The organism is Streptococcus mitis ATCC 6249, assembly GCF_000146585.1.
Classification (GTDB): Bacteria; Bacillota; Bacilli; order Lactobacillales; family Streptococcaceae; genus Streptococcus; species Streptococcus mitis_AZ.
In genome coordinates this window covers 1,113,636-1,171,306 of record NZ_GL397179.1, presented here as the reverse complement: position 1 = coordinate 1,171,306, position 57,671 = coordinate 1,113,636, and the positions used below count along the sequence as shown (strand labels likewise).

The 57,671-nt window shown below is 40.3% G+C and carries 46 protein-coding genes (2 of these 46 cut by a window edge); 34 read left to right on the top strand and 12 right to left on the bottom strand.

All coding sequences use genetic code 11. The features are described from left to right. The 3 genes from vicK to HMPREF8571_RS07430 all read left to right on the top strand — a co-directional run. Nucleotides 1-1,327, top strand: partial view of a cell wall metabolism sensor histidine kinase VicK gene (vicK, locus tag HMPREF8571_RS07440; RefSeq protein WP_000568713.1) — the 3' portion only. It extends 23 nt beyond the left edge of the window; 1,327 of the gene's 1,350 nt are visible here — the last part of the coding sequence; its start codon lies beyond the left edge, outside the window; its stop codon occupies nt 1,325-1,327. Nucleotide 1,328: 1 nt separating this feature from the next. Continuing rightward, a complete protein-coding gene (locus tag HMPREF8571_RS07435; protein WP_001289486.1) occupies nt 1,329-2,138 on the top strand; it encodes an MBL fold metallo-hydrolase in 810 nt (269 codons plus the stop codon). Between the two features lie 85 nt (nt 2,139-2,223). After that, nucleotides 2,224-2,997 carry a potassium channel family protein gene (locus HMPREF8571_RS07430; RefSeq protein ID WP_000824598.1) on the top strand — a complete coding sequence of 258 codons (774 nt, stop codon included), beginning with the start codon at nt 2,224-2,226 and terminating at the stop codon, nt 2,995-2,997. Between the two features lie 37 nt (nt 2,998-3,034). On the opposite strand, the gene HMPREF8571_RS07425 is transcribed toward HMPREF8571_RS07430, so the two are convergent. Together HMPREF8571_RS07425 and HMPREF8571_RS07420 are read right to left on the bottom strand one after the other, a co-directional pair. Beyond that, entirely contained in the window at nt 3,035-3,382 is a 348-nt protein-coding gene (locus HMPREF8571_RS07425; RefSeq protein WP_001071324.1) for a thiol reductase thioredoxin, read from the bottom strand. 110 nt (nt 3,383-3,492) lie between these two features. Next, nucleotides 3,493-5,211, bottom strand: coding sequence for a phospho-sugar mutase (locus HMPREF8571_RS07420; protein WP_000222128.1), 1,719 nt, complete (start codon nt 5,209-5,211; stop codon nt 3,493-3,495). Between the two features lie 386 nt (nt 5,212-5,597). Between HMPREF8571_RS07420 and HMPREF8571_RS07415 the strand changes: the two genes are divergently transcribed. From HMPREF8571_RS07415 to HMPREF8571_RS07355, 13 genes are all read left to right on the top strand, one after another. Further along, nucleotides 5,598-6,752 (top strand): DUF4352 domain-containing protein, encoded by a 1,155-nt coding sequence (locus HMPREF8571_RS07415; RefSeq protein ID WP_000722101.1) that lies wholly within the window; start codon nt 5,598-5,600, stop codon nt 6,750-6,752. A 77-nt stretch (nt 6,753-6,829) separates the two neighbouring features. Next, entirely contained in the window at nt 6,830-8,731 is a 1,902-nt protein-coding gene (locus tag HMPREF8571_RS07410) for an ABC-F family ATP-binding cassette domain-containing protein (protein ID WP_000584897.1), read from the top strand. A gap of 2 nt (nt 8,732-8,733) precedes the next feature. Then, the gene (locus tag HMPREF8571_RS07405; RefSeq protein WP_025168454.1) at nt 8,734-9,597 is read left to right on the top strand and encodes an XRE/MutR family transcriptional regulator; all 864 of its coding nucleotides are present in this window, start codon (nt 8,734-8,736) and stop codon (nt 9,595-9,597) included. 80 nt (nt 9,598-9,677) lie between these two features. Then, nucleotides 9,678-10,856 carry an MFS transporter gene (locus tag HMPREF8571_RS07400; protein ID WP_001079352.1) on the top strand — a complete coding sequence of 393 codons (1,179 nt, stop codon included), beginning with the start codon at nt 9,678-9,680 and terminating at the stop codon, nt 10,854-10,856. Between the two features lie 91 nt (nt 10,857-10,947). Further along, on the top strand, nt 10,948-12,906 hold the full coding sequence (ligA, locus tag HMPREF8571_RS07395) for an NAD-dependent DNA ligase LigA (RefSeq protein ID WP_001042563.1): 1,959 nt from the start codon (nt 10,948-10,950) through the stop codon (nt 12,904-12,906). Nucleotides 12,907-13,060: 154 nt separating this feature from the next. Beyond that, nucleotides 13,061-15,346, top strand: coding sequence for a type I pullulanase (pulA, locus tag HMPREF8571_RS07390; RefSeq protein ID WP_000286530.1), 2,286 nt, complete (start codon nt 13,061-13,063; stop codon nt 15,344-15,346). 195 nt (nt 15,347-15,541) lie between these two features. Next, nucleotides 15,542-16,966 carry an NADP-dependent glyceraldehyde-3-phosphate dehydrogenase gene (locus tag HMPREF8571_RS07385; protein WP_000186351.1) on the top strand — a complete coding sequence of 475 codons (1,425 nt, stop codon included), beginning with the start codon at nt 15,542-15,544 and terminating at the stop codon, nt 16,964-16,966. 269 nt (nt 16,967-17,235) lie between these two features. Beyond that, complete coding sequence (gene glgB / locus HMPREF8571_RS07380) at nt 17,236-19,131, top strand: 1,4-alpha-glucan branching protein GlgB (RefSeq protein WP_001031700.1); 1,896 nt, start codon at nt 17,236-17,238, stop codon at nt 19,129-19,131. A 161-nt stretch (nt 19,132-19,292) separates the two neighbouring features. Next, nucleotides 19,293-20,435, top strand: coding sequence for a glucose-1-phosphate adenylyltransferase (locus HMPREF8571_RS07375; protein ID WP_000787262.1), 1,143 nt, complete (start codon nt 19,293-19,295; stop codon nt 20,433-20,435). Beyond that, entirely contained in the window at nt 20,425-21,564 is a 1,140-nt protein-coding gene (gene glgD / locus HMPREF8571_RS07370) for a glucose-1-phosphate adenylyltransferase subunit GlgD (RefSeq protein ID WP_000687057.1), read from the top strand. Before HMPREF8571_RS07375 ends, glgD begins: the two co-directional genes overlap by 11 nt. Then, nucleotides 21,561-22,994, top strand: a complete 1,434-nt coding sequence (gene glgA, locus HMPREF8571_RS07365; protein WP_000697282.1) for a glycogen synthase GlgA — start codon at nt 21,561-21,563, stop codon at nt 22,992-22,994. Before glgD ends, glgA begins: the two co-directional genes overlap by 4 nt. Before the next feature lie 61 nt (nt 22,995-23,055). Continuing rightward, nucleotides 23,056-23,700 carry a phosphoserine phosphatase SerB gene (gene serB / locus HMPREF8571_RS07360; RefSeq protein WP_000195504.1) on the top strand — a complete coding sequence of 215 codons (645 nt, stop codon included), beginning with the start codon at nt 23,056-23,058 and terminating at the stop codon, nt 23,698-23,700. A 9-nt stretch (nt 23,701-23,709) separates the two neighbouring features. Further along, complete coding sequence (locus HMPREF8571_RS07355) at nt 23,710-24,825, top strand: glycerate kinase (RefSeq protein ID WP_000706395.1); 1,116 nt, start codon at nt 23,710-23,712, stop codon at nt 24,823-24,825. Here HMPREF8571_RS07355 and HMPREF8571_RS07350 read toward each other — a convergent pair. Continuing rightward, a complete protein-coding gene (locus HMPREF8571_RS07350; RefSeq protein ID WP_000131093.1) occupies nt 24,822-25,268 on the bottom strand; it encodes a DUF1694 domain-containing protein in 447 nt (148 codons plus the stop codon). The genes HMPREF8571_RS07355 and HMPREF8571_RS07350 overlap by 4 nt on opposite strands. A 163-nt stretch (nt 25,269-25,431) precedes the next feature. Here HMPREF8571_RS07350 and eno point away from each other — a divergent pair, with 163 nt between their 5' ends. From eno to HMPREF8571_RS07260, 18 genes are all read left to right on the top strand, one after another. After that, nucleotides 25,432-26,736, top strand: coding sequence for a surface-displayed alpha-enolase (eno, locus tag HMPREF8571_RS07345; protein ID WP_000022813.1), 1,305 nt, complete (start codon nt 25,432-25,434; stop codon nt 26,734-26,736). Nucleotides 26,737-26,860: 124 nt separating this feature from the next. Further along, the gene (locus HMPREF8571_RS07340; protein WP_000031471.1) at nt 26,861-27,355 is read left to right on the top strand and encodes a YkgJ family cysteine cluster protein; all 495 of its coding nucleotides are present in this window, start codon (nt 26,861-26,863) and stop codon (nt 27,353-27,355) included. A 202-nt stretch (nt 27,356-27,557) separates the two neighbouring features. Next, nucleotides 27,558-28,394 (top strand): AraC family transcriptional regulator, encoded by an 837-nt coding sequence (locus tag HMPREF8571_RS07335; protein ID WP_000972220.1) that lies wholly within the window; start codon nt 27,558-27,560, stop codon nt 28,392-28,394. A gap of 182 nt (nt 28,395-28,576) precedes the next feature. Beyond that, entirely contained in the window at nt 28,577-29,500 is a 924-nt protein-coding gene (locus tag HMPREF8571_RS07330; RefSeq protein ID WP_001178527.1) for a hypothetical protein, read from the top strand. A 148-nt stretch (nt 29,501-29,648) separates the two neighbouring features. Then, complete coding sequence (locus HMPREF8571_RS07325) at nt 29,649-30,191, top strand: ClbS/DfsB family four-helix bundle protein (RefSeq protein WP_001137899.1); 543 nt, start codon at nt 29,649-29,651, stop codon at nt 30,189-30,191. A 284-nt stretch (nt 30,192-30,475) separates the two neighbouring features. After that, nucleotides 30,476-30,979: a hypothetical protein gene (locus HMPREF8571_RS07320; protein WP_004240154.1), complete on the top strand. Its 504-nt coding sequence runs from the start codon at nt 30,476-30,478 to the stop codon at nt 30,977-30,979. A 327-nt stretch (nt 30,980-31,306) separates the two neighbouring features. Continuing rightward, on the top strand, nt 31,307-32,194 hold the full coding sequence (locus tag HMPREF8571_RS07315) for a hypothetical protein (RefSeq protein WP_001016296.1): 888 nt from the start codon (nt 31,307-31,309) through the stop codon (nt 32,192-32,194). Between the two features lie 60 nt (nt 32,195-32,254). Next, a complete protein-coding gene (locus tag HMPREF8571_RS07310) occupies nt 32,255-32,947 on the top strand; it encodes a YjjG family noncanonical pyrimidine nucleotidase (RefSeq protein ID WP_001146406.1) in 693 nt (230 codons plus the stop codon). A 23-nt stretch (nt 32,948-32,970) separates the two neighbouring features. Continuing rightward, entirely contained in the window at nt 32,971-33,264 is a 294-nt protein-coding gene (locus HMPREF8571_RS07305) for a hypothetical protein (RefSeq protein WP_000448756.1), read from the top strand. 121 nt (nt 33,265-33,385) lie between these two features. Next, nucleotides 33,386-34,039, top strand: coding sequence for a uracil-DNA glycosylase (locus HMPREF8571_RS07300; RefSeq protein WP_001164854.1), 654 nt, complete (start codon nt 33,386-33,388; stop codon nt 34,037-34,039). 9 nt (nt 34,040-34,048) lie between these two features. Then, nucleotides 34,049-34,513, top strand: coding sequence for an NUDIX hydrolase (locus HMPREF8571_RS07295; protein WP_001135756.1), 465 nt, complete (start codon nt 34,049-34,051; stop codon nt 34,511-34,513). A 12-nt stretch (nt 34,514-34,525) separates the two neighbouring features. After that, nucleotides 34,526-35,794 (top strand): dihydroorotase, encoded by a 1,269-nt coding sequence (locus HMPREF8571_RS07290; RefSeq protein WP_000924523.1) that lies wholly within the window; start codon nt 34,526-34,528, stop codon nt 35,792-35,794. Nucleotides 35,795-35,835: 41 nt separating this feature from the next. Then, entirely contained in the window at nt 35,836-37,194 is a 1,359-nt protein-coding gene (locus HMPREF8571_RS07285; protein WP_000286289.1) for an MATE family efflux transporter, read from the top strand. A gap of 158 nt (nt 37,195-37,352) precedes the next feature. Then, on the top strand, nt 37,353-38,321 hold the full coding sequence (locus HMPREF8571_RS07280; RefSeq protein WP_000105352.1) for a thiamine pyrophosphate-dependent dehydrogenase E1 component subunit alpha: 969 nt from the start codon (nt 37,353-37,355) through the stop codon (nt 38,319-38,321). A gap of 16 nt (nt 38,322-38,337) precedes the next feature. Beyond that, nucleotides 38,338-39,330 carry an alpha-ketoacid dehydrogenase subunit beta gene (locus HMPREF8571_RS07275; RefSeq protein WP_000448706.1) on the top strand — a complete coding sequence of 331 codons (993 nt, stop codon included), beginning with the start codon at nt 38,338-38,340 and terminating at the stop codon, nt 39,328-39,330. 449 nt (nt 39,331-39,779) lie between these two features. Beyond that, complete coding sequence (locus HMPREF8571_RS07270) at nt 39,780-40,823, top strand: dihydrolipoamide acetyltransferase (RefSeq protein ID WP_000752694.1); 1,044 nt, start codon at nt 39,780-39,782, stop codon at nt 40,821-40,823. Between the two features lie 41 nt (nt 40,824-40,864). Continuing rightward, entirely contained in the window at nt 40,865-42,568 is a 1,704-nt protein-coding gene (gene lpdA, locus HMPREF8571_RS07265) for a dihydrolipoyl dehydrogenase (protein WP_001162883.1), read from the top strand. Between the two features lie 195 nt (nt 42,569-42,763). Next, the gene (locus HMPREF8571_RS07260; RefSeq protein WP_000873996.1) at nt 42,764-43,753 is read left to right on the top strand and encodes a lipoate--protein ligase; all 990 of its coding nucleotides are present in this window, start codon (nt 42,764-42,766) and stop codon (nt 43,751-43,753) included. Nucleotides 43,754-43,825: 72 nt separating this feature from the next. Here the strand turns inward: HMPREF8571_RS07260 and xerS are convergent, their stop codons facing one another. The 9 genes from xerS to rexB form a co-directional block, all read right to left on the bottom strand. Beyond that, the gene (gene xerS, locus HMPREF8571_RS07255) at nt 43,826-44,896 is read right to left on the bottom strand and encodes a tyrosine recombinase XerS (RefSeq protein WP_000817892.1); all 1,071 of its coding nucleotides are present in this window, start codon (nt 44,894-44,896) and stop codon (nt 43,826-43,828) included. A 177-nt stretch (nt 44,897-45,073) separates the two neighbouring features. Then, nucleotides 45,074-45,511, bottom strand: coding sequence for a MepB family protein (locus HMPREF8571_RS07250; RefSeq protein WP_000697142.1), 438 nt, complete (start codon nt 45,509-45,511; stop codon nt 45,074-45,076). Between the two features lie 65 nt (nt 45,512-45,576). Beyond that, a complete protein-coding gene (locus HMPREF8571_RS07245) occupies nt 45,577-46,317 on the bottom strand; it encodes a CPBP family intramembrane glutamic endopeptidase (RefSeq protein WP_000827858.1) in 741 nt (246 codons plus the stop codon). Between the two features lie 49 nt (nt 46,318-46,366). Then, nucleotides 46,367-47,917, bottom strand: a complete 1,551-nt coding sequence (locus HMPREF8571_RS07240) for a ClC family H(+)/Cl(-) exchange transporter (protein WP_000392578.1) — start codon at nt 47,915-47,917, stop codon at nt 46,367-46,369. 12 nt (nt 47,918-47,929) lie between these two features. Next, nucleotides 47,930-48,709, bottom strand: coding sequence for a ribonuclease HII (locus tag HMPREF8571_RS07235; protein ID WP_000207516.1), 780 nt, complete (start codon nt 48,707-48,709; stop codon nt 47,930-47,932). Beyond that, nucleotides 48,696-49,547 (bottom strand): ribosome biogenesis GTPase YlqF, encoded by an 852-nt coding sequence (ylqF, locus tag HMPREF8571_RS07230; protein ID WP_000201293.1) that lies wholly within the window; start codon nt 49,545-49,547, stop codon nt 48,696-48,698. The genes HMPREF8571_RS07235 and ylqF overlap by 14 nt, the downstream gene beginning before the upstream one ends. Before the next feature lie 204 nt (nt 49,548-49,751). Further along, on the bottom strand, nt 49,752-50,930 hold the full coding sequence (locus tag HMPREF8571_RS07225) for a hypothetical protein (protein WP_001130895.1): 1,179 nt from the start codon (nt 50,928-50,930) through the stop codon (nt 49,752-49,754). A 122-nt stretch (nt 50,931-51,052) separates the two neighbouring features. Then, nucleotides 51,053-54,706: a helicase-exonuclease AddAB subunit AddA gene (gene addA, locus HMPREF8571_RS07220; RefSeq protein WP_000802725.1), complete on the bottom strand. Its 3,654-nt coding sequence runs from the start codon at nt 54,704-54,706 to the stop codon at nt 51,053-51,055. Beyond that, a protein-coding gene (gene rexB, locus HMPREF8571_RS07215; RefSeq protein ID WP_000772317.1) for an ATP-dependent nuclease subunit B crosses the window boundary here: on the bottom strand, nt 54,703-57,671 show its 3' portion. It continues 307 nt past the right edge of the window; 2,969 of the gene's 3,276 nt are visible here — the last part of the coding sequence; its start codon lies off the right edge, out of view; the stop codon is at nt 54,703-54,705. The genes addA and rexB overlap by 4 nt, the downstream gene beginning before the upstream one ends.

Sequence of the window (57,671 nt, the reverse complement as noted above, 5' to 3'; positions counted from 1 at the left end):
TATTCTGACCAGTGATTTTATCTTTATCTTGATTTTACTTGGTTTTATCTTGGTGGTGACCTTGCTCTTACTGGAAAACCGCCGAGATAATATTCGTCTCAAAGAGATAAATCAAAAGGTTAAGGACTTGATTGCGGGTGATTATTCTCAAGTTTTGGACTTACAAGGCAGTACAGAAATCACCAATATTAGCAATAATCTGAACGATTTGTCAGAAGTTATTCGTTTGACCCAAGAAAATCTGGAGCAAGAGAGTAAAAGATTGCATAGTATTCTTTCTTACATGACAGATGGAGTGCTTGCAACCAATCGCCGTGGCCAGATTACCATGATTAACGACATGGCCAAGAAACAGCTCGGTGTGCAGAAAGAAGATGTTCTGAATAAAAGCATCCTTGAATTGCTTAAGATAGAAGATGAGTATGAGTTGCGCGACCTGATTACACAGATTCCTGAGTTGACGATTGACTCCCAAGATGTGAATGGTGAATACCTGAGTCTTCGTGTACGTTTCGCTTTGGTTCGTCGTGAGTCAGGATTCATCTCTGGTTTGGTTGCTGTTTTACATGATACGACCGAGCAGGAGAAGGAAGAACGCGAGCGGAGACTCTTCGTTTCAAACGTGAGTCATGAGCTGAGAACTCCTTTGACCAGTGTTAAATCTTATCTTGAAGCCTTGGACGAGGGAGCCTTGTATGATCCTGTAGCCCCTGATTTTATCAAGGTTTCGCTTGATGAAACCAACCGTATGATGCGGATGGTGACAGATCTCTTGCATCTTTCTCGTATTGATAATGCGACTACTCAGTTGGATGTGGAGTTGATTAACTTTACAGCCTTTATCACCTTTATCCTTAACCGCTTTGATAAGATGAGAAGTCAGGATGACGAGAAAAAATATGAGCTGGTTCGAGATTACCCAATCAATTCAGTTTGGATTGAGATTGATACCGATAAAATGACCCAGGTGATTGATAATATTCTCAACAATGCTATCAAGTACTCACCAGATGGTGGGAAAATCACTGTCAGCATGAAAACGACTGATGATCAGATGATTTTATCCATCAAAGACCAAGGTCTTGGTATTCCAAAACAAGATTTGCCGAAGATTTTTGACCGCTTCTACCGTGTGGATCGTGCAAGAAGCCGGGCTCAAGGTGGAACTGGTCTAGGTCTAGCCATCGCCAAAGAAATCATCAAACAACACAACGGCTTTATTTGGGCCAAAAGTGAATACGGTAAGGGCTCAACCTTTACCATCGTGCTCCCTTATGATAAGGATGCCGTAAAAGAAGAAATATGGGAGGACGAAATAGAAGACTAGAATGAGTGAAATAGGTTTTAAATACAGTATTTTAGCATCAGGTTCTAGTGGAAATTCCTTTTATCTGGAAACCCCAAAAAAGAAAATTCTAATAGATGCAGGCTTGTCTGGTAAAAAAATTACTAGCCTGCTAGCTGAAATCAATCGCAAACCTGAAGATCTAGATGCGATTCTGATTACGCATGAGCATTCAGACCATATCCATGGAGTCGGTGTGTTGGCTCGCAAATATGGTATGGACCTTTACGCCAATGAAAAAACCTGGCAGGCTATGGAAAATAGCAAGTATCTCGGTAAGGTGGATTCATCGCAGAAGCACATTTTTGAAATGGGAAAAACCAAAACTTTTGGCGATATCGATATTGAGAGTTTTGGGGTTAGTCATGATGCCGCAGCACCCCAGTTTTATCGCTTTATGAAGGATGATAAGAGTTTTGTCATGTTGACTGACACAGGTTATGTTAGTGATCGTATGGCAGGAATTGTTGAGAATGCTGACGGTTATCTCATCGAATCTAACCACGACGTGGAAATCTTACGAGCAGGATCTTATGCTTGGCGACTCAAACAGCGTATCCTATCTGATCTCGGGCACCTCTCTAATGAGGACGGAGCTGAAGCCATGATTCGAGCAATGGGAAATCGAACCAAGAAAATCTACCTTGGCCACTTGTCCAAAGAGAACAATATCAAGGAGCTGGCTCATATGACCATGGTCAATCAGCTAGCCCAAGCCGATCTGGGAGTCGGAGTAGACTTTAAGGTTTATGATACCTCACCAGATACCGCAACTCCATTAACAGATATATAAAAAGAAGGCGAGTGCCTTCTTTTGTTTTGGATTTTATCAGGGATTTAGTATGGTATAATGATTAAAAAACTAAAGGAGTAGCAGTGTGAAGAGAAAATGGTTATTAAAGGATTACTATGACACGACGATTATCATACTTGCATTGATATCCGTTGTCCTTGTCTTGCTTGGATTTGCTGAGATGATTGATTTGGATAGTCCACCCTACAGTATTATTGATTTACTGATTTGGTTTGTTTTTGTGGTAGATTATGGTTGGCGCTTCTTTTCAAGTCAAGGAAAATGGCGATTTATCCTTGAAAATATATTCGACTTGTTAGCTATCCTTCCTTTAAATGCTATTTTTACAGTATTTCGATTAGGGCGTATCTTCCGCTTAGCTAGGCTGACAAAATTACTGAAACTCACTCGTCTTTTAAGAGTCGTTGGATTGACTGGCAAGTTGGAAAAGAAGGTTGGAAAACTCTTACGAACAAATGGCTTACTTTATATTTTCTATCTCAATTCCTTTATTGTACTGGTAGGTAGTTCAATTTTATCTGTTGTTGAAGAAAAATCTTTCTCAGATAGTCTTTGGTGGGCGCTTGTAACCGTAACGACTGTTGGTTATGGAGATATTGTTCCTGCGTCGATTTTTGGGAAGTGGTTAGCTGTTTTACTAATGCTTGTTGGTATTGGTACAATAGGGATGTTAACAAGTGCTTTGACAAACTTTTTTGTAAAAGATAATCCAGATGAGCAGATAAAATTTGATAAACTCCAAGACGAATTAATAACTCAAAGAATATTACTAGAGAGGCAATCCGAGAAGATAGAAGAACTACATAGAATGATACAAGATTTGCTTGAAAAAACGTAATTTTAACCATTAAAAACCACTCTATGAGTGGCTTTTTTTACAATCCTGCAAATTCTTTGATTTCTTGTGCTGACATGGAGGAGTCGCAACGGACATTGATTTGGCCATCAGCAACATGAACGAATCCCGGAACAGTTGGGATACCATAGTGTGAACGGAAATCTTGCAAAGCATTGAGTTGGCTAGGTTCTTCGCTATTGATGAAGTAGATGTGTGCTTTGGTTTCAGCTACGACGCCTGCTAATGTACCAGCAAATTTACGGCAGTAAGGGCAAGTTTTGCGACCGATGAAGAAGGTTGCAGTTTCTTTCTTATCGAGTGCTTCTTGGGCGCGTGAAACTGTAGTCACTTCAAGATCTTTAATATCTTCTAAAAACTGATTCATAAGAATACCTCTCTTTTTTTGATAAAACTAGTATGCCACAAAGTTTCTAAAATTGCTCGGATTTGATACAAAAAAAAGATGAGATTGGTTTATCTCATCTTTTAGCTTGCTTATTTTACAAAGGCATTGATTTCTGCTTCGATGTTGGCAATCTTAGCTTGTGAATCTTCATTACTTTCACCCACAACGGCAATGTAGAACTTGATTTTTGGTTCAGTACCGGAAGGACGAACTGCAATCCATGAACCATCAGCAAGAGTGTATTTCAATACATCACTTGGAGGAGTCGTCAAGGCTGTTACGGTACCGTCAGCAGCAGTAGAAGTTTGTGCTTTGAAGTCTTCTACGACTGTGATTTCTGTTGCGTTCCATTCTTTTGGACCATTTTCACGGAATTTCGCCATAATTGCTTTGATTTGCTCAGCACCGTCAACACCAGAAAGAGTAACAGAGATTGTCTTCTCAGCATAGTAGCCATACTCTTTGTAGATTTCTTCGATACCGTCAGCAAGTGTTAAACCACGAGAACGGTAGTAGGCAGCAAGTTCAGCAACAACAAGGACTGCCTGGATGGCATCTTTATCACGTACGAATGGTTTGATCAAGTAACCGAAGCTTTCTTCAAATCCCATCATGTAGGTGTGGTTGTGTTTTTCTTCGAATTCTTGAATCTTTTCAGCGATAAATTTGAAACCAGTCAAGACGTTGAACATGGTTGCGCCGTAGCTTTCAGCAATCTTCGTTACCAAGTCAGTTGATACGATAGACTTACATAGGGCTGCATTTTCAGGAAGAGTTCCAGCGTTTTTGTGGGCTTCCAAGATGTATTTAGCCATGATGGCACCGATTTGGTTACCTGAAAGGTTAAGGTAGCTACCGTCTTTTTGAAGGACTTCAACACCGACACGGTCAGCATCAGGGTCCGTCGCAACAAGAACATCAGCACCAACTTTGCGTCCGAGTTCTTCAGCAAGGGCAAAGGCTGCTTGACTCTCTGGGTTTGGAGATTTAACCGTTGAGAAGTCTGGGTCTGGAGTTGCTTGCGCTTCAACAACTTGAACAGAATCAAATCCTGCTTGGGCAAGAGCGCGACGTGCCAACATTTCACCAGTACCGTGAAGTGGTGTGTAGACAATCTTCATGTCTTTACCAAATTCTTCAATCAAGGCAGGGTTGATGTTGACATCTTTTACTTCTTTAAGGTATTCAGCATCAATAGCTTCACCGATGACTTCAATCAAGCCAGAAGCTTTTTCAGCTTCAACATCAGCAACTTCAACAGCAAATGGATTTTCAATCGAACGGATGTAAGTTGTCAAAGCGTCTGCATCGTGTGGAGGCATTTGACCGCCGTCTTCACCGTAAACCTTGTATCCATTGAACGGAGCTGGGTTGTGGCTAGCAGTAATCATGATACCCGCAAAACAGCTGAGGTGACGAACTGCAAATGACAGTTCTGGAGTTGGACGAAGGCTTTCAAATACGTAAGATTTGATACCATGTTTTGCAAGAACTGCCGCAGATTCAAAGGCAAACTCAGGTGAGAAGTGACGGCTATCGTAGGCAATTGCCACACCGCGTTCTTTTTCATTTCCACCTTTTGACTCAATCAAACGAGCCAAACCTTCAGTCGCTTGACGGACAACATAGATATTGATACGGTTAGTACCAGCTCCAATCAATCCACGCATACCAGCAGTACCAAATTCAAGATTGGTATAGAAGGCGTCTTCCTTTGTCTTTTCGTCCATGTTTTCCAAATCTTGACGAAGGTAGTCTGGAAGTTCAGCAAAATCAAGCCATTTTTGATAGTTTTCTTGGTAAGTCATTGAGCGTCTCCTTTTATTGTAAATTGTTTTAATCGGTTTCATTATACCATGATTTAGGATTTTAGTAAAACGTTAGCATAGTCGCTATTACTCGTATCGAGCTTTTTTCATTTCCTTAAAAAAGGATAAACAAGAGTTTATAACTAAACGGTTTCAAATTGAATTCCTAATAAATTTAGAAAAATATATAGAAAAAATTTTCAAAGAAAAAACGTGACTTCCTATTGATTCTCTAAGAAGAAGCTTCTATACTTAAAATAATTTTTTGGAAAAATTTAAGCTATTATTCTATAATTTTAAGTTTTTTTTAAAAGGTTCGGTTTCTATTTTGAATTTTATTATCGCTATGGTAGAATATAGTAAATAATAAAAGGAGATATTCTATTATGAAAAAAATTCTTAAGCATTCTGCTTTGCTGGTATCAGCTTTAGCACTTGTTGCTTGTGGATCAACAAAGAAGGCAAGCGACAACGGTACTGCCTCAAACTCCAACTTTGAAGTATCTGTTAAAGATGGTATGTTTGTATTGCCTAAAGATGAAGATTCATCTTCAAGCTACCTTGCTCTTCAGGTTGAAATCAAAAACAACCGTGATAAAAAGTTCAGTTTCACTAGCCGCGATATCACCCTTTACAATGAAAAAGATGAAAAAGTAGAACCAATTCAAATCTATGAGAGTGACAGTAAGACTAAATTCATGTCTTATGGAGATAGCATCTCTAAAGGTAAGAGTGTAGCTGGTTATGTTGTTTATGAAGTAGACAAAGATGCTAAATATGAGCTTCATTTTGCACCTAGCTTCTACGAAGATATCAAAGAGGACTCTAAAAAGAATAACGACGTAGCTATCAAAGTTGATCCAAGCAAATACGAGGATCACATTGATGAAGCTAAAGAAGTAATGAAAAAATATGTCGATGCCGTTTACCTTAATGGAGAAAGCTCTGGTGGCGGAACGAACTTAAGTACATCTGATAACAAGGCTCAAGTCGTATCCCTTGCAGATGATAAAAAATCTTCTGATGGTGATGCTGAATTTACAAATGATGTGAAGGCTGATAGAGAAGAGTTCATCAAGAAATTTGTAGAATCATTCGGAAAAGGTTTCTACAACTACAAACCATCAGACGCAGAGCTTCGTACATTTGCTGAGGCGTATATCAAAGCAAACTCTAAACGAGCAAAAATTGATTACAAAGTTAAAACATACTTGCCAGACTACGCAGTTATCTATGTAAGACCTGAAACGATTGACTTAGATAACTTGAATGTTTATGAATTAAGCCGTAAATTCTACGACGAAAACAAAGGTAAGTACAGCAACTATTCAGAAGCTATGAAAGCTGGTGAGAAGTATATTTTAGAAAATGCTCCAAGCCAATTTGAATCAACTCCTCTAGATACTAGTAATAGTATGAGAAAAGAGGGTTATGAAATCAAAATGACGAAGAAGGATGGTAAATGGACAATCGATACCTCTTCTAAGAACTATGATTTAAAAGATATGGCTCGCACATTCCGTGGAGGCATTGGATACTAAAATAAAAAGTTCGAGTTTATACTCGAACTTTTTTCATTGCAATTGTCTAAAATTGAAAAAGATAGTAAAATAGAATCATGATTATTTTACAAGCCAATAAAATTGAACGTTCTTTTGCAGGAGAGGTTCTTTTTGATAATATCAATCTGCAGGTAGATGAACGCGATCGGATTGCCCTTGTTGGAAGAAATGGGGCAGGAAAGTCGACTCTTTTGAAGATTTTAGTTGGAGAAGAGGAGCCAACTAGAGGGGAAATCAATAAGAAAAAAGACAACTCTCTTTCCTACCTAGCCCAAGACAGCCGATTTGAGTCTGAGAATACCATTTATGACGAAATGCTCCATGTTTTTGATGATTTACGGCGTACGGAAACACAACTGCGTCAGATGGAGTTGGAGATGGGTGAGAAAACTGGAGCTGAACTAGATAAACTCATGGCAGACTACGACCGTTTGTCAGAGAATTTTCGTCAAGCTGGCGGTTTTACCTACGAAGCAGACATTCGAGCGATTTTAAATGGTTTTAAGTTTGATGAGACTATGTGGCAGATGAAAATTGCTGAGCTTTCAGGTGGTCAAAATACTCGGCTTGCTCTTGCAAAAATGCTCCTCGAAAAACCAAATCTCTTGGTCTTGGATGAGCCAACCAACCACTTGGATATTGAAACCATTGCCTGGTTGGAAAATTACCTAGTCAACTACAGTGGCGCTCTCATCATTGTTAGTCACGACCGTTATTTCTTGGACAAGGTTGCAACAATTACGCTCGATTTGACCAAGCATTCTTTGGATCGCTATGTGGGGAATTACTCTCGATTTGTTGAGCAAAAAGAACAAAAAATGGCAACTGAGGCAAAAAACTATGAAAAACAGCAGAAGGAAATCGCTGCTCTGGAAGACTTTGTCAATCGCAATCTAGTAAGAGCTTCGACAACCAAACGTGCCCAATCGCGCCGTAAACAACTGGAAAAAATGGAGCGCTTGGATAAACCTGAAGCTGGTAAGAAATCAGCTAATATGACCTTCCAGTCTGAAAAAACATCTGGTAATGTTGTCTTGACAGTTGAAAATGCAGTCATTGGTTATGATGGGGAAATTTTGTCAGAACCGATAAATCTTGACCTTCGTAAAATGAATGCTGTTGCGATTGTCGGACCAAATGGGATTGGGAAATCAACCTTTATCAAGTCAATCGTTGATCAGATTCCTTTTATCAAGGGAGAGAAGCGATTTGGTGCTAACGTTGAGGTTGGTTACTATGATCAGACTCAAAGTAAGCTAACACCAAGTAATACTGTACTCGATGAACTTTGGAATGATTTTAAACTGACACCTGAAGTTGAAATCCGCAACCGCCTAGGTGCCTTCCTTTTCTCAGGAGATGATGTTAAAAAATCAGTTGGCATGCTGTCTGGTGGTGAACGTGCTCGTTTGTTGCTTGCTAAACTGTCTATGGAAAACAACAACTTCTTGATTCTTGATGAGCCGACCAACCACTTGGATATTGATAGCAAGGAAGTGCTAGAAAATGCCTTGATAGACTTTGATGGAACCCTTCTGTTTGTCAGCCACGACCGTTACTTTATCAATCGCGTAGCTACTCATGTTTTGGAATTGTCCGAAAATGGTTCGACACTCTATCTAGGAGACTATGACTACTATGTTGAAAAGAAGGCAGAAGTAGAAGTGAGTCAAGCTGAGGAACTTTCTACTAGCAATCAAGAAAAAGAAGCAAGTCCATTTAATGATTATCAAGCTCAGAAAGAAAGTCAGAAAGAAGCCCGCAAGCTCATGCGTCAAATCGAGAACTTGGAGGCAGAAATTGAAGAATTAGAAACCCAAAGTCAAGCCATCTCTGAACAAATGTTGGAAACCAATGACGCTGAACAACTCATGGAGTTGCAGGCTGAACTGGAAAAAATCAACCATCGTCAGGAAGCGGCTATGCTTGAATGGGAAGAATTATCGGAGCAGGTGTAAAGATGAAACATCTAGGAAAGGTATTTCGTGAATTTCGAACAAGTGGGAAGTACTCCTTGAAAGAGGCGGCAGGTGAATCATGTTCAACCTCTCAGTTATCTCGCTTCGAGCTTGGGGAGTCTGATCTAGCAGTTTCTCGGTTCTTTGAGATTTTGGACAATATTCATGTGACTATTGAAAATTTCATGGACAAGGCTAGGGATTTTCAAAATCATGAACATGTTGCCTTGATGGCACAGATTATTCCGCTTTACTACTCAAATAATATTGCAGGTTTTCAAAAGCTTCAAAGAGAACAACTTGAAAAGGGTAAGAGTTCGACCAATCCCCTCTATTTTGAGCTGAATTGGATTCTGCTACAAGGTCTGATTTGTCAAAGAGATGCTCATTACACGATGAGTCAGAGTGATTTGGAAAAGGTAGCAGATTATCTTTTTCAAACAGAAGAATGGACTATGTATGAGTTGATTCTTTTCGGGAATCTCTATACTTTCTACAATGTGGACTATGTGGCTCGGATTGGCAGAGAAGTCATGGAGAGGGAAGACTACTACAAGGAAATTGGTCGGCATCGAAAACTTGTTTTGATTTTAGCTCTTAACTGTTACCAGCATTGTTTGGAAAATCGGTCCTTTGCGGATGCGGACTATTTTGAGGGCTATGTGGAGAAGTTGATTGGAAATGGTATCAAGCTTTATGAGCGCAATATCTTCCATTATCTTAAAGGTTTTGCCCTCTACCAGAGAGACTTGAAAGAAGAAGGTTGTAGTCAGATGCAGGAGGCTATGCATATTTTTGATGTGCTTGGACTTCCAGAGCAAGTGGCTTACTATCAGGAACATTATGAAAAATTTGTAAATGCTTAAATTTCCCAAATAAGGGAAAAATAAAGAGACTCCTTTCAGTTTTGATACAATAGTTTCAAAATTTGAGAGGAGCTTTTTATATGAATCGACATGCAATCCAGTTGATTAGTCGTGGGGCTATTAATAAGATAGGAAATATGCTCTATGATTATGGAAACAGTGTTTGGTTGGCATCAATGGGGACGATAGGACAGACTGTTCTTGGTATTTATCAAATTTCTGAGTTGGTTACATCGATTCTGGTCAATCCCTTTGGTGGAGTGATTTCAGATCGCTTTTCGCGTCGCAAAATTTTGATGACGACAGACTTGATTTGTGGTATTCTCTGTTTAGCTATTTCTTTCATCAGAAATGATAGATTGATGATTGCTGCCTTGATTTTTGCCAATATTGTTCAGGCGGTTGCCTTTGCATTTTCTCGTACAGCCAATAAAGCCATTATAACTGAGGTTGTAGAGAAAGACGAGATTGTGACCTATAACGCTCGCTTAGAGCTCGTTTTGCAGGTTGTAGGAGTTAGCTCCCCTGTACTTTCTTTCCTCGTTTTACAATTTGCCAGTCTCCATATGACGCTCGTTTTAGATGCCATTAGTTTTTTCATTGCATTTGTTCTAGTGGCTCTCCTTCCTCGAAAAGAAATCCAAGTACATGAGAAAAAGAGTTTTAGTTGGAAAGACATCTTTGTTGATATGAAGGCTGGAATACACTATATTTGGCATCAGCAAGAGATCTTTTTCCTTTTGGTAGTAGCTTCCAGTGTTAATTTCTTTTTTGCAGCCTTTGAATTTCTCCTCCCTTTTTCAAATCGACTATACGGGGTTGAAGGAGCTTATGCAACTATTTTGACTATGGGCGCTATTGGTTCGATTATCGGAGCTCTTCTTGCTAGTAAGATAAAAGCAAGTGTTCATAGCCTTTTGATTTTACTAGCTTTGACTGGTACTGGAGTTTTTATGATGGGGTTACCACTGCCAACTTTTCTTTCCTTTTCTGGAAATTTAGTTTGTGAACTATTTATGACAATGTTTAATATTCATTTTTTTACTCAGGTTCAAACCAAGGTTGAAAGTGAATATTTGGGCAGAGTATTGAGTACTATTTTTACTTTAGCTATTCTCTTTATGCCAATTGCAAAAGGCCTTATGACAGTGTTGCCAAGTGTACATCTTTCTTCTTTCTTGATAATCGGAAGTGGAGTTGTCTTCTTGTCCTGTATATCTCTCATTTATGTTCGAAATCGTTTTAAAAAAAAGGTATAAATCTCCTTGCCTTAAAAAATATTTCACTATTAACTATTTTTTCAGCCCTTCTCCATTGTGAGGAGGGCTTGGTTTGTGGTAAAATGGTTTTATGAATAAAAGAATGAATGAGTTAGTTGCCTTACTCAACCGCTATGCGAGCGAGTACTATACGAGTGACAATCCTTCGGTTTCAGATAGCGAGTACGATCGCCTCTACCGAGAGTTGGTCGAGTTGGAAGCTGCCTATCCAGATCAAGTTTTAGCAGACAGTCCAACCCATCGTGTTGGTGGTAAGGTTTTAGATGGTTTTGAAAAATACAGTCATCAGTATCCTCTTTATAGTTTGCAGGATGCTTTTTCACGTGAAGAGTTAGAAGCTTTTGATGCGCGTGTTCGCAAAGAATTACCTCATCCTACTTATATCTGTGAGTTGAAAATCGATGGTTTGTCTATCTCTCTTACTTATGAAAAGGGGATTTTGGTCGCTGGGGCGACACGTGGAGATGGTTCTATTGGTGAGAATATCACTGAAAATCTCAAACGCGTTAAGGATATTCCTTTGACCTTGCCAGAAAAACTTGATATTACCGTTCGTGGGGAGTGTTACATGCCACGCGCTTCCTTTGATCTGGTCAACCAAGCTCGCCAAGAAAATGGAGAGCCTGAATTTGCCAATCCTCGTAATGCGGCGGCTGGAACTTTGCGTCAGCTTGATACAGCAGTAGTGGCCAAGCGTAATCTTGCGACTTTCCTCTATCAAGAAGCAAGTCCTTCTACTCGTGATAGCCAAGAAAAAGTCTTGAAGCATCTTGAACAGCTTGGTTTTGTAGTTAACCCTAAACGAATCTTGGCTGAAAGCATGGATGAGATATGGAATTTTATCCAAGAAGTAGGACAAGAACGGGAACATCTACCTTACGATATTGATGGAGTGGTTATCAAAGTCAATGACTTAGCAGGTCAAGAAGAACTCGGTTTTACAGTTAAAGCGCCTAAGTGGGCAGTGGCCTACAAGTTCCCTGCTGAGGAAAAAGAAGCCCAACTACTCTCAGTTGACTGGACAGTAGGTCGTACGGGTGTTGTGACCCCAACTGCCAATCTAACACCTGTTCAGCTTGCTGGTACGACCGTTAGTCGTGCGACCCTACACAACGTAGATTATATTGCTGAAAAAGATATTCGCAAAGACGATACGGTTATAGTCTATAAGGCTGGGGACATCATCCCTGCTGTCTTACGAGTGGTAGAGTCCAAGCGTGTTTCTGAAGAAAAACTAGATATTCCGACTAACTGTCCGAGCTGTGACAGTCAGTTACTTCATTTTGAAGATGAGGTTGCTCTACGTTGTATCAATCCTCGCTGTCCTGCCCAAATCATGGAAGGCTTGATTCACTTTGCCTCTCGTGATGCCATGAATATTACAGGACTTGGACCATCTATCGTTGAAAAGCTCTTTGCTGCTAATCTAGTCAAGGATGTAGCGGATATTTACCGTTTGAAAGAAGACGATTTCCTTCTTTTAGAAGGTGTTAAGGAAAAGTCTGCGTCAAAACTGTATCAGGCTATTCAAGCATCTAAGGAAAACTCAGCTGAGAAGCTTTTATTTGGCTTGGGAATTCGCCATGTCGGAAGTAAGGCTAGTCAGCTCTTGCTCCAACATTTCCATACGATTGAAAATCTGGCTCAGGCAGATCCAGAGGAAGTGGCAAGTATTGAAAGTCTGGGTAGCGTAATCGCCCAAGGCCTTCAGACCTATTTTGCTACCGAAGGATCAAAAATTCTCTTAGATGAGCTGAAAGAAGCAGAGGTCAATCTGGCCTACAAAGGTCAGACTGTAGTAGCAGATGCAGCCTTGTCAGGTTTGACAGTAGTTCTGACAGGAAAATTGGAACGTCTCACGCGCTCAGAAGCAAAAAGCAAACTCGAAAGTCTGGGAGCTAAGGTAACAGGCAGTGTATCCAAGAAAACAGATCTAGTCGTAGCAGGAACGGATGCAGGAAGCAAGCTCCAAAAAGCGCAAGAACTTGGTATCGAAGTTCGAGATGAAGCTTGGTTGGAAAGTTTGTAAAGAATAGCAGACAGCTAGGTCTTAGATAGTCAGAAACTACCTCTCCTGAAGAGTTTTTACATAGATTGAGTCTATTGTCAGTCAGAGATTAAATCGCTGAATCTATCAGCAACACATAAAAAAATTAAATTGAAATTAGAAATTAGGAAAAGAAATGTATAGATACCCAGTAGTCATCCATTTTCATCGAAAAAATGGGGATTATGCGACCTGTTCATATAGTAGAAAACAGGCGGACAATGTTGAAAAATTGTATTATGAGAATGACTTTTTTGGAGCAAAGTTCTCTTTCACAGTTACAAGTCAAGAAAAGTTAGAAAACCTAAAATTCTCAGTTGAGATTGATGGAAAAATTAAGGAATATCCAGTGCGTTATAACTACTATCCGCTTTTGACAGAAGTTTGGATTTTAGAGGGTGACGAGACGGTTTATTATTCTGAAAACCCAGCCATTGCTAGTCCTTACTACAAAGATCAAAATCCATTTGCTTTTGATAAAGCAATCCATAGCGCTAGCTACGATCACCACTGGGGCTATCAAGGAGAACTAGGTTACAGTCTTTCAGATTATCAGACAAGCTTTAAACTTTGGGCTCCTACAGCTACAGCTGTACAGGTAGTTGTTTATGAAAATACCAGCAACGATGCTCCGATTTGGAAAACCTATAATCTAGAGCGTGGGAATAGCTATTCATATAGTCATAAGTACAATACCATTGGTGTTTGGGGTCTGGATTTAGATGAGAATCTTGCTGGCAAGGCTTATCAGTATCAGATAGAATTCCCTCATCACAAGAGTTTGACAAGAGATCCTTATACAATTGCAACCAGTCCTGACGGAAAACGTTCTGTTATTCTCTCACACAAAGAGAGACAAGTAGATGGATTTGAAGTCAAACATGGGACAGAAGCTTCTTGGCGTTTGGAAAATCCATGTAAAGCCGTTATCTGTGAAATGCATATCCGAGATTTGACCAAATCTCCAACATCTGGAGTGGCAGAGCATCTCCGTGGAACCTTCCTTGGGGCTGCGCAGACAGGAACGACTAACCAATTCGGACAAGCAACCGCCTTTGACTATATCAAAGAACTTGGCTGCAACTATGTTCAACTTCAGCCTATCTTTGATCGCCATAAGGAATACGATGAGGATGGAAACGTAACCTATAACTGGGGTTATGACCCTCAAAACTACAATGCACCAGAACCAAGTTTCTCTAGCAATCCAGATGATCCAGGACAGGTAGTTCGTGATCTAAAAACCATGGTTCAGGCCTATCATGATGCAGGAATTGGTGTCATCATGGACGTGGTTTATAATCACACCTTCTCAACGGTTGATGCGCCTTTCCAGACAACTGTACCAGATTATTATTACCGCATGAACCGAGATGGAACCTTCCAAAATGGTACAGGTGTAGGAAATGAAACAGCCAGTGAACATGAAATGTTCCGTAAGTACATGATTGATTCTCTCCTATACTGGGTGAAAGAATACAATATTGATGGTTTCCGTTTTGACTTGATGGGTATTCATGATGTCAAAACCATGCAAGCAATTCGTTGGGCGCTAGATGAGGTTGATCCCCGTATTATCACCTATGGAGAAGGCTGGGATATGGGAACAGGTCTTGCACCTTATGACAAGGCCAAGAAGGACAATGCCTACCAGATGCCAAACATCGGATTCTTCAACGATGATCAGCGTGATGCGATCAAAGGAGGAGAAGTTTATGGTGCAATCAAGTCAGGATTTGTCAGTGGTGCAGCCACCGAACCAATCGTAGCCAAGGCTATTCTTGGTAGCCGAGAATTGGGCTCTTATCTGAGTCCAAACCAGGTTCTCAACTATGTTGAAGCCCATGACAATTACAATCTTCATGACCTGCTGGCGACGCTTCATCCTGATCAAAGTTCAGACCAGATTATGCGCAAGGTTGAGACTGCGACAGCAATGAACCTGCTCATGCAAGGAATGTCCTTTATGGAAATTGGCCAAGAATTTGGTCGAACCAAGTTAATTCCGACAGGTGAAGATGGACAACTCACTCCTGCAGACCGAGAACGTGCTATGAATAGTTACAACGCTCCTGACAGTGTCAACCAAATAAACTGGGATTTGATCAATGAAAGACAAGAGAGCATTGACTTTGTCCGTCAGATTATTCGACTGAAAACACAGACTAGCGCCTTTTCTTATCCTACATACGAAGAAGTTTACCGTCATGTCTTTGTCCACACGGCTGCAGAAAATAGCGGATGGATTGTTTACGAGATTCACGGGGGACCAGAACATCTATTGGTCGTATTTAATGCAAAGGGAACTTCCTTCTACTTTGAAAATGCAGGAAATCTAGAAATGCTTGTGACAAATAGTCGTTCAAAAGAGTCGAATGTAATCGACAATACTAGTGTCGCAGTGCTAAAAGTACTCTCTTAAATACATAAACTAAAAAGGGTTAGATTGTCTAATCCTTTTTGTTATGTATAAGTTTTCAATGAAGAGTAGAATTAAGTGTCAAACTATTTGAAGAATCAAGTTTGTGAAAAAAATCTCAAAATTTTCACAAAAAGGGTTGTAATTTTCTGAAAATTTGTTAAAATAAGTTTTAATCATTTTCAGGAGGAAGCGGATTTGACAAACTATCAGAATTTAGTAAACGGAAATTGGAAATCATCAGAGAATGAAATTACAATCTACTCTCCTATTAATCAGGAGAAGCTTGGTACTGTACCAGCTATGAGTCAGACAGAAGTTGATGAAGTGATGAAAGCTGGTCGAGCAGCGCTATCTGCTTGGCGTGATTTGGCACCCGTAGAACGTGCGGCCTATCTGCATAAGACAGCAGATATTTTAGAACGTGACAAGGAAGTAATTGGAACGATACTTGCCAAAGAGGTGGCAAAGGGAATTCAGGCAGCTATAGGAGAAGTAGTCCGTACAGCTGATTTGATTAGATATACCACTGAAGAAGGACTACGCATCACTGGTCAAGCCATGGAAGGTGGTGGCTTTGAAGCTGCCAGTAAAAATAAAATGTCCATTGTACGCCGGGAACCCGTTGGTATCGTACTTGCCATTGCTCCATTTAATTATCCTGTAAATTTATCTGCATCAAAGATTGCTCCAGCTTTGATTGCAGGAAATGTCGTTCTGTTTAAGCCACCAACACAAGGGTCTATCTCAGGTCTCTTATTGGCCAAGGCTTTTGATGAAGCAGGTATTCCAGCTGGAGTATTGAACACCATTACTGGACGTGGTTCTGAGATTGGAGATTACATTATTGAACACAAAGAAGTGAACTTTATCAACTTTACGGGTTCAACACCAATTGGTGAGCGAATCGGTCGCCTGGCCGGTATGCGGCCTATCATGCTTGAACTTGGTGGAAAAGACGCAGCTATTGTATTAGAAGATGCTGATTTGGAACATGCAGCCAAGCAAATCGTAGCTGGTGCCTTTAGTTATTCAGGGCAACGTTGTACAGCTATCAAGCGTGTATTGGTCGTTGATAGTGTAGCAGACAAATTAGCAGACTTACTCCAGACTGAAGTGGAAAAACTAACAGTTGGTAATCCTTTTGACAATGCTGATATCACTCCTGTTATTGATAATGCTTCAGCTGATTTCATCTGGGGATTGATTGAAGATGCTCAGGAAAAAGGAGCCAAAGCGCTTAGCCCAATCAAACGTGAGAATAATCTCATTTGGCCAGGACTTTTTGATTATGTCACAAGAGATATGAAATTAGCCTGGGAAGAACCATTTGGACCCGTTTTACCGATTATTCGTGTCGCAGATGTAGAAGAAGCGATTGCCATCGCAAATCAATCTGAGTTTGGACTTCAGTCATCTGTATTTACAAATGATTTTAAAAAAGCTTTTGAAATTGCTGAAAAACTTGAAGTGGGAACAGTTCACATCAATAATAAAACACAACGAGGACCAGATAACTTCCCATTTCTTGGTGTAAAAGGATCCGGCGCAGGGGTTCAAGGTATCAGATATAGTATAGAAGCCATGACAAATGTTAAATCTATTGTTTTTGATATGAAATAACCTTAAAAATCAGGACAAAATTCCTGATTTTATTTTCAATATAAATTTACTATAAAAAAGGAATACGAACAATAGTATATAAATTGAAAAGAATATATGTGAATAAACATTATTTTTTGCCAAATAGATGAAAGTACTTAAAATCTTAAGATAATTTTTTGAAGGTTTTCATAAAAATATAACATTAATTACGGAAATCTCTTGAAAGTTCCCTCAAAAGATAGTATAATAGAAACATAGAAAACGCTTACAAAAAGAAAGGGGATTGAATGAACAAATTTGAAGCTTTAAGAACCTTTACAACTGGAGAGAATATCCATCTTCAGCATTATCTCGGAGCACATAGAGAGGAGCTTAACGGAGAATTAGGGTATAGATTTAGAGTTTGGGCACCAAATGCTCAAGCAGTTCATTTAGTAGGTGACTTTACTAACTGGGTAGAAAATCAAATTCCTATGGTTCGAAATGAATTTGGGGTTTGGGAAGTTTTTACTAGCCTAGCTCAAGAAGGGCAAATCTATAAATACCATATCACTCGTGCAAATGGTCATCAGATTATGAAGGTTGATCCTTTGGCCCTCCGTTTTGAAGCACGCCCAGGTACAGGAGCTATTCTAACAAATATTCCTGACAAGAAATGGAAGGATGGTCTTTGGTTAGCTCGTAGAAAACGGCTAGGTTTTGCTGAACGACCAGTCAATATCTATGAAGCGCACGCTGGTTCTTGGAAGAGAAATCCAGATGGTAGTCCCTATAGCTTTGCACAACTAAAAGAAGAGTTGATTCCTTATCTTGTTGAGATGAACTATACTCACATTGAGTTCATGCCTTTAATGGCGCATCCGCTTGGTTTGAGTTGGGGCTATCAGCTCATGGGGTATTTTGCTCTAGAACATTGCTATGGGCGACCAGAAGAATTTCAGGATTTTGTTGAGGAATGCCATTTAAATAACATCGGTGTAATTGTGGACTGGGTTCCAGGTCATTTCACTATCAATGATGATGCTCTTGCTTATTATGATGGAACTCCTACTTTTGAATACCAAGACCACAACAAGGCCCATAACTACGGTTGGGGAGCTCTTAACTTTGACCTTGGGAAGAATGAAGTTCAGTCTTTCTTGATTTCTAGTATCAAACATTGGATTGAGTTTTATCATTTAGACGGTATTCGAGTAGATGCGGTTAGCAACATCCTCTATCTCGACTACGATAATGCCCCATGGACTCCAAATAAAGATGGCGGGAACCTCAACTACGAAGGTTACTATTTCCTTCAACGTTTAAATGATGTAATCAAGTCAGAGCACCCAGATGTGATGATGATAGCGGAGGAAAGTTCGTCAGCTACCCAAATTACTGGTTCGAAAGAGTCAGGTGGACTTGGCTTTGACTATAAGTGGAACATGGGCTGGATGAATGATATTCTTCGTTTCTATGAGGAAGATCCTATTTATCGTAAGTATGATTTTAATCTACTGACTTTCAGCTTTATGTATGTTTTCAAAGAAAACTACCTCTTACCGTTTTCACACGATGAAGTCGTTCACGGCAAGAAGAGTATGATGCACAAGATGTGGGGCGATCGCTACAATCAATTTGCAGGCTTGCGCAATCTTTACACCTATCAAATTTGCCACCCTGGTAAGAAATTGCTCTTTATGGGAAGTGAATACGGTCAATTTTTAGAATGGAAATCTGAAGAGCAATTAGAATGGTCAAACTTAGAAGATAACATGAACTCTAAGATGAAACACTTTACTTCGCAGCTTAATCAATTTTACAAAGACCATCGTTGTCTTTGGGAGATTGATACTAGCTATGACGGTATTGAAATCATCGATGCAGATAATAGAGACCAAAGTGTCCTCTCCTTTATTCGCAAGAGTAAAAAAGATGAGATGTTAGTCTGCGTCTTTAATATGGCACCAGTTGAACGTCAAGACTTTACAATCGGACTTCCTGTCGCAGGTGTCTATGAAGAAGTTTGGAATACAGAATTAGAAGAATGGGGAGGAGTGTGGAAAGAGCACAATCAAACAGTTCAAACTCAAGAAGGTTTATGGAAGGATTACAAGCAGACCTTGACCTTTACCCTGCCTGCTATGGGAGCAAGCATCTGGAAGATTAAGCGTCGTTTGAAACCGACTAAGCAAAAAGAGTAGAATGCTATTGATTAGGTAATGATGTAAGATGTTACTAGTTGGTTTACTTGGATTGGACTTGAAACACAAGAAAAATGGACTTCCTATTATTTTTATAAAAAGTTTGACTTCCGACCTTCTTACGATTTTAACGTTCACATGTCTATAAAAAGGAGTAGAAAATGAAGAATGAAATGCTAGCTTTGATCCTTGCGGGTGGGCAAGGAACACGTCTCGGAAAACTCACTCAAAGCATTGCCAAACCAGCGGTGCAATTCGGTGGGCGCTACCGTATCATTGACTTTGCGCTTTCAAACTGTGCTAACTCTGGGATTCACAATGTCGGTGTTATTACTCAGTACCAGCCTCTCGCCTTGAACAACCATATCGGAAATGGGTCCAGCTGGGGCTTGGATGGTATTAGTTCAGGGGTCTCAATCCTGCAACCTTATTCCGCAAGTGAAGGAAACCGTTGGTTTGAAGGGACCAGTCACGCTATCTACCAAAATATCGACTATATTGATAGTGTTAATCCTGAATATGTTTTGATCCTTTCAGGTGACCATATCTACAAGATGGACTACGATGATATGCTCCAATCTCATAAGGATAACAATGCCAGTTTGACAGTAGCTGTCCTAGACGTCCCTCTCAAGGAAGCTAGCCGTTTTGGTATCATGAATACAGATGCCAATAACCGTATCGTTGAATTCGAAGAAAAACCTGCGCAACCTAAGTCTACAAAGGCTTCTATGGGGATTTATATCTTTGACTGGAAACGACTTCGCAATATGCTTGTTGCTGCTGAAAAGAGCAATGTGGATATGTCAGACTTTGGGAAGAACGTTATCCCTACCTATCTCGAGTCTGGTGAAAGTGTCTATGCCTATGAATTTAATGGCTACTGGAAAGACGTTGGTACCATCGAATCACTCTGGGAAGCCAATATGGAGTACATTTCGCCAGAAAACGCCTTGGATAGCCGTAATCGTCAATGGAAAATTTACTCAAGAAACTTGATCTCACCACCCAACTACTTTGGAGCGCATGCACACGTTGAGGATTCATTGGTCGTGGATGGCTGTTTTGTAGATGGAACGGTTAAACGTTCGATTCTTTCAACAGAAGCACAGGTTCGTGAAGGGGCAGAAGTCGTTGATTCTGTCATTATGAGTGGGGCTATTATTGGCCATGGAGCAAAGATTACTCGTGCTATTATTGGTGAGGGTGCCATTATTGCAGATGGCGTAGAGATTGACGGAACTGACGAAGTACAAGTAGTAGGATACAATGAAGTAGTGGGGGTAGCAACAGATGAAGATTGATAAATATTCAGCCATTTTAGGAAACACAGTTGGTTTTCATGATATGTCAACGTTAACAGAACACCGTCCGGTAGCTAGCTTGCCTTTCGGTGGGAAATACCGTTTGATTGACTTCCCCCTTTCCAGTCTTGCAAATGCACGTGTTCGTAGTATCTTTGGTATTTTCCAACAAGATAATATCAGTTCAGTATTCGACCATATCCGTTCAGGTCGTGAGTGGGGCTTGTCCACCCTTCTAAGTCACTACTATCTAGGAATTTACAATACTCGTGTTGAAAGCAGTACAGTTGGAAAAGAGTATTACCAACAGCTTCTTACCTACTTGAGACGTTCAGGTTCAAACCAGACCGTTTCGATTAACTGCGATGTGCTGGTGAATATTGACTTGAATCAAGTCTTCCACCTACACAATACAACGAAAGGGCCGATCACAGTTGTATATAAAAAACTTCCGAAGAAAGACATTTCAGATGTGAATGCTATCTTGGAAATTGATGAAACTGACCATGTTCGTTCGCACAAACTCTTTGATAACAAATCTACGGATGAGCTCTTCAACATGTCTACAGATATCTTTGTTGTGGATACTCCTTGGTTGATTGAACGACTTGAAGAAGAGGCTCAGAAAGAATATCCTGAAAAGTTGCGTTATGTTCTCCGCGATTTAGCTGCAAAAGAAGGAGCTTTTGCTTACGAATACACAGGCTACTTAGCGAACATTCATTCTGTTCAGTCCTATTATCAAGCAAATATCGATATGCTTGAATCTAAAAAATTCTACTCTCTTTTCTCACCAAATCAAAAGATTTATACCAAAGTTAAGAATGAAGAACCAACCTACTATGCGAATACTTCAAAAGTAAGTATTTCTCAGTTTGCTTCTGGTAGTATCATTGAGGGTGAAGTAGTTCAGTCAGTCCTATCTCGTAACATTTATGTTCACAAAGATAGTGTGGTGAAGGACAGCATTTTATTCCCTCGAGTTGTGATTGGTCAGGGTGCCCAAGTTGAATATGCTATCTTGGACAAGGGTGTTGAAGTTGCGGACGGTGTTGTCATTCGAGGAACAGCAGAACATCCAGTTGTAGTTAAGAAGGGTGAAACAGTAACAGAGGACATTTATTCATGAAAATTTTATTTGTAGCAGCAGAAGGAGCACCCTTTTCAAAAACAGGTGGTTTGGGCGATGTCATTGGCGCACTTCCTAAATCACTTGTAAAAGCGGGGCACGAAGTTGCAGTTTTCTTGCCTTATTATAATATGGTAGAAGCTAAGTTCGGAGACCAGATAGAGGATGTTCTCCACTTTGAAGTTAGTGTAGGGTGGCGTAGACAGTACTGTGGTATTAAGAAAACGGTCTTGAATGGAGTTACCTTCTACTTCATTGATAATCAATATTATTTCTTCCGCGGTCATGTGTACGGTGATTTTGACGATGGTGAACGCTTTGCCTTTTTCCAACTGGCTGCTCTTGAAGCCATGGAACGCATCGGCTTTATCCCTGACCTTCTCCATGTTCATGACTACCACACAGCCATGATTCCCTTCTTGTTGAAGGAGAAGTACCATTGGATTCAAGCATATCAAGGAATCAGAACAGTTTTAACTATTCATAATTTGGAATTTCAAGGTCAATTTTCTGAAGGAATGTTGTGGGATTTGTTCGGTGTTGGCTTTGAACGCTATGCTGATGGCACCCTTCGCTGGAATGATTGCCTTAACTGGATGAAGGCTGGTATCCTATACGCGGATCGTGTCTCAACCGTATCTCCTAGCTATGCACATGAGATTATGACTAGTCAGTTTGGTTGCGGTTTGGACCAGATTCTTCGCATGGAGTCAGGTAAGGTTTCGGGAATTGTTAATGGAATCGATACTGATCTCTATAATCCAGAGACAGATGCTCTTTTAGACTATCATTTTGATAAGGAAGATTTATCTGGAAAAGCTCAAAACAAAGCAAAATTGCAAGAGAGAGTTGGTCTACCTGTGAGAGCAGATGTTCCTCTAGTTGGGATTGTCTCTCGATTGACCCGCCAAAAAGGCTTTGATGTTGTGGTAGAAAGCTTGCATCGTTTCTTGCAAGAGGACGTTCAAATCGTTCTTTTAGGAACAGGGGATCCTGCTTTTGAACATTCCTTCTCATGGTTTGCTCAAGTCTATCCTGACAAACTATCAGCGAATATCACTTTTGACGTCAAGCTCGCTCAAGAAATTTACGCAGCTTGTGATCTCTTCCTCATGCCAAGTCGTTTTGAACCATGTGGTTTGTCTCAAATGATGGCGATGCGCTACGGAACTCTACCATTGGTTCATGAGGTTGGCGGACTAAGAGATACAGTTCAATCCTTCAATCAGATCGAGGGAACTGGTACTGGATTTAGCTTTGACAATTTAACACCATACTGGCTTAACTGGAGTTTCCAAACAGCCTTGGATGTTTATAAGTACCAGCCGGACGTTTGGAGAAATCTACAAAAACAAGCTATGGAATGTGATTTCTCATGGGATACAGCTTGCAAGTCTTATCTTGACTTGTACCATAGTCTAGTCAACTAATAGATAAAATCGTATGATTCTTTCATACGATTTTTGGGCTGTTTAGAAAAGAGGAGAAGTGATGACTCAAGTAATGGGGCTCTGTGTTATGGATGTTGATGGCACCCTGATAGAAGAGGAAGTGATTGATCTTCTAGGAAAAGAAGCAGGTTGTGAAGCAGAAATTTCAGAGATTACCAATCAAGCAATGAGGGGAGAACTGGACTTTGAAACAAGCTTACGAGAGAGAGTCGCTTTGTTAAAAGGTCTTCCGATTTCAGTTTTGGATACAGTTTTCAAATCTATTCATCTTACCCAAAATGCTCAGGAATTTATCTCTATTCTCCAAAGGAATGACATTCTAGTTGGTCTCGTTTCAGGTGGATTTACACCAATAGTTGAGAGATTAGCAAAATCCCTTGGTATCTCCTATTTCTCTGCTAACCAGTTGGAAGTCAAAGACGGCTTTTTAACTGGAAAATTAGTCGGTGAAATTGTGACAGGTCAAGTTAAAAAAGCTACTCTTGAGAGATGGAGAAAGGAATTAGGACTTTCCAAAGAAAGAACGATTGCCATCGGTGATGGTGCCAATGACCTCTTGATGTTAAAGTCAGCAGGTCACGGTATAGCCTTTTGTGCCAAGGAGGTCGTAAAAGTCGAGATAGCTTGTCATGTAGATACGAGGGATCTTTTAGAAGTTCTTCCTTTGATTGATTTCTTAGAATGAGAGGGGACTATGAAAATTGTAATTGCACCTGATTCTTTTAAAGAAAGTTTGACAGCAGAAGAGGTTGCCAAAGCTATAAAAAGGGGCTTCGAACAGTCAATAGTGGATGTAGAATGTCTGCTCTGTCCAGTTGGTGATGGCGGGGAAGGAACTGTAGACGCTATTCGCCATTCTCTTGAACTAGAAGAAAAATGGCAAGAGGTGACGGGACCTTTTGGTCATAAAGAAGCAATGCGCTACTTTCAAAAAGGTCAAATAGCGCTCTTTGAAGTTGCTGATTTGGTTGGTCTTGGGAAGATTCCGCGGGAGAAACGAAATCCCCTCCACATCCAAACTCAAGGTATTGGAGAGTTGATTCGCCATCTCATTGATCAAGGGATGAAAGAAATTTATATCGGAGTTGGCGGTACGGCTAGTAATGACGGTGGGATAGGCATTGCAGCTGCTTTGGGTTATCACTTTTATGATAAGAAGGGAAAAGAATTGCCTGCTTGCGGTCAGACTTTGCTTGAGTTCGAGTCAGTTTCAGACAGTGAGTTGTATAGGATTCCTGAAAATGTGAAAATCCGCATTCTAGCAGATGTTGAGAGTCCCTTATGTGGTCATCAAGGTGCAACCTACACATTTGGCAAACAAAAGGGCTTGGATCCTGCTTTGTTTGAGACAGTAGATTTGGCTATACAGAGGTTCTATGAAAAATTCTCACCTTCAACCCTGTCTTTGAAGGGAGCAGGAGCTGGCGGTGGCATTGCTGCAGGACTCTGTGCCTTTGCTGAGGCCAGTATTGTATCTGGGATTGACACTTGCTTAGATTTGATTGGCTTTGACAAGAAGGTTGCAGGGGCCGACTTGGTTATCGTTGGAGAAGGCAGACTGGATAGCCAAAGCTTTGTTGGGAAAGCTCCTATCGGTGTAGCAAAAAGAACCCCTAACGGAGTTCCTGTTATCGCTATTTGCGGTAGTCTTTCTGAGGATTTGCCTCCTCTACCATTCGAAAATATACAAGCAGCCTTTTCAATTTTAGAGAAAAGTGAACCTTTGGAAGAGAGTCTGAAAAATGCAAGTCTCTATTTGGAGCACACAGCCACTAATATCGGTCATTTATTAAATATGAGGAAGGATTAACCTAACCATTTTTTCCAGATGGATTTTTTAGGCGTTTCTGTCTTTTTCTCCTCCCAGAGATTCGAAAATGCAAGTCTAAGGTCCTTTTCGTCTACTTGAACAGGTTCGTTCGTGTGAATGACAAGACCAAAAGGAGAAGTGATATGATCGTCTGAAACAATAGTCGCCTGGCAGTTGCTTTCCTTTGCTTGTTTTAAGTAAAAGACTTGTTTGTCAAACTCTATATTTGGAGAGATCTTCACAAAAAGTGCCTCTACCTTTTCTTGAAAACTCTCTAAAATAGAGAAAAATCCATGTTCTAATTCAAGACTATTGGCAGTACTGATATCCGCGTAGCCAAGAACTCTTTCCTCGAAAGTGCCGAGATAGCGACGTTGTTCGTCAGGGTTTAATTTCGGCCCACCATGAGCTTTTTCTAGTAGTTGTTTTGATAAATCTGTCATAAAAATAGTATATCACAAAAATCGCGAGAAAACAGACAAAAAGAAAGCGATTACTTTATAAAGTTAAGGAAAATTTGCACAAAGATAACGTTTTTTCTTGAAAAACGCTTATTTTTAAGGTATCATAGAGGTGTAAAAAATTTAACTCAAAGGAGAGTAAAAAATGTCAATTATTACTGATGTTTACGCTCGCGAAGTCCTAGACTCACGCGGTAACCCAACACTTGAAGTAGAAGTTTATACTGAATCAGGTGCTTTCGGACGTGGTATGGTTCCATCAGGAGCTTCTACTGGTGAACACGAAGCAGTTGAACTTCGCGACGGTGACAAATCTCGTTACGGTGGTCTTGGTACACAAAAAGCTGTTGACAACGTAAACAACATCATCGCTGAAGCTATCATCGGCTACGATGTACGTGACCAACAAGCTATCGACCGTGCTATGATCGCACTTGACGGTACTCCTAACAAAGGTAAATTGGGTGCAAACGCAATCCTTGGTGTGTCTATTGCTGTAGCTCGTGCTGCTGCTGACTACCTTGAAATCCCACTTTACAGCTACCTTGGTGGATTCAACACTAAAGTTCTTCCAACTCCAATGATGAACATCATCAACGGTGGTTCTCACTCTGACGCTCCAATCGCTTTCCAAGAGTTCATGATCTTGCCAGTTGGTGCGCCAACATTTAAAGAAGCTCTTCGTTACGGTGCAGAAATCTTCCACGCTCTTAAGAAAATCCTTAAATCACGTGGTTTGGAAACTGCCGTAGGTGACGAAGGTGGATTTGCTCCTCGTTTCGAAGGAACTGAAGATGGTGTTGAAACTATCCTTGCTGCGATTGAAGCTGCTGGATACGTTCCAGGTAAAGATGTATTTATCGGATTTGACTGTGCATCATCAGAATTCTACGATAAAGAACGCAAAGTTTACGACTACACTAAATTTGAAGGTGAAGGCGCTGCTGTTCGTACATCTGCAGAACAAATCGACTACCTTGAAGAATTGGTTAACAAATACCCAATCATCACTATCGAAGATGGTATGGATGAAAACGACTGGGATGGATGGAAAGCTCTTACTGAACGTCTTGGTAAGAAAGTACAACTTGTTGGTGACGACTTCTTCGTAACAAACACTGACTACCTTGCACGCGGTATCCAAGAAGGCGCTGCAAACTCAATCCTTATCAAAGTTAACCAAATCGGTACTCTTACTGAAACTTTCGAAGCTATCGAAATGGCTAAAGAAGCTGGTTACACTGCAGTTGTATCACACCGTTCAGGTGAAACTGAAGATTCAACAATCGCTGACATCGCAGTTGCAACAAACGCAGGACAAATCAAGACTGGTTCACTTTCACGTACAGACCGTATCGCTAAGTACAACCAATTGCTTCGTATCGAAGACCAACTTGGTGAAGTAGCTGAATACCGTGGATTGAAATCATTCTACAACCTTAAAAAATAATCGTTGATTTAACAACGTTTTAAGCCCGTCGGATTTTATCCGAAGGGCTTTTTATGTACAATACTTAAAAATGAAAAATAACTTATGGTATAATAGACAAAAACACTTGTATTAGAAAGAAATTATGTCTAAAGAAATTGATATTGAGTATTACCACCAACTAGCCTTGCAAAAGCAAAAGGAGCACCGAAAAGTCTTAGCCAATCTAAAGAAAAAACCTCCTAAAAACTTAGATAAGATAGCCCAGCAAATTCACGAAGAAGTTTTTGCTGAGATCGATTGCACTGCATGTGCTAACTGTTGCAAGACATTGGGACCTGACTTCAAAGAAGCCGATATTACACGTATTGCCAAGTATTTCAAGATGAAATTACCAGCCTTTGAAGCAGAGTTTCTCCAGGTGGACGAAGACGGTGACAAGGTTTTTAAATCCATGCCCTGTCCCTTTCTAGGAGGAGACAATCTCTGCTCTATCTATGATGTTCGTCCAAAGGCTTGTCGTGAATTTCCCCATACAGATCGTAAAAAGATCCATCAAATCAACCATTTGACGATTAAGAATACCTTGACCTGCCCTGCAGCCTATCTCTTTGTTGAGAAATTAAAGGATAAGTTATAGAAATTTACACCTTTAAATCTTGTACAAAGATTCTGGGGCGAAAGTATCTGATATCTGATAGACTATAGATAGAATTGAACACGGCCTAAAAGCTGTTCGAAAAAGAGAAAATTTCTAGAACTAGAAGCTATAGCGTCAATTTTTCTGTTTTCACTTTGCTTTTAAGGACTTTTGTATCTTGTGGAGGTAAGAACAAACGAATATGATGCATCAATTCAATCAAACCATGGATTATTTGGAGCAGCAGCTGACTGGAGAAGTGGATATGAAAAGATTTCAGCAGTTATCGGGCTATTCGTACCCTCTCTTTAGCAGACTTTTTTCCATTCTGGCAGATATGACCTTGGCAGAATACTTACGCAATCGCAGGCTGTCAGAAGCAGTGACAGACTTACGGGAAAGCTCTGAGAAAGTCATTGACATAGCTCTGAAATACGGTTATGACTCTGCGGATGCTTTCAGCGCAGCCTTCAAGAAATTCCATGGGGCAACTCCCTCAGAAGTTCGAAATGGAAAACCTTATCGGGTCTTTCCTAGACTTCAATTATCCTTAAAGATTACAGGAGGAAAGAACATGGATATCAAGATTCAAAAGAAACCTGCTTTTACTGTGGCAGGCGTCCTATTGGAAGCTATTGACAATAGCCAGTGTCCGTCTGCATGGGAGCAGCTCTATGCCAATCACAGCTTAGAAAGCCTAGAAGGTTTTGGGAGTGGCCAATCCTTTGGCGTCTGCTCGGATGTCAAAGAAGGTGAAATTATCGACTATATGGCTGCTTACGATGTGACGGATAAAGTAAAAGCAGAAGAATTGGGTCTGTCAATCAAAGACATCTCTGAAGCTGAATATGCAATCGTACCAGTCAAAGGCCCTATACCAGCAAGCATTCACCATGCTTGGAAATATGTTCTAGAGATTTTTTTCCCAGAAACTGGCTATCGCCACTCAGGAGCGCCAGACTTTGAAGTCTATACCGGGGGAGACATGTCGTCCCCAGACTATCAAATGGAACTCTGGATACCAGTGATCAAGGAATAGATCATTTTCTGCTTTTTTTAAAGATGCAAATCTGACTCTGTAGAAAGAACCTCTACAGAGTCTTTTATTGTGGAAATTCATGTCTGTAAAGCAAATATGCCATACTTTTTGTTTGGAATTTATGGGGCTTGCGAATAGTTTTCTCGGTATAATAGTCCCATATAAGATAAGGAGGCATGAATATGCAGATGTATTTTGGAGATGTGTCACTTTGCTATAGCTATTCATTGGCAATGGCACTAGAAACCTATGGTTATGACTTTAAAGCAGAGTTTTTAGAGGCAATTATGGTGATGGGAAATGGAGCTAGTATCGTAAAGGAAGATGAGCAGCACCCTCTAGTATTTTTTGATAATGGAATGCCAGATCTTTCCATCTCTCATTCCTTAAAAATACTTGGATTTGACTATGAGGATTTCTATATAAAAGATAGAACGGAAGTAGATTTGGAAGAGATTAAAGCAAAGTTGGAAACCTTTCTGTCCAATGGACCTGTCGTACTGGGACCTCTTGATATGGGCCATTTGACTTACAATCCCAATCACACAATCCTTTATGGTGTGGATCACTTCGTAACCGTGTATGGCATTGATGATCAGTATCTCTATTTGCATGATCCAGCTGGTTTTGCCTGTATGAAGGTTGCTTTTAATGACATATTAGAAGCATGGAAGGCAGAGGCTATTGACTATAAGCGCGGAGCATACTCCATGTGGGGAAATTTTAGGAAGGTAAAGAGTCCTAGTCAAACTGAAATCTATCAGGAAACGGCAAGGATTATGAAAAACCGATATCTGAATGGCCAAAACGGTGTTTTGGAATGTTATGCAAAAGCAGTTGCTGAAAATGGCTTAAATATGGAGCAAAAGCAATTGCATCAGTATTTCAGCTTCAAACTTGCGGCTGTTCGAAATCTCTATCTCAGTAAGTTCTTAAAAGATCATGATCCCGAAGGGGCAAGATTAAAAGAAGAATTGGCTTCTTTATTTGGCCAAGCTCACCTTTCGTGTTTAAAAGAAGAATACCAAGAACTAGCCCACTTGCTCTATCAGATAGCTGAAGTGGATGGTCGCTTTAGAGATTTATATGTAAACAAGCAAGTCTAGGGGTGCTCCTAACTTTTATAAAATGGCAAGTAAAAGTAGTTGTTCGTAATAAAAGCAGTTCTTCGCAAAATGAAGAACTGCTTTTTGATTATGGTATAATGAAGTGAGGAAATAGAATATCCAACTTGAAAGTGAAGGGAGAACTCCTATGCCTAGACCAAAAACAAAAGAGGAGCTAGTGTTAGCCTCTAAGGAAAACTATGAAAAACTTAATCTCCTCATTTCTCAGTTGAGTGAAGAGGAGCTACAGACTCCTTTTGATTTTTCAAAAGACCAAAAGAAAAAAGAAGCTCACTGGAAAAGAGATAAAAATCTACGGGATGTTCTGATCCATCTCTATGAATGGCAGCAGTTACTTTTGACCTGGGTACATTCTAATCAAAAGGGACATGAAAGACCTTTTCTCCCTGAGCCTTATAATTGGAAAACTTATGGGGAAATGAATGTCGCTATTTGGAAGAAGCACCAGAAAAGGACTCTAGAAGAAGCGACTAGGCTACTAGAGCAATCGCATAAAGAGGTTTTAGAGTTGATGGAAGGTTTTAGCAATGACCAACTCTTTAACAAAGGTGTCTATAAGTGGACAGGAGGGACAAGTTTAGGTTCCTACTTTGTGAGTGCCACTTCCAGTCACTATGATTGGGCTCTGAAAAAACTCAAAGCTCATCAGAGAAATTGTAAGAATAGCTAGTTGAAGTGCTATTGAAATTCACCAAAGGTTCTTCTAAGCTTCGAATAGCTCCATTCTCGTGATTTTTGAACAATTCTAGCTTTAGAATCCTTCAAAAATTAAAATTTAAGGTTATCATAGACTTAGAATAGACCTAAAACATTTATTTTAATGTAATTCTAAGTTTAGAATTACAATGATATTAAAGTAATAGAGCTGTTCGATGCTTAGAATGTCTTGATTCTGAGAAATCTTGACTAGAAAATGCCTCGAATGGCTTTTTTCTGATATAGGTTGATAGATAGATGGGTGAGATGATGAACATACAAAAAGAGAAAGTTAGAAAAGAGTTGATGTCCCTCTGTTTGGGAGAGCTTACAGCCGTCCTATCCTTTTGGTTTTGTTTTTTCCTTTTGAAAAATCGGCTTGGTGATGTGAATAGTCTAGTAACCATTCTCTATCCTTTGTCTTTACTGACATTTATTTTGCTTCAAGGTTCAATCTATTGGGCGATTTTGATTAGAAGACTCTCGAAACCTCAGTTCGGAAGCGCTAGTGTCCCCAAACTATATGGTGGTTTCAGAATACTAGACCTTGTTTTACTTATTTCAGGCTTTCCTTTTATTGTCTGGAATACACAGAGTTTCCAAGTGGCTACTATAGCCACACTAATACAGCTTTTTGCCTTTATTGAATGGCTTAATTACTACCTCGTACGTCTATCTTATAGTTTGACCCCACTTGTTTTATGGAAACGAATTACTAAGGGAAAACTTGAAAAGAGCAGAATAGCCAAGGAGTTGGGGTAGGGGAAGTGAGATATTTGAAAGTATTTCAGTCCTTTAAATTAATTTAGATAAAGATAGTTACATATTTACAATAGGAAGATCTTTTAACAGAGTTTAATGAAAACTATGGCATCCATTCATAGAGTAAGTCGTCATCACGGTTGAAAAAAAGCAATCTTTACTTTAAAAAGTGGGTAAAAATAGCACTATGATTTCTTGCTCACTTTTTCTATTGTTTACGGATAAATAGGATATTAGTAAATATTTTTTATTATGGTATAATATGTCTAAATCTAATAAATTAATGAAGGGAAATTTATTAAAGTTAGAAGGATAAGTGAAGTAAATATGAACCATAATTTAAGTGCAAAATTAGGACTATTTTCCTTTGTAGAAGCTAACAATGTTATTATTCTAAAGCCTAGTGAATTAAAAGATGCTAAAATTCCAAGCGATCACCATCTCTACATGATAATTGGTATTACCAGAACTTTAATCTCAGGTTGCAGATATACTGATAGTCCTAATCCAGATCTGCTTGTAGAAGTAGAAACTAATAGTGGAAACAAAATTGAACTTACAATAAAAATACCGGAAGTTATTCGCAGTTTAGAAGTAAGTAGCGATAAGCGAAAATTATATATAAATGATGAGGAGTTTTTAATTTCAGATTTATTATTTAAAGTGAATAGACAAGTATTGGGTGAGATATTGTATATTGGGCAAGCAAAAGGTAATAAGGAATCTAGAAACACCGGAAAACGATTGATTAACCATGAAACTCTTCAAAAAATATTAGCTGATATAATTGATTCTAAGTTAGATTTCGACATACGCTTAATAAGTTTTTCTGTTAAGGAAGATTTGATGTGGACTAACCTTACTACGGAAAGCACCTCAAATGCTGAATTATCTGATATTTATGATATATCAGGTCATAGTTTTCAGATTAAAATACAAGAGTCTGATTTTATTAACTTAGTTGAAGCCAAACTTATTAATTATTTTAAACCTGCTTATAATGATAGATTTATACAGGGGAAAGTTCCTTCAAACAAACATACTTCTTATAGGCAATATTTAAAACGTTTCAATGATATGTCAATAAACTTATACGAGCTTTCTAAATTCGTATTTAAGAAAAATGGTCAATTCTTTTTTCCTCAAAAAGATATAATAAAATATGCTATCAATGAAACGGAGTATATAGATTTAATTGATAGATATATCGTATAATATTAAAAGAAATTTTAAAGATTAAAAAAAGTGCACCCCCAAGAAAGGAAATCTCTCAAATTGCCCTACAAATTTCTACTCTTCGACCTTGACCACACCTTGCTTGATTTTGATGCTGCTGAGGATGTGGCTTTGACGCAACTTCTAAAGGAAAAAGGAGTTGCGGACATTCAAGCCTATAAAGACTATTACGTTCCTATGAACAAGGCCCTCTGGAAGGACTTGGAGCAAAAGAAAATCAGTAAACAAGAACTGGTTAACACGCGCTTTTCTCGTTTATTTGCCCATTTTGGACAGGAAAAAGACGGTAGGTTACTTGCCCAGCGTTACCAATTTTATCTCGCTCAGCAGGGACAAACTCTTTCGGGCGCACATGAACTCTTGGACAGTCTCATCGAGCGTGATTATGAGCTGTACGCTGCGACAAATGGAATCACTGCCATTCAGACGGGTCGTTTGGCTCAATCAGGTCTGGCCCCCTATTTCAACCAAGTCTTTATCTCCGAACAATTACAAACACAAAAGCCTGACGCACTATTCTATGAAAAAATCGGTCAGCAGATTGCTGGCTTTAGCAAAGAAAAGACGCTGATGATTGGAGATTCCCTAACAGCTGATATTCAAGGTGGCAATAATGCTGGAATTGACACTATCTGGTACAATCCCCATCATCTGGAAAATAAGACACAAGCCCAGCCAACTTATGAAGTCCATTCTTATCAAGACTTGCTGGATTGTTTAGATGCTTTGTAGTGCTTTTCCTAAGAGGTATTGATATGGAAACTAAAGTCATTGAAGAGATCGACAACTTACTAAAGCTCATTGAGCAGTATCAGTTAGAAGGCGTGAATGCTCAAGTGAATTCGTTAAAAGAGTTAAAGTATATCATAAGCAATCATATAGAGTTAAGTACTCGAGAGAAGATGAATATCCACTATTCACTCTTTCTTCCTAGGGGTGGCTTATCTGAACTCTACTATATGGACGCTAATTTTGAACGGATGAAGTCTGTAAATAATCAACTTTCCAATGCTATTGATACAATCGAAAAGTTTCTAATAGCTGATTGATACTGTAAATACTAATGCCCAATACTAGGATAAATAGCAGTAGATATAAGAACTGTAAAAAGTGGTTTCCATAGCCACTTTTTGCTATAATAGAGGCAGTAAAAATGAAGGAGCAGGCTTTATGCAACACTCATCTTGGCATGCTTTGATTAAGGAGCAATTACCTGAAGGTTATTTTGGAAAAATCAATCAGTTTATGGAGCAGGTCTATACGCAAGGAACAGTTTATCCGCCTAAGGAAAAGGTTTTTCAGGCTCTATTGACAACACCTCTAGAGGAGGTTAAGGTGGTTATTCTGGGGCAGGATCCTTATCATGGACCAGGTCAGGCGCAAGGCTTGAGTTTTTCGGTTCCAGATGCTATTCCAGCTCCGCCATCCTTGCAAAATATATTGAAAGAATTAGCAGATGATATTGGAGTTAAAGCATCCCATGATTTGACCGCTTGGGCTGAGCAAGGAGTCTTACTTCTCAATGCTTGTTTGACCGTTCCTGCTGGCCAGGCCAATGGTCATGCTGGACATATATGGGAGCCCTTTACAGATGCTGTGATTCAGGTGGTCAATAATCTAGATAGACCAGTCGTTTTTGTACTTTGGGGAGCCTATGCACGTAAGAAGAAGGCCTTGGTTACAAATCCTCATCACTTGATTATCGAATCAGCCCATCCAAGTCCTTTATCTGTTTACAGAGGATTTTGGGGTTCCAAGCCTTTTTCCAAGGCCAATGCATTCTTAAGAGAGACAGGACAAGAGCCAATCAATTGGCTTAGATAAGGAGAAAATATGCCTCAGTTAGCGACGATTTGCTACATTGATAACGGAAAAGAACTGCTCATGCTCCATCGCAATAAAAAGCCCAATGATGTCCATGCTGGCAAATGGATTGGTGTGGGTGGTAAGCTAGAGCGAGGAGAGACGCCTCAGGAATGCGCGGCGCGTGAAATTCTCGAAGAAACAGGTCTAAAAGCCAAGCCTGTGCTAAAAGGCGTTATCACTTTTCCTGAATTTACGCCAGATTTAGACTGGTACACCTATGTGTTTAAGGTGACGGAGTTTGAGGGTGACTTGATTGACTGCAATGAGGGAACTTTAGAATGGGTTCCCTATGACGAGGTTTTGAGCAAGCCAACTTGGGAGGGTGATCACACTTTTGTTGAGTGGCTTTTAGAGGACAAACCTTTCTTTTCAGCCAAGTTTGTTTATGATGGGGATAAATTATTGGATACCCAAGTCGATTTCTATGAATAAAGGAGAAAGCAGATGCTACTAATCAAAAATGGTCGTGTAATGGATCCTAAGTCTGGTTTGGATCAAGTGTGTGATGTTTTGGTCCAAGATGGGAAAATTGTCAAAATTGCGTCTGAAATCAAGGAAGAAGGAGCTGAGGTGCTTGATGCTACTGGGCTTGTGGTTGCGCCTGGACTAGTGGATATTCATGTTCATTTCCGTGAACCTGGTCAGACCCACAAGGAGGACATCCATACCGGTGCTCTAGCTGCAGCAGCGGGTGGCTTTACAACAGTTGTCATGATGGCTAATACCAGTCCAACCATTTCGGATATAGAGACTCTTCAAGAAGTTCTCCAATCTGCTACCAAGGAAAAGATTAATGTCAAAACGGTTGCGACCATTACTAAGAATTTTAATGGGCAAGACCTGACAGACTTTAAGGCGCTTTTAGAAGCTGGAGCTGTTGGTTTTTCTGATGACGGTATTCCACTTGAAAGTAGTAAAGTTGTCAAGGAAGCCATGGAAAAAGCCAAAAAACTCAATACCTTTATCAGTCTTCACGAGGAAGATCCTGGTTTGAATGGAATTCTTGGATTTAACGAAAACATCGCTAAGGAACATTTCCATATTTGTGGTGCGACAGGGGTGGCAGAATACGCCATGATTGCGCGTGATGTTATGATTGCCTATGCAACCAAGGCCCATGTTCACATTCAGCATTTATCTAAGGAAGAAAGTGTCAAGGTAGTGGAGTTCGCTCAAGGTTTGGGAGCGCAAGTCACAGCAGAAGTAGCGCCACAGCATTTCTCTAAGACGGAAGCTCTCCTTTTGACACAAGGAAGCAATGCCAAAATGAATCCTCCGCTTCGTTTGGAGTCAGACCGTCGTGCCGTGATTGAAGGTCTTAAGTCGGGAGTCATCTCCGTAATCGCGACTGACCACGCGCCTCACCATGCAGATGAGAAAAATGTAGAAGATATCACCAAAGCGCCATCTGGTATGACTGGCTTAGAAACCTCTCTTTCTCTTGGTTTGACTTATTTGGTGGAAGCTGGTGAACTAAGCTTGATGGAATTACTAGAAAAAATGACTGTCAATCCGGCCAAACTTTACAACTTTGAAGCAGGCTACTTGGCTGAAAATGGTCCAGCGGACATCACTATCTTTGATGACAAGGCTGATCGTACTGTTGGTCCAAACTTCGCTTCAAAATCAGCCAATTCTCCATTTATCGGGGAAACTTTAAAAGGGCAGGTCAAATATACCATCTGCAAGGGACAAATTGTCTACCAAAACTAGATGGGACTCTGCTCTATAAACTATAAGAATAGAGAGCGTATATGTATCGAACCCATCAATTTAAAGATAAGTTTATTTTATTTCTTAAGATATTTTTTCCTATCCTGATTTATCAGTTTGCCAATTATTCTGCCTCTTTTGTCGATACAACCATGACGGGGCAGTACAATACCATGGACTTGGCTGGCGTTTCAACTGCAACGAGTCTATGGAATCCTTTCTTCACTTTTTTGACAGGGATTGTTTCGGCTATGGTTCCAATCATAGGCCATCATCTTGGACGAGGTAAAAAGGAAGAAGTAGCATCTGACTTCTACCAATTCATTTATTTAGCATTTGGATTGTCTTTGATTTTGCTCGGGATTGTGATTTTTTTCGCACCACCAGTCTTAAATCATATCGGCTTAGAAAATCAAGTGGCAGCTGTTTCGGTTTCTTATCTTTGGTACTTGTCTATCGGAATTATTCCCTTGCTGCTTTTCAGTGTTATCCGATCGTTACTTGATTCACTGGGCTTGACCAAGCTATCTATGTACCTCATGCTCTTATTACTACCTTTAAATTGTGGATTTAACTATTTGTTAATTTACGGTGCCTTTGGGTTTCCAGAGTTAGGGGGAGCAGGAGCAGGCTTAGGTACTTCCTTGGCTTACTGGTGTCTTCTCGGAATCTCTGTCATCATTCTTTTAAAGCAGAAAAAGTTAAAAGAGTTTCATTTGGCAAAACCACTTCCGCTTGATCTAGTGAAGATCAAAGAAGGGATTCGTTTGGGCTTACCAATCGGTGGTACAGTTTTTGCTGAGGTGATTATTTTTTCAGTCGTTGGTTTGATTATGGCAAAGTTTTCGTCTATGATTATTGCCAGCCACCAGTCAGCCATGAACTTCTCAACTCTCATGTATGCCTTTCCAGTAAGCATTTCTTCTGCTATGGCAATAGTGGTTTCTTATGAGGTTGGGGCAAAGCGTTTTGATGATGCCAAGACCTATATCAAAATTGGTCGTTGGATAGCGTTGATATTTGCAGGTTTTACCTTAAGCTTTCTCTATATCTTGAGAGATGCCGTAGCCAGTTTATATGGAAATAATCCAGACTTCATTAAACTAACATCTACCTTCCTAACCTATAGTCTATTTTTCCAGTTAGCTGACACTGTTGCAGCTCCTTTGCAAGGAATTCTCAGAGGTTACAAGGACACGGTTGTTCCCTTTTATCTTGGAGTAATTGCTTACTGGGCTGTGTCCATTCCATTAGGTTTATTCTTAGACCAAGTAACAACTTTGGGAGCCTATTCTTACTGGATTGGTTTAATAGCGAGTTTAGTCGTTAGTGCTATCCTCTATCAATGGCGCTTGCAAACGATCATGAAAAAAACAACTAATTTTTGGAAAATAAATTGAAAACAAGTTTGTGAAAAAAATATTCTAATTAAAGAAAACCCTGTTTCGTCGGGGATTTCTTTTTTGTGTTTTGTGAATTTTTCTTAACAAATACTTTGACAGCGTATACTAAAAAAGGTAAAATAGTAAGGTAAGAACAATGTTAGAAAGGCAAGATTATGTCAACTTTAGATAAAAATCTTTTGCTAGAGATGTTCCGTAAGATGGAAGAAATCCGTCGCATGGACTTAAAAATTGCTCAGTTAGTGAAGAAGGGAAAAGTCCCTGGTATGACTCACTTTTCTGTTGGAGAGGAAGCTGCTAACGTCGGAGCTATGCTGGCCCTCAATCCAGATGATCTGATCACCTCAAATCACCGTGGTCATGGTCAAGCTATCGCCAAAGGAATTGATCTCAACGGAATGATGGCTGAAATCCTTGGAAAGTACACTGGAACTTGTAAAGGAAAAGGTGGTTCCATGCACATTGCTGACCTTGATGCTGGTAACCTTGGTGCCAATGGTATCGTAGGTGGTGGTATGGGAATCGCTGTTGGTGCAGCCCTCAGTCAGCAAATGCAACATACTGGAAAAATTGTCGTTTGCTTCTTTGGGGATGGAGCGACTAACGAAGGTGTCTTCCACGAAGCAGTGAACATGGCTTCTATCTGGAACCTTCCAGTCATTTTCTATTGCATTAACAACGGTTACGGTATCTCTGCGGATATCAAGAAAATGACTAACGTGGAACATATCCATCACCGTAGCGCAGCTTATGGAATTCCTGGAATGTTTATTGAAGATGGAAACAACGTCATCGACGTTTATGAAGGATTTAAGAAAGCTGTAGACCACGTTCGTGGTGGCAATGGTCCAGTCTTGATTGAAAGTGTCACTTATCGCTGGCTTGGTCACTCATCATCTGACCCTGGTAAATATCGTACGCGCGAAGAAGTGGAATTGTGGAAACAAAAAGACCCAATTGAAAACCTCCGCAATTACCTTATTGAAAATAACATTGCTAGCGTTGAAGAATTGGAAGAAATCCAAGCACAAGTGAAAACAGCAGTAGAAGCTTCTGTTAAATTTGCTGAGGAAAGCCCATTCCCACCACTAGAATCAGCATTTGAAGATATTTACGCAGACTAAGGAGAAAGAGATAAAAATGGAAACAAAAACAATGTCCTTCCGTGACACCATTATCCTTGCTATGTCTGAGGAAATGCGTCGCGATGAAAATGTGTTCTTGATGGGAGAAGACGTCGGTGTCTTCGGAGGAGACTTCGGAACTTCTGTTGGAATGCTTGAAGAATTTGGTCCAGAACGTATCCGTGACTGTCCGATTTCTGAAGCTGCTATCTCTGGAGCAGCTGCTGGAGCAGCCATGACGGGACTTCGTCCAATCGTCGATATGACCTTTATGGATTTCTCAGTCATTGCCATGGACAATATCGTCAACCAAGCTGCTAAAACACGTTATATGTTTGGTGGTAAAGGCCAAGTTCCAATGACTGTCCGTTGTGCAGCTGGTAACGGAGTTGGTTCTGCCGCACAGCACTCGCAATCCCTAGAGTCTTGGTTCACTCACATTCCTGGACTTAAGGTTGTAGCACCAGGTACTCCTGCGGACATGAAAGGACTTCTCAAGTCTTCTATCCGTGATAATAACCCTGTTATCATTCTTGAATACAAGTCAGAATTTAACCAAAAAGGGGAAGTGCCAGTTGATCCAGACTATACAATCCCACTTGGAGTTGGGGAAATCAAACGCCAAGGTACGGATGTAACAGTTGTTACTTATGGAAAAATGCTTCGTCGTGTGGTTCAAGCTGCTGAGGAATTGGCAGAAGAAGGAATTTCGGTTGAAATTGTTGACCCACGTACCCTTGTACCGCTTGATAAGGATATCATCATTAACTCAGTTAAGAAGACTGGTAAGGTTGTTCTGGTTAACGATGCCCACAAAACAAGTGGCTATATCGGAGAGATTTCAGCTATCATTTCAGAATCAGAAGCATTTGACTATCTAGATGCGCCAATCCGCCGTTGCGCAGGAGAAGATGTACCAATGCCTTACGCACAAAACCTAGAAAATGCAATGATTCCAACAGTTGAAAGCATCAAAGATGCAATCCGTAAAACCTATAACAAAGAATAAAACTACATAAGATAAATTATGTAAACAATTGTTCTTTTTAACTTTAACAACATGAGATACATTTCGTATCCAACTTATTTGAAAAGTTGCGACAGACGGGAGTCGAATCGATTATATTCGACGAACGACTTAGTAAGTCTACTAGGTTGACCGCCTAATAGCGGCAACCGTAGTAACTTGAGACACGTTTCGTGTCCAAGTTACTTGTAGAGTTGAACACGGGCTAAAGTCTGTGTGAAAAAGATAAACTTTCCTAGAAACTAAAGTTTCTTCGTCAAGTTTCCTATTTTCACCTTGACTTTTTCGCCCTTGGTATCATGTAATTGAATTCGGACGGAGGTCTGTGAAAAAAAGATAGATTTCCTTGTGTTCATCGAACACATCGTCAATCTCCTATTTTTTCATTGTCCTCTTCGTCCTTAATATCTTAGTATAGAATTGGAGAGGTCATGGCTGATGACAAGCTAAGAGCGACTCCTGCGGCTAGAAAGTTAGCGGATGATCTAGGTATCAACCTCTACGACGTTTCTGGCTCAGGTGCAAACGGTCGTGTCCACAAAGAAGACGTGGAAACTTATAAAGACACAAATGTGGTTCGCATTTCGCCACTTGCAAAACGAATTGCCCTTGAACATAACATTGCTTGGCAGGAAATCCAAGGAACTGGTCATCGTGGTAAGATCATGAAGAAGGACGTTTTGGCCTTCCTTCCTGAAAATATCGAAAACGACACTATCAAGTCTCCTGCTCAAATCGAAAAAGTGGAAAAAGTTCCAGACAACATCACTCCTTATGGTGAGATTGAGCGTATTCCAATGACACCAATGCGTAAGGTAATCGCCCAACGTATGGTTGAATCCTACCTAACTGCGCCAACTTTCACGCTCAACTACGATGTCGATATGTCTGAAATGCTAGCTCTTCGTAAGAAGGTTCTTGAACCAATCATGGAAGCTACTGGTAAGAAAATCACGGTTACTGATCTTCTTTCACTGGCTGTTGTTAAGACATTAATGAAACATCCTTACATCAACGCTTCATTGACTGAAGATGCTAAGACCATTGTCACTCACAACTATGTCAACCTTGCTATGGCAGTTGGAATGGATAATGGATTGATGACACCTGTTGTTTACAATGCTGAAAAGATGAGCCTTTCAGAGTTGGTTGTAGCCTTCAAAGATGTCATTGGTCGTACCTTGGATGGTAAATTAGCTCCAAGTGAACTTCAAAATTCAACATTTACTATCAGTAACTTGGGAATGTTTGGCGTTCAATCTTTTGGTCCGATCATTAACCAACCCAACTCAGCTATTCTGGGTGTAAGTTCGACAATTGAGAAACCAGTTGTTGTTAATGGTGAGATTGTTATCCGACCAATCATGAGTTTAGGATTAACCATTGACCACCGTGTCGTAGATGGTATGGCTGGTGCTAAGTTTATGAAAGACTTGAAAGCCTTGATTGAGAATCCAATTTCAATGTTGGTTTAAGTCAGCTATTATTATTTTAGAGATTTAGAAGGAAGTAAGACATGGCCTTAGAAGTAATTATGCCAAAAGCCGGCGTAGATATGACAGAAGGACAAATCGTCCAATGGAATAAAAAAGTCGGAGAATTTGTAAAAGAAGGAGAAATCCTTTTGGAAATCATGACTGACAAAGTCAGTATGGAATTGGAAGCCGAAGAAGATGGATACTTGATTGCCATCCTTAAAGGAGATGGTGAAACTGTTCCAGTAACTGAAGTTATCGGTTATCTTGGCGAAGAAGGGGAAAACATCCCAACAGCTGGAGCTGCTGCACCAGAATCAAAACCTGCGCCTGCAGTTAGCGCCTCAAACGACGACGGTAAGAGCGATGATGCCTTTGATATCGTTGTGATTGGTGGAGGTCCTGCTGGATATGTAGCAGCCATTAAAGCTGCCCAACTCGGTGGGAAGGTTGCCCTTGTTGAGAAATCTGAACTCGGTGGAACGTGCTTGAACCGTGGATGTATCCCAACTAAGACCTACCTTCACAATGCTGAGATCATCGAAAACATCGGTCACGCAGCAAACCGTGGTATCGTCATCGAAAATCCAAACTTCACTGTAGATATGGACAAACTCCTTGAAACCAAGTCTAAGGTTGTTAATACTTTGGTTGGTGGAGTTGCAGGTCTTCTTCGTAGCTACGGAGTTACTGTTCATAAAGGAATTGGTACCATCACTAAAGACAAGAATGTCTTAGTTAATGGTTCAGAATTGCTTGAAACCAAGAAAATCATCCTTGCTGGTGGTTCAAAAGTCAGCAAGATCAATGTTCCTGGTATGGAATCTTCACTCGTGATGACAAGTGACGACATTCTTGAAATGAACGAAGTTCCAGAAAGCCTTGTTATCATCGGTGGTGGTGTTGTCGGTATCGAACTTGGTCAAGCCTTCATGACATTTGGCTCAAAAGTGACTGTTATCGAAATGATGGACCGTATCGTTCCAGCTATGGATGCGGAAGTTTCTAAGAACCTTCGCTTGATCCTTGAGCGTAAAGGAATGACCATCTTGACTGGTACTAAACTGCAAGAAATCGTCGAGGAAAATGGTCAACTTCGTATTAAAGTTGAAGGAAAAGATGATATCATCGCAAGCAAAGCGCTCCTTTCAATTGGTCGTGTGCCAGACCTCGAAGGAATTGGCGATGTTGAGTTTGAATTGGATCGTGGACGTATCAAGGTCAACGAATACATGGAAACTTCTGTTCCAGGTATCTATGCACCAGGTGATATCAATGGTACCAAGATGTTGGCTCACGCAGCCTTCCGTATGGGTGAAGTTGCCGCTGAAAATGCGCTTAAAGGAAATCACGTCGTAGCAAAACTCAACTTGACTCCTGCAGCCATCTACACTCTTCCTGAAGTAGCAGCAGTAGGTCTGACTGAAGAGCAGGCTCGTGAGAAATACGATGTTGCCATCGGTAAATTCAACTTTGCGGCTAATGGACGTGCTATTGCTTCTGATGCGGCTCAAGGTTTCGTAAAAGTCATTGCAGATAAGAAATACGGAGAAATCCTTGGTGTTCATATCATCGGTCCTGCAGCTGCAGAATTGATCAACGAAGCGTCAAGCATTATCGAAATGGAAATCACTGTTGAGGAAATGCTGAAGACCATCCACGGACATCCAACATACTCTGAAGTGATGTACGAAGCATTTGCAGATGTTCTAGGAATGGCTATCCATTCACCTAAGAAAAAATAAATAAGATTTTCAACTAAATTTTCTTAAAGTAGTACGGACGGCAGCGACCTCTATTAGAGTTCCATGCCTAAAAATTGAGCCTCTTGTCTCAATTTTTCCGAGAAATGTAACGATAACACGTTACATTTCTTTTTACCACTTTAGAAAATTGGATTGCTATGAACAGAATTTAAAAACTAAATTTTTGGAAATACTATGAAATATATTATCAATCATTCAAACGACACTGCCTTTAATATCGCCTTGGAAGAATATGCCTTTAAACACCTTTTGGATGAGGATCAAATCTTCCTACTTTGGATTAACAAGCCATCTATCATTGTTGGTCGTCACCAGAACACTATCGAAGAAATCAACCGTGATTATGTTCGCGAAAATGGCATTGAGGTAGTCCGCCGTATCAGTGGTGGTGGAGCTGTTTACCACGATTTAAATAATCTCAACTACACGATTATCTCAAAGGAAGATGAAAACAAGGCTTTTGACTTCAAGAGCTTCTCAACTCCGGTTATCAATACTTTGGCTCAACTTGGGGTTAAAGCTGAATTTACAGGTCGTAATGACCTTGAAATTGATGGTAAGAAGTTCTGTGGCAATGCCCAAGCCTATATCAACGGCCGTATCATGCACCACGGTTGCTTGCTCTTTGACGTTGATTTGTCAGTCCTCGCAAATGCCCTTAAGGTTTCAAAGGATAAATTTGAATCAAAAGGTGTGAAATCTGTTCGTGCTCGTGTAACCAATATTATCAATGAATTAACAGAAAAAATCACAGTCGAAGAATTCCGTGACTTACTCTTGGAATACATGAAAAAAGAGTATCCAGAGATGACAGAATACGTTTTTTCTGAGGAAGAATTGGCTGAAATCAATCGAATCAAGGATACTAAGTTCGGTACTTGGGACTGGAACTACGGTAAATCACCTGAATTTAACGTCCGTCGTGGAACAAAATTCACTAGTGGTAAGGTGGAAGTCTTTGCTAATGTTCTCGAATCAAAAATCCAAGACATCAAGATTTATGGGGATTTCTTTGGTATCGAAGATGTTGCAGCTGTAGAAGATGTCCTTCGTGGAGTGAAATACGAACGCGAAGATGTCCTTAAGGCGCTAGAAAGCATTGATATTACACGCTACTTTGCTGGTATCAGCCGTGAAGAAATTGCTGAAGCAGTGGTAGGATAAAAAGAAAAAAGAAGTTGCATATTTTAGCAACTTTTTTTAGATTTGTTTTACATAATTATTATTACGTATCAATCATAAGCTGTCCAAAGCATTCTTTTGTTCATCATTGACGATATGTGTATAGAGGTCAGTGACTTGTGTGCTGGCATGTCCTAATTGGTGGCTGACCAAAACTTGCGATTTAGTTGCATCATAGAGCCTAGTTGCTAGGGTATGGCGTAGTTTGTGGGGAGTTACACGGACTTTGAAGTCCTCAGAATACTTAGCAACCATTTTCTCAACGCTGGAAGCATCGATACGATTAGGAACTCCTCTGTAGAGAGTCAAAAAAAGGGCTGTATCTGTTTTTTCCGTCTTATAGCGTTGATTACGAATGGCGAGATAATTCTCTAGGTATGGCTTAGCAAAGGCTGCGACATTGACCGAGTCTCGTTTACCACCTTTTCGAGTGACATCGATAACCATCATTTTGAGATTGAGATCTCTTAGATCCAGATTAACAGCTTCAGATAAGCGGACACCTGAGGCCAAGAGAAGGGCAATAATGGCCAAATCTCGCTCCTTGTTCTTATTAAAGGAAGATAGAGCTCGGTTGGAGAGCTGTTGTGGGTACTCTTGGTCGATATAGGTTAGAAAACCTTCTGTTTCATCACCTAGAAAGAGTTTTTGCTTGATGTTTTCAGCTCTGGCAGCAAGAGTTTCTTTCTTTTTCTTTGTTGAAACTTTCTTCATTACATTACGATAGAAATAGGGCTCTCCTTGGTCGTTTTCAACTTCCTCAGTTAAATATTTGTAAAGACTGGAAAGTGCTGACAAGGTCCGATTGATAGTTGTCTGTGAAACGCCTTGTTTGGTTGTATTAGCATTCAGCAAAGGTCGTTCTCGTAGATAAAGAATAAAGGATTCCATGTCTTTCTTAGACATGTTTTCCAAGACCGATAAAGGAATATCAGCCATTTTATCAGCATTTGAAATCCCAGACTCTAAAACCCAGCTGAAAAATCGGTCATATTCCTTGAGGTATTCGTACAAGGTTGTAAAACTGTATGGAACAGCAAGCTTAGATTGGTAGTATTCCAGAACATACCAGGGCATGATTCGTTTTAGTTTGTCGATTCGTTCTAGCAAAATCTCACGTTTCATGATTTTCTCCATAAATTAGTCTACTAGTAGTATAGCATAGACTTATATATTTTTCAAGAAAATTATAGTTTTTCGGAAAGATGGTATAAGTGTTTGATGGATTCTAGAAAAAACAAAGACCTGGTTCCACAATCATAAGAAACAGGTCTTTTGTGTGTATCTAATCCGGCAATATGTTTATATTTTAATTTCTCTAAAATATTGCAATTGCCATTTTTGTGTTGCTTGAGCTGTTGTATTTAAATTTGAGCACCAAGGAGGATAAAATCGCATAGACATTTTTCCATTGCTATCTTTTGTCGACAGAATGTTTTTACGAATAGCCACCTCGTTTGGAATAATGAATAGTCCCCTCTTATCATTATCAATGATAACGATTATAAGTTCATTCCCTAAGTCCTCATTGGTATAAGGAATGTTCTTGTTGTTTTGGTCTTTTTTCCAAAAAACTGTAAAATATCCTTCTTTTTTTGGTGTTCTTTTTGCCAAGCGGCATCTTTTATACCCTTGCTCTTCCTTTATATTGATCAGAATACCTTCGTATTTTTCATTGTATTTTTCTTCAATGAAATCAAAATCACCATAAAAATTATATAAAACATCGAGTATTTTCATTATGATGTATGTCCTCCTTAGCAAATAACTTTTCCAAAGAATAATACTGTTTCCAACAAAATCAGCTACCGACTATGCACATCTTTTTTATGTACAACCATATAGCAGGATACCAAGATGACGAAGATTCTAATCAGGTAGGTTTCGTATTGATCAGTGTCTATGGTTAGCTGAGACAAGACGTTAATGATTGAATGTGTCATAACGCAAATCCAGAGATTCTTTGTTTTGATATAAAGAGCTGAGAGTATGAAAGAATTCGTCAGCAATCCAAATAAAAACGGTAGAATTTGCAGAGTTGCTAGGGAGCCATCTATGTAAAAGAACAACAGATGCCAAATCGCCCAGCTGAAAAAGGTTAGGATTGTTGAGTGAAAATACGGTAGCTTTTCTTGTAAAATTGGTTGAAAAGCATATCGCCATCCAATCTCTTCTATACCACCAAAGACAATAAATTTGAAGAACATCAAAAATGGGAGATACCAGCTAAATTCTATCATTTTCCCACCAAACATTAGAAAAGAAAAATCAAGGATAATAAGGAAAAAAGATAATAAATAGTGTTTATAACTGGTATGAATGTTCAAAAAATCGTTAACGATCCTCTTAAAAGGAATATGAAAATAGTGATTTGCAACAATTATTCCCCAAAGCGCTGAAGAAATCCCACCTAGAATGATTCCTAAAATAGTTAATAGATTGGACTGAACAGAAAAATGATTCAAGAGAAAGAAAAGGAGACAAACTGATACAATTTGGCTAAATGTGCCTAGCAAATATACCGCAATTGCCTTATTTCTTTTCATAGAGAATCCTTTCAATAATATTTTACGTAAAATAAATTATGTAAAAAACCTACAACAACAAATCTTTGACTTTTCCAATTTCACTTTTTGGGATCACTAGGTGAATCATATCACCCAGATACATTCTAGTTGAGCCGTTAACTGTTTGGCTCTTGCCATTATGGACTTGGGTGGTGATGAGTACGTTATGTGGCAGGTTAAGCTCGTGAACCTGTTTTCCTGCTATTTTATCTGATACAGGGATTTCAATGAGGGTGACTTCTCCTTCATCTGTCGCTTCTTCTGGTAGCATTTTTTCTAGCATGGCCTCATAGACTGGTGCTCCCTTGAGCAGATCCATGACGATGTAGGCGACCAAAGTCACTAAGCCCAGTGGCATGAGGTTACGAATATCTCCAACCATCTCAGTTACGAGGATCATGGCAGTTAAGGGAGCCTTGGAAATTGCCCCAAAGTAGCCACTCATTCCCAGAATGACAAATATAGGAAACTGCTCCTGACTGACAAGCCCAAGATTGACACAAATGACACCGACTAGGGCACCAAGTAAGGAACCAAGCGCCAAAATTGGTAGGAAAATTCCTCCTGGGAGGCCACTTCCATAACTAATCATGCTCCAAACAAAGCGAATAAAAAAGTAAGCTAATAGAACCTGAAAATTAAAATCTTGCTCAGTCAAAGAAAGAACGACCTGATTTCCACCACCAAGGATTTGTGGCAAGAAAATCCCGACTGGTATGATAAGGATAAAGGCCAGGATTGGATAATAAGCTTTATCCAAATGGATTTTTTGACCAATCCAGTCATAAATTCGACCTACATTGAGTACAGCCTTCTCATAGAGAAAACCAGAAAGCCCGAGAAAAACTCCCATAAGGAGGTAAATCCAATACTGGTCTAGGTTCATGAGAGGAATGTTGTCTGGCATATCCAGTACGGGTGTTAGACCAAATATGAGTAATGAGACAAAGTTTGCTACGATGCTGGCTGCTAGAGTCGAGACCCAGAAAAAGCGTGAAAAATGGTGATAGACTTCTTCTACAACAAAGAGGAGACCTGCAATCGGTGCATTAAATGCTGCTGCTAAACCTGCAGCAGCTCCACTGGCAATCAGGGAACGTTCCTCTACTGGGCTAGATTTGAGCCACTTGGCTATACCTTTACCACCGACCGCTCCAAGTTGAATACTTGGCCCTTCTCGACCTAGCATAAGGCCACTGGCAATAGCAAGAATACCTAATACATATTTCTTCCAGAGGACACTCCACCAGTTAAGAGTCATCAGTCCCTTTAGTTCGGCTTCGACTTGAGGAATTCCTGAACCCTTGATATCTTTTTCTGACCGAGTTAGTTTCGCACTGAGCCAGCAAACGATTACATAAAATAGACCAATGAGAAAAAGATTGCGCACTAGGTGCGCTTGATCTTGATAGAGCCCTTGTATCAGATGGAAACCCTTTTCGATTAAGAAACGAAAGGATCCGACGATTAGCCCGACGACGAGACCAACAATAATTCCTCGGCCAACTTGGGATAATATGGTGCTTGAGGCAAAGGCAAATTCTTTCTTGGAACTGAGTGTTTCTGACTGTTCCTCCATAATCATTTCCTCTTACTTGTCTTTCTTAGTTGAAACCAGTGTTTTGACTGGTTCAAAACTGGTTCGGTGAATTGGGGTGACACCTAGTTTTTCTAGTCCTTCTAGGTGTTTTGCTGTTCCATAACCTGCATTAGCCGTGAAATCATAGCCAGGATATTGCTGATCGTATTCCATCATCAATTCATCCCGTGTCACCTTGGCTACTATAGATGCAGCTGCGATAGAAAGGGAGTTAGCATCTCCCTTGATAATGGCTGTTTGGTAAATAGACAAATCCAGTTTCATGGCATCAATCAAGAGATGCTCAGGTTGTGGGGTTAACTGGGATATTGCTTCCTTCATGGCTAGTTTGGTTGCTTCATAGATATTGACTTGGTCAATGACTTGATTATCCATGATACCAATCCCGATTGCCAAGGCTTGGTCTTGAACAGCTTGATAAATTTCCAGATGTTTCTTTTTAGGGATTTTTTTGCTATCGTTGAGGCCTCTAATCTTACAATTTTTTGGCAAGATAACGGCTGCAGCGACTACAGGTCCAGCCAGAGGACCACGGCCAACCTCGTCAACACCTGCAATTAGAGTCAATCCTCGCTTATAAAGTTCTTTTTCATAGGAAAGCATGTTTTCTAGACGAAGATTTTCCTCAAGTTCAGCCTGAATGACTCTTTTCCGCTTGCTGATTTCCTTTTGAACTCCAGTTCGGCTATCTTTTTCCAGTTCAAGAAAAAGGGGATTGTCTAAGTCTTTGACCGTAGCAAGAAGTTCTTTGATTTCTTTAATAGTCGTCATCGATGTCGTCCAATGTATCTAAGGTGTAGTTACCGAGTTTTCCATCACGAACTTCCTTCACGAAGAGGCTGTAAAAACGGTCGTAGTCGTCTCGGAAACCGAGAGCACGTGTCATATCCATGATGATAACAGGAGCATCTTCTTCAATTTTCATTTGTTTGAAGCGTTCAGCTAGCTTATCTGGATAATGTTTTTTGAAATAATTGAGACCAAAAATGGTGACTTCATCCATTGGAAGCAACTGGTCTTTAATAGCTCCAGTTAGGGCTAGTTTCAGTGCGACAGCATCATCTTCAAACTTAGGCCAAAGAATCCCTGGTGTGTCTAGGATTTCAAGGTCTTTATTGGTTTTGAGCCATTGTTGCCCCTTGGTAACACCTGGTTTATTGCCGACCACCGCAATCTTTTTCCCAGCCAAACGGTTCATGAGGGTTGATTTGCCAGCATTTGGAATTCCGATAATCATGGTACGCAAAGTTTCAATTTTTATACCGCGTTCTTTTTGGCGCGCAATTTTATCAGCCATAAGCTTTTTCGCTGCATCTGTCACAACTTTTACGGTAACATGCTCTTTGGAGTTGATGGCCAGAGTTTGAATCCCTTGTGATTCAAAGTACTGACGCCATTCTTTTGTCATTACTGGATCAGCCAGATCAGCCTTATTTAAAATCAAGAGTTTGGGTTTATCACCCACAATCTTGTTTAACATAGGATTTTGACTAGATAAAGGTAGGCGAGCATCCACCAAAATCGTCACAAAATCAACAAATTTTAAATTCTCCTGAACTTGTCGCCGAGCCTTTGACATGTGGCCCGGAAACCATTGAATAGTAGCCATAATAATTCCCCTTCCGACTAAAAAAAACGTGATAAAAACGTTTTCTTTCTTACCATCTATTCTATCATAAATGTTCCCTCTTTGCATAGGCTTTTGTCTACAAAAATGAGTATATATAGTAAAAATGTTTGCATAAATAATGTATTGTTATATCAAAGTACGAGAAAAATACCTATCAAGTCATATTGACGATAGGTATTTTTCTTATAAGAGTATTCTTGAGAGAAAAGGGCTGATACAATTTGTGACAATAGTTTCACTCCAGAAAATTTGCGCTGGGGATAAATAATCAGCTCTTAAACATTTCTTTAAAAATTCAGCAGCTTGTTCCGGAGCAATCTCAAATTCAAAGGCTTTCATCTTGTAGAAAAAATCGATGAGATGCTCAGATAAGTAATCATCTGAAAAGGCTACTTCTCCACTTTTTCGAAATTCTAATAAGAGTCGAGCAAATCTGGCTTTTTCATCAGGCAAATCACGAAAATAAGAATTTATTAGCAAAATTTGTTTTTGCTTTCGTTCAATAGGATCTTGGTTCGTAATTCGTTGCTCTTTTTCAAGCTCTTTTTGATTTTGCTTTGCCTTGAGAGCTCGTTCTTCTCTATTCTTTCCAAAAAGAATTTTTTCCCATTTTCGTTCTTCTTGTGTGAGAGTTTCTGTAAAGCCAAAGTAATCTTGATAGGCGCGTTCAGCGGGTCCCATGGCGAGGATGAGATTATCTGCGTATTGCTTGGCGATTTTATCTCTTTTCTTACGTTCTTTCTCTGCCTGAATTCGTAAATGCTGCTCGTAGTCTATTTTCTCCTTACCTAGCTTGACAAGGTAGAGTTGGTCATCAGACTTTCCAAGTAGAAATGGTTTGATACACTTTTCCAGCACTTCTTCCATACGCGCCTTCTTTTTAGGTTCCGCCTTGGTCCAACTTCCACCTTGAAAAACTTCTAGGAAAAGCTGGTAATCTTTCTCAGGTGCAAATTGATTGCCACGATTGGCTTTGAAAACACCTTTTTCCCAAAACCATTTTAAAAGTCGTTCGTCAAAATCGCTTTTATTTACCTTGATTTTTCCCTTTTTCTGAGCCTTTCTGATTAGGTTTTCAACTTTTCTGAGTAGTTTTTCTTCCACTTCTAGTTGCTGGTCGAGGCTAATACGATGAAAATGGCGAACACAATCGCTGCCAATCGGAAAGAGGCGTTGGCCTGTAACAGTATTAAAGAGTTCGTAAGAGTATTTTATGGCATTTCCACAGATACAATTACTACGCCCAATACCATTAAAAATCAAGGAAACTTCATTCCATTCCTTGGTAGCTTGATCCCAAGTATCGGCTTTTGACGCCTGTAAAACCGCATCGTGCAGAGATTTTCTAACTGGAAGTGGCATGAGGTTTCCTTTCTAATACTCAATGAAAATCAAAGAGTAAACTAGGAAGCTAGCCGCAGGCTGTACTTGAGTACGGCAAGGTGAAGCTGACGTGGTTTGAAGAGATTTTCGAAGAGTATAAATTATACTTTTACAACTTGAACCTCGTCTTTACCGAGCAAAATCAAGTATTTTTCTATGTTTTCAATCGAATAGGCTCTAGATAAAGCCTCTCCATATAGGGCTAACTGACCGCGATAGCGGTCTATGAGTTGACTTGGTTCATCGTAACGGTCTGTCTTATAGTCGAAAAGAACGATACGATCCCCATAAAGCAGATAGCCATCCAAGATCCCACGAACAACGAAGTCTTCCTGACTCTTTTGGTCTCGTTTAAGCATGGAGAAAGGTTGCTCGCGGTAGAGATGGTCTGTATTGGCAAGAATTTCCTGACCAAGTGCTGTGTCAAAGAAAGCAAGTATTTTGGAAAGATTGATCTTGTCTCTGACTGCTGGGCTAGTCTGAACTTGTTTGAGAGTTTCTGTCAGGCTAGTAAGTGTTGGTTGCTGATTAAGGTCAATTCTCTGCATGAGTTCGTGAGTGGCACTACCAATTTCTGCTCCAGTTACCTTTTCTTTAGTTGAAAAATCTGGTAAATCAAAACTAATTGGCTTCTCTGGTGATTGAGTTTGGTTTGCAATTTCTACCCCTTCCATATCCATAACAGGTTCGTAGAATTTCTTGATTTGGCTTGGGGTTTGAACACTTGGCAGTTCAATGGCTGCGCGGTGAAGACTATTATAAACTTCCACCTCTTTCAGCATTTCAAGGGCTTCTTTAATCGTTTCAGACTGACGATTGTCTGCTTGAGAACTATCTTGTAGAGGACTCTTGTTTTCCAACTCTCCGATAGCTTCTCTAGTCAACTGGTCTTCACCAAGAAAACAATAGCTAAAGTTTAGATTGTCTTTGGAAAATACTTTAGGGATAGCCCAAACCCAATCCTGGAAATTCTTGGCTTGCAGTCTAGTATGTTTATCTAGTTTTCCGTTTTCAGCAGCTGGATATTCCTTGGCTTCCAGCTTTTCACGAGAACCCTTACCGACAAGATAGAGCTTTTTCTCAGCCCGTGTCATGGCAACATACAGCAAACGCATCTGCTCTGAATAGCTAGCCAGTTGCAGTTCTTTCTCATTCTGGATATAAGTTAGACTAGGAATGGAGAGTTTGATGGTTTTAGGATAGTGTGCTTCCACTGCTCCTGTTTCCACCTTGGCAATGTATTTGACACCAAGCCCATTTTGACGACTGAGAATAACGTCTGACATTGAGTCTTGCTTATTGAAGTCCTGATCCATATTGAGGATAAAGACATAAGGAAACTCCAGCCCTTTACTCTTGTGAATGGTCATAAGTTCTACCGCATCCTTAGGCGGAGCGACGGCTACGCTTGCGAGATCATGCTGTGCTTCCAAAACCTGATCAATCATACGAATAAAACGAGACAAGCCTTTGAAATTACTCTTTTCAAACTGGTCTGCACGAAGCGCTAAGGCATAGAGATTAGCTTGTCTGGCAGGACCGTTAGGAAAGGCTCCAACATAATCATAGTAAAAACGATCGTTGTAAATCTTCCAAATCAAGTCATAGAGAGAGTGGGTTTTGGCATATAAGCGCCAATAATTCAAAATATCCATGAATTGATTGAGTTTTTCAGCTAGAGCTGTATAAATCAAGTTTTTCTGACTTGTTGCCTGTTTTTGAGCATTGAGCAGTTTTTCATAGAGATTTTCTTGGATTTTATCTTCTGCTTTCTGAAGGGATAAACGTGCCAGCTCGTCTTCATCAAAATCAAACATTGGAGACTTCATAAGGGCAACCAAGGCATAGTCTTGGAGGGGATTGTGGATGACACGAAGAGTGTCTAGCATGACTTGCACTTCTAGGGATTGGAGGTAATTATTTTGTTCTCCGTCTGTTTTTACAGGAATTCCGTACTCAGACAAGGCTAGGAGAATCTGGTCGTTTCGACTACGACTGGAAGTCAAAAGGGCAATTTCTTTGAAGGCAACACCTTTTTCCTGATGGAGTTTCAAGATTTCCTTGATGACTAGGCGCATTTCTCCTGTGAGTTTTATTTCTGTTTGGCTCTCTTCCTCCTCTTGTCCACTGTCGTCCTTATCGTAGAGGAGAAATTCTGCCTTGTTCTCAAGATTAGGCGTTAGTTTGGTATTGGCAAAAACAAGCTGGTGCATGCTGTCATAGTTGATTTCGCCGAGCTCTTGGTCCATGAGTCGTTCAAAGACATCGTTGGTTGCAGATAGCACTTCCGAATTACTACGAAAATTTTCCTTGAGGAGAATCAACTTGCCTTCTTTAGGATTTTGTGCATAGCGTTGAAATTTTTCATTGAAAATCTGCGGATCTGCCTGACGGAAACGGTAGATGGACTGCTTGATATCTCCAACCATAAAGCGATTGTGATCATTCGACAGAAATTCCAACATTCGTTCTTGAATATGGTTGGTATCCTGATACTCATCGACCATGACTTCGTGGAAGCGCTCCTGATAAGCCTCACGAACTTGCGGAAAATTCTCTAAAATTTCAATGGTGAAATGGCTGATATCAGCAAATTCAAAGGCATTTTCCTGGCGTTTACGTTCTCGATAAGCCTCCACAAAATCACTCATAAAGTTTTTGAAGGTCTTAGCTAGATCCCAGGTGTCTCCATGATAACGCTCTTGATAGTCGAGAATGGTTATCTGGTCGGACAGTTGTCCTAGTTTAGCAAACTGGGCCTTTCTTTCTTCGTTGTAGGCATCAGACAGTGGCTTCAAATCAGCTTTACGACTAGAATTTGCTAGAGCGCGACCATTCTTTTCTTTCGAGATGGCGACAACACGCGTAAGCACTGCATGATAAGCCTTGCTATCGGACTCTTGGTTTAAGGAGGCAATTTGATCCAGAACATCTTGAACAGCTTCTAAATAGGTAGCTTTTGGAAACTCCTTTGCATCATTATCCAGATGATAACGGAGGAAACTTTCCAAATCCCAGAGCGCCTGTTTGATTTGCTCAGTTAATTTGTCTTTTTCAATTACAAAGTCAACTTCTTCAAACCCTTTGAGAAAAGACTCGTTCAACCATTTTTGTGGACTGCTGGTGGATTGGAGGAAATCATAGATTTTGTAGACTTGCTGACGCAGACCACGTTCATCCTTGCCACGCCCAGCAAAGTTCTTCACCAAACGACTAAAGTTCTCTTTATTTTCACCTTGGTAATGGACTTCAAACACCTGATGAAAAACTTCGTTTTTTAAGAGTAACTGTTCGCTTTCATTTTGCAAAATACGGAAGTTCGGTGCGATATCAATCAAATAGCCATGTTTGCCAAGGAATTTTTGTGTGAAGGAGTCCATGGTTCCGATGGCAGCGTTTGGCAGGTCTGCCAACTGGCGTCCCAAGTGTTGTTTGAGATCAACATCATCAGTTTCTTGGATTTGTTGGCCGATTTTTTTCTCCAAACGTTCCTTGAGTTCTGTAGCTGCTTTAACGGTAAAGGTTGAGATAAAGAGTTGACTGATTTCCACGCCACGTGCTAACTGGTCAAGAATACGCTCGGCCATGACGAAGGTCTTCCCTGAACCAGCAGACGCTGAAACTAGGATATTTTGCCCTGCCGTATAAATCGCTTCGATTTGCTCGGCAGTTTTCTTCTGTTCCTTGCTTGAACTCGCTTCTGCTTCTTGCAGTTTTTGAATTTCTTCCTCAGTTAAAAAGGAAATGGGCTTCATCGATTCAACTCCTCTCTCATTTTTTCAAACCAAGCTTGCTTGAGCTTTTCTCCGACTAGGCGCTTGCCATCAGCTACTTCTAACTTTTCTAGGAAACGGGCTTGTCCCAAGTGGTAATTGGCTTCAAAACCAGTGATGGCTTGGTGTTGCTGGACGTACGGCGCAATGTTTCTGCCGTTCTCTGTGTATGGATTGATGGCGAACTGGCCTTCAAGGATCTTTTCAGCTGCCTTCTTGTAAAGATGGGCATTATAGTCTAGTAAGAGCTGGAATTCCTCGTCTGTCAGCTGATTGGCCTTGTTTTTATTGTAAAAATCGCCTAAATAACTGCTTTCTTTTTCTAAAAAGAGTCCCTGGTATTTCATAGATTTGCTGGCTTCTGCTACTGCTCCTGCCAGACTTTTAACGGTCAAGAGAGATTGGACAGGTTCAGCCATTTCCAAGTACATAGCGCCGAAAAAGTTCTGCTCCTCTTCTCTTTTTAAGGCAGCTAGATAGGTTGGCAGTTGGGAATTTAAACCATTAAAGAAATTCGGAAACTGGAACTGAGTCAAACTAGACTTGTAGTCCACCACTCCTAGCGCTCCATTAGCTTTCAAACGGTCAATGCGGTCAACCTTGCCTCGCACAAAAACATTACGTCCATTATCCAACTGAATAAAGGACTGATCCTTGCCACCAAATGTTGCTTCCTCTTGGATGGTTTCAATGGCTGGATTATGACGAAGGATGTGGCCCGTAGTTCGCGCAACATCAAGAAGAACTTCCTTGGTAAATTGGGCTTCCAAACTTTCTTGATAAATAGCTTCAAATTCGCGTTCTTGGCTGGTTTCCTTGATAGCTTGCTCCAGACGTTGGTCAAACGGATTTTCAGCAGGTAGTTTCAAGGCACGTTCAAAAATACGATGCAAGAAATTCCCATGACTGCGAGCATCTGGACGCAGGCGCACTTCTTCCTGCAAACCTAAGACATAACGGAGGAAATAACTGTATTCATTGCGGTAAAACTCTGTCAAACCAGACGTAGACAGGTAAAACTCTTTGTCAGCAGGGTATAGAGCCTGCAAGGTCTCTTTCTCTAATGGCTTGCTGCTTGGGCTAGTTGGGAGTGCAGGATTTGTAAGACCTTTCTGATCAAGTTTTTTCCCCATGACACGCGCTAGAACCTTGACAAAGGTCACATCTTGCTCAGTATCACTCGTCTCATACTGCTGGTGATAGGCAACGAGACTAGACAAGAGACTGTGATAAGAACCCATATCATCCTTAGACAGACTTTTTTGATGAATCTTCTTCTCTATCCGGCTAAATCCAAAATGGACTAGCTCTTGAAGATAGGCCGATTCCTTGCTCTCATTTTCATTGAGGAGACTTGGAGCGGATAACACCAACTGCTTACGAGCAGCATTGACTAAAGAAAGCATGGTATAGCGATTTTTCTTGAGGTTTTCACTACTTGCAATCAGTAATTGCGCTCCCTCTTCAGTAGCTTGGTTTAGGCTTTGTCGTTCTTCATCTGTCAAAAGACTGGTATTTTGCGCGATTTTTGGTAAATGATCCTGAGTCAGCCCAATGGCGTAGACAAAGTTAGCGGTCATAGGGGCAATCAAATCATAACTCTGCACCAGAACGGTGTCCACTGTTGCTGGAATGGTGCGATACTGGGACAAACTCATCCCAGAATGGAGCAAGGCTAGGAAATCCTCTAAACTAACCTGTGAACCAGCAAAAACTGTCGCAAATTGTTCTAAAACATGGCAGAAAGCCTTCCAAACTTCGGCTTGTCTTTCCTGTTCAAGAGCTTCCATGGTAGCTGTCAAGTCTTGCATCTGCTTGCTTAAAGCAGCATTTTTTAGAAAAGTATTCCACTTTTGTAAGAGATTTTCAGTCTTTTGCTTCCGACTGGCAAATAAGGTTTCAAGTGGCGCCAAAACGCGCAGACGAAGAGAATTTAAACGCTCTAAATCAAATTTTCCATGGTGGGATTTGGTAAAGGTCTGCTGAAAAGATGGCAAGCCATTGATGCCAAGATAGCGGAGATATTGCTCAAAAGCATCAATATCAGCCTGACTAAGGTCAGTATACAGACCAGTTCTGAGAAGATTAATCAAATCCTCCTGACGGAAACGGTAACGTTTCAAACGCAAAATAGATTCGACATACTGAGTCAAAGGGTGGTGGGCCATGGATTCACTTCTACCTAGATAGAAAGGAATCTGGTACTGGTCAAAAATGGTTTTCAACGATAGCTGGTAAGAAGCCACATCACCCAAGAGAATACGGAAATTCTTGTAACTCAGTTCTGGATGGTCATGTAATTTCTGACGAATGCTACGCGCTACTAACTCCAACTCCTCTTTTTGCGTCAAGCAGGACCAGATTTGCAGGTTTTCTCGGTCCTTCTCATCGACATCTAAAGCGAGTTCTGAAAAATCATAAGAAGACTCCAGCAAACGAGAGGCCTTGTAAAAACTATCCATCTTCTCATGAGTCTGAGAACGATCCTGAGCAGGTGTTTGGTATTTTGCCCCCAAATGATGAAGAAATTCCACACTGGCTTGATAGAGATTCCCTTCAGTGAACGGACTGATATAGGCTTTCTTGCTTGCATAAGCCCCAATGACAATCTCGACACCTTTGCGATGGAGTAGATCCACTACACGCTCTTCCTCGGCAGAAAAACGGGTAAAGCCATCAATAACCAAGGCAATCTGACTAAAATCACTACTTACCTTGTCATTCTCAATAGCCTCAATCAATTGAGACAACTGACTCCCCTGAGTCAACTGACCTTGATTGAGATAGGCTGTTACTTTCTCAAAAATCAAGAGTAAGTCTGCTCGCTTATCCTCATCCGTCAAACTTTCCAAGTCCAAAAAGCTCATCTGAGCAGTCGTCATCTCATGATAAAGTTCAACCAACTGCTGGATAAATTGAGGATCCTGCTTAATCGCACCATAAACAC

What these genes read in the sequence shown, in the direction of transcription:
- HMPREF8571_RS07435 (WP_001289486.1), top strand. Translation starts at nt 1,329, where the DNA reads ATGAGTGAAATAGGTTTTAAATACAGTATTTTAGCATCAGGTTCTAGT.
- HMPREF8571_RS07425 (WP_001071324.1), bottom strand. Translation starts at nt 3,382, where the DNA reads ATGAATCAGTTTTTAGAAGATATTAAAGATCTTGAAGTGACTACAGTT.
- HMPREF8571_RS07420 (WP_000222128.1), bottom strand. Translation starts at nt 5,211, where the DNA reads ATGACTTACCAAGAAAACTATCAAAAATGGCTTGATTTTGCTGAACTT.
- HMPREF8571_RS07415 (WP_000722101.1), top strand. Translation starts at nt 5,598, where the DNA reads ATGAAAAAAATTCTTAAGCATTCTGCTTTGCTGGTATCAGCTTTAGCA.
- HMPREF8571_RS07410 (WP_000584897.1), top strand. Translation starts at nt 6,830, where the DNA reads ATGATTATTTTACAAGCCAATAAAATTGAACGTTCTTTTGCAGGAGAG.
- HMPREF8571_RS07405 (WP_025168454.1), top strand. Translation starts at nt 8,734, where the DNA reads ATGAAACATCTAGGAAAGGTATTTCGTGAATTTCGAACAAGTGGGAAG.
- HMPREF8571_RS07400 (WP_001079352.1), top strand. Translation starts at nt 9,678, where the DNA reads ATGAATCGACATGCAATCCAGTTGATTAGTCGTGGGGCTATTAATAAG.
- ligA (WP_001042563.1), top strand. Translation starts at nt 10,948, where the DNA reads ATGAATAAAAGAATGAATGAGTTAGTTGCCTTACTCAACCGCTATGCG.
- pulA (WP_000286530.1), top strand. Translation starts at nt 13,061, where the DNA reads ATGTATAGATACCCAGTAGTCATCCATTTTCATCGAAAAAATGGGGAT.
- glgB (WP_001031700.1), top strand. Translation starts at nt 17,236, where the DNA reads ATGAACAAATTTGAAGCTTTAAGAACCTTTACAACTGGAGAGAATATC.
- HMPREF8571_RS07375 (WP_000787262.1), top strand. Translation starts at nt 19,293, where the DNA reads ATGAAGAATGAAATGCTAGCTTTGATCCTTGCGGGTGGGCAAGGAACA.
- glgD (WP_000687057.1), top strand. Translation starts at nt 20,425, where the DNA reads ATGAAGATTGATAAATATTCAGCCATTTTAGGAAACACAGTTGGTTTT.
- glgA (WP_000697282.1), top strand. Translation starts at nt 21,561, where the DNA reads ATGAAAATTTTATTTGTAGCAGCAGAAGGAGCACCCTTTTCAAAAACA.
- serB (WP_000195504.1), top strand. Translation starts at nt 23,056, where the DNA reads ATGACTCAAGTAATGGGGCTCTGTGTTATGGATGTTGATGGCACCCTG.
- HMPREF8571_RS07355 (WP_000706395.1), top strand. Translation starts at nt 23,710, where the DNA reads ATGAAAATTGTAATTGCACCTGATTCTTTTAAAGAAAGTTTGACAGCA.
- HMPREF8571_RS07350 (WP_000131093.1), bottom strand. Translation starts at nt 25,268, where the DNA reads ATGACAGATTTATCAAAACAACTACTAGAAAAAGCTCATGGTGGGCCG.
- eno (WP_000022813.1), top strand. Translation starts at nt 25,432, where the DNA reads ATGTCAATTATTACTGATGTTTACGCTCGCGAAGTCCTAGACTCACGC.
- HMPREF8571_RS07340 (WP_000031471.1), top strand. Translation starts at nt 26,861, where the DNA reads ATGTCTAAAGAAATTGATATTGAGTATTACCACCAACTAGCCTTGCAA.
- HMPREF8571_RS07335 (WP_000972220.1), top strand. Translation starts at nt 27,558, where the DNA reads ATGATGCATCAATTCAATCAAACCATGGATTATTTGGAGCAGCAGCTG.
- HMPREF8571_RS07330 (WP_001178527.1), top strand. Translation starts at nt 28,577, where the DNA reads ATGCAGATGTATTTTGGAGATGTGTCACTTTGCTATAGCTATTCATTG.
- HMPREF8571_RS07325 (WP_001137899.1), top strand. Translation starts at nt 29,649, where the DNA reads ATGCCTAGACCAAAAACAAAAGAGGAGCTAGTGTTAGCCTCTAAGGAA.
- HMPREF8571_RS07320 (WP_004240154.1), top strand. Translation starts at nt 30,476, where the DNA reads ATGGGTGAGATGATGAACATACAAAAAGAGAAAGTTAGAAAAGAGTTG.
- HMPREF8571_RS07315 (WP_001016296.1), top strand. Translation starts at nt 31,307, where the DNA reads ATGAACCATAATTTAAGTGCAAAATTAGGACTATTTTCCTTTGTAGAA.
- HMPREF8571_RS07305 (WP_000448756.1), top strand. Translation starts at nt 32,971, where the DNA reads ATGGAAACTAAAGTCATTGAAGAGATCGACAACTTACTAAAGCTCATT.
- HMPREF8571_RS07300 (WP_001164854.1), top strand. Translation starts at nt 33,386, where the DNA reads ATGCAACACTCATCTTGGCATGCTTTGATTAAGGAGCAATTACCTGAA.
- HMPREF8571_RS07295 (WP_001135756.1), top strand. Translation starts at nt 34,049, where the DNA reads ATGCCTCAGTTAGCGACGATTTGCTACATTGATAACGGAAAAGAACTG.
- HMPREF8571_RS07290 (WP_000924523.1), top strand. Translation starts at nt 34,526, where the DNA reads ATGCTACTAATCAAAAATGGTCGTGTAATGGATCCTAAGTCTGGTTTG.
- HMPREF8571_RS07285 (WP_000286289.1), top strand. Translation starts at nt 35,836, where the DNA reads ATGTATCGAACCCATCAATTTAAAGATAAGTTTATTTTATTTCTTAAG.
- HMPREF8571_RS07280 (WP_000105352.1), top strand. Translation starts at nt 37,353, where the DNA reads ATGTCAACTTTAGATAAAAATCTTTTGCTAGAGATGTTCCGTAAGATG.
- HMPREF8571_RS07275 (WP_000448706.1), top strand. Translation starts at nt 38,338, where the DNA reads ATGGAAACAAAAACAATGTCCTTCCGTGACACCATTATCCTTGCTATG.
- HMPREF8571_RS07270 (WP_000752694.1), top strand. Translation starts at nt 39,780, where the DNA reads ATGGCTGATGACAAGCTAAGAGCGACTCCTGCGGCTAGAAAGTTAGCG.
- lpdA (WP_001162883.1), top strand. Translation starts at nt 40,865, where the DNA reads ATGGCCTTAGAAGTAATTATGCCAAAAGCCGGCGTAGATATGACAGAA.
- HMPREF8571_RS07260 (WP_000873996.1), top strand. Translation starts at nt 42,764, where the DNA reads ATGAAATATATTATCAATCATTCAAACGACACTGCCTTTAATATCGCC.
- xerS (WP_000817892.1), bottom strand. Translation starts at nt 44,896, where the DNA reads ATGAAACGTGAGATTTTGCTAGAACGAATCGACAAACTAAAACGAATC.
- HMPREF8571_RS07250 (WP_000697142.1), bottom strand. Translation starts at nt 45,511, where the DNA reads ATGAAAATACTCGATGTTTTATATAATTTTTATGGTGATTTTGATTTC.
- HMPREF8571_RS07245 (WP_000827858.1), bottom strand. Translation starts at nt 46,317, where the DNA reads ATGAAAAGAAATAAGGCAATTGCGGTATATTTGCTAGGCACATTTAGC.
- HMPREF8571_RS07240 (WP_000392578.1), bottom strand. Translation starts at nt 47,917, where the DNA reads ATGGAGGAACAGTCAGAAACACTCAGTTCCAAGAAAGAATTTGCCTTT.
- HMPREF8571_RS07235 (WP_000207516.1), bottom strand. Translation starts at nt 48,709, where the DNA reads ATGACGACTATTAAAGAAATCAAAGAACTTCTTGCTACGGTCAAAGAC.
- ylqF (WP_000201293.1), bottom strand. Translation starts at nt 49,547, where the DNA reads ATGGCTACTATTCAATGGTTTCCGGGCCACATGTCAAAGGCTCGGCGA.
- HMPREF8571_RS07225 (WP_001130895.1), bottom strand. Translation starts at nt 50,930, where the DNA reads ATGCCACTTCCAGTTAGAAAATCTCTGCACGATGCGGTTTTACAGGCG.
- addA (WP_000802725.1), bottom strand. Translation starts at nt 54,706, where the DNA reads ATGAAGCCCATTTCCTTTTTAACTGAGGAAGAAATTCAAAAACTGCAA.